Origin of the sequence: Aquincola agrisoli, assembly GCF_036621135.1 — a bacterium.
GTDB classification, from domain to species: Bacteria; Pseudomonadota; Gammaproteobacteria; order Burkholderiales; family Burkholderiaceae_C; genus Aquincola; species Aquincola agrisoli.
Genome location: NZ_JAZIBG010000056.1, coordinates 1 through 55,976 on the forward strand (window position 1 = coordinate 1; position 55,976 = coordinate 55,976).

The window sequence follows — 55,976 nt, forward strand, 5'->3', positions numbered from 1 at the left end:
TTTCGACCTTCGCCTTGCGGCTTCAGGTACTCGCCTTCAAACGCCCACACTTATCGGCTGTAACTTTTTAAAGAACTCGACCTTCCGGTCGCATCACCAATCTCGTTTACCGTGATCAGCGAAGACAGTGATTATGACTTGATTTTTAAATCCCTGTCAAACACTTGGTCTTTGCAGCCGCTGCAGCGATCTATCCACCACCTCAGCCACCAACCACCGCAAACCTCACATCGCCCGCCCCTCCCAGGGCAGAACGCTGCGTGATCAGCGAAGCCTTCGACTGTAGCACGGCAACTGCAAGCAATGCAACCTCCCGCAGAACGCCTTTGCCAGCACGGCTCCAACTACTGGAGCGTCGCCGCACCGAGCGCGGTGCTGGGCGCTCAGGGCCGCGCGCGCTTGTGCGTGATCCTCAGTTGCCACAGCAGCTTGGTTTGACGCCTGCGCTTGTACGCCGCACTGTTGTCCGTCATCACACCGGTCTCACCACGCCCAGCCGCTCACAGTAGCGCAGCGCCGCCGGCAGAAACATGCAGGCAGTGGCACTGGCCTCGTCCGCCAACACCAGGCTGAGGCCAACGCGCGAGTGGTCGCCGATGGCCATGGGCAATGACTGCCAACCCGCGCTGCGCCTGCGGTTGCCCGCCCCCCCCCCGCGGTGGTCAAGCTGCGCGATTCCGCCGAACTTCTTCATGTTCAGGCGCAGCAACTCGCCCGCAGCGGCTCGCTCGTAGCGGCGCACGGTTGGCAAGTCCTGCGGCAAAGGCGGCTTCGCCAACACGGCGCCCTGGCAGAGCAAGCGCATCGGCACCGGGGGCTGCCATGGTGGCGCGAACTGCAGTCCCGAAGACCCCGCGTTGACGGCGTCGCTGCCACCGCGCGGCTTTGCGCAGGCTCAGCATGTTGCTGGCGCAACGCATCTGCGGCTACGCCTGCACCCGGGCTGGCAGACGTGTGCGACCACAACGCGTGCGCAACGGCCGGGTGGCGCAGACGGCCGTCGGACGCGGCCGGGCGCTGCCCGATCGGTATCGACGCCGCACCAAGCAGCGCATGCACGGCATGCTTCGGCTGTGCCACCTACGCTGGGGACTGCGATCGCCCCCTCATCGCCCGGGTGGGGCATGGTCCGGAAGGCGCCAACCCCAGCTTCATCCTCACTAGCGTGACGGTCGCCCTGAGTTGCTTGTCCTACAAGCACCTTGGAGCCGGGGCCGAGAACTGCATCAAGGACGCGCGGATCGACCTGTCTGGGCGCCGCGCCAATAGCCGCCGCTTCTGGGCCAACCCGGTGCGCCTGTCGCTGGCCGCGCCGGCCTACAGCCACGCGCTGGTGGCCACCGTGCCGACCCACGCCAGCACGGCCACCATTCGCGTGCGCCTGCCCGTGATCGCCAAAGCCCTCGTGCGCAACAGCCGGCACGTGGACATGATGCTGGGTCGCACTACGGCTTCGACAACGCAGCGCGGGCGCTGACTCCGTAAAACCGCTCCAGTGCCTCCCCGGCGCGTTGGCAGGCAACAGGGGTAATAGGGCGATACGCCCGCAAAGCTATCCACCGCCCCGCCCGCCCCGCTTGCAACACTGCGCCGGCGAAGCCACAACAACCTCGCACCGTCGGGTCCACCTGCGGCGGTGGTCAAAGCCATGAGGCGGCGGCTTCGCCCCACTGACGGGCTACCTGGCCAAAACCGACGCGGTCGACGCGCGCATGCTGCGGACTTCGCCGCGGTGCCGCTGCCTGGTTCCCCTCGGCAGCTTCTTGTGGCGATCGGCCACCCGCCGCAGCGATGGCCGGCCGCGCTGGTGACGTGCCGTCGACACCTGCTGACCATGGCGCTCATGACCCCCTATCGAGGCCCCCCCACCGTGACAGCCATCAACGCGCGGCTCGACGAGATCGAGGCTCAGATGCTGGCCACGTGCGCGAACACTTGCCGAGCTCGACATGGCCGCGCCGACGCCAGCCGCCGCCACCGGCCATCAACAAGGACTTCGACACGCGCCCGGTCACGCCAGCAAACTCCCAAGGTGGCCCTGGCGCGGCCTGCATGCTCAAGCTTCTGGCCACACGGCGGCAGAATGGCGCCATGAACGACACACTGACGCCGCCGGGCTTCCTCCGCCGCATCCCGCTCGCTGTCGCGAGCTTCTTTCGCGTGCTCTTCGACGGTGAATTCGCGGCTCGCGTGGTGGCTCTGCGCAGTGGCCCCCCAGCCTCTGCAACGCCCTCGCCGACTCCACCCGTGGCCCCCGTTGCACCGCTCAAGGCGGCCCCGGTGCCTGCTCCGTCAGCGCTGCGCGATACCTCGCCCGACTCGGCGCTGCAACTCCTCGCGCTGTTGCAGCGCGACGGCCGGCTGATCGACTTCGCGCACGAGAACCTGACCGGCCACGCCGATGCCGACATCGGCGCCGCCGCGCGGCTGGTGCACGAAGGCGTCGGCAAGGTGCTGCGCGAACACTTCTTGATCGAACCGGTGCGCAGCGAGCCCGAAGGCAGCCGCATCGTGCTGGAAGCCGGCTTCGATGCCGCCGCGCACAAGCTCACCGGCCGTGTCGCCGGCGAGCCGCCGTTCAAGGGCAGCCTGGGCCACCGCGGCTGGCGCGTCGCCGAGGTGCGGTTGCCGCAGCTGGCCGAGCGGCACGATGCACGCGTCATCGCCCCGGCGGAGATCGAGCTGTGAGCGAAGCGCGCTACCGGATCGGCATCGACCTCGGCACCACGCACTGCGCGCTGGCCTATGTGGATACCGCGGCGACCGACGGCGACGCCGTCGCCGGCACGGTGCTGCAGGTGCCGCAGCTGAGCGCGCCGGGGTCGGTCGAGGCCCTGCCGTTGCTGCCTTCTTTCCTGTACCTCCCGCACCCCGACGAACTGGCGCCCGGCGACTTGGCCCTGCCCTGGTCCGCCGAGGGCCGCGAGATCGTCGGCGAGCTGGCCCGCAGCCGCGGCCAGGGCACGCCGATCCGGCTCGTCGCCAGCGCCAAGAGCTGGCTCTGCCATCCGGGCGTGGACCGGCGCGCCGCCATCCTGCCCAACGACGCGCCGGAAGAAGTGGCGCGCGTGTCGCCGCTCGAGGCATCGACGCGCTACCTGCAGCACCTGCGCCGCGCCTGGGACCATGCGCATCCCGATGCGCCCTTCGTCGACCAGGACGTCACCGTCACCATCCCCGCATCGTTCGACCCGTCGGCGCGCGAGCTGACGGCCGAGGCGGCGCAGGCGATCGGCTGCCGGCAACTGACGCTGCTCGAGGAACCGCAGGCCGCGCTGTACAGCTGGATCCAGGGCAGCGCCGGCGGCTGGCGCAAACAGGTGCGGCCGGGCGACGTGCTGCTCGTCGTCGACGTGGGCGGCGGCACCAGCGACTTCTCGCTGATCGCCGTGCTGGAGACCGAAGGCAACCTGGAACTGCGGCGCGTCGCCGTCGGCGACCACATCCTGCTGGGCGGCGACAACATGGACCTGGCGCTTGCGCACACGGTGGCCGCCAAGCTCGCCTCGGGCAACGGCACGAAGCTCGACGCATGGCAGATGCGCGCGCTGACCTATGCCTGCCGCGCCGCGAAGGAAACGCTGCTGGTCGACTCCGACGTCCAGGTGCAGCCCATCGTCGTGCCCAGCCGCGGCTCGCGCCTGATCGGCGGCAGCCTGCGCACCGAACTCACGCGCGATGAAGTGAACCAGGTCGTGCTGAACGGCTTCTTCCCGGAAGTGGCGGCCTCGGCCCGGCCCATCAGCCGCGTGCGGGCGGGCCTGGCACAGCTCGGCCTGCCCTACGCGCAGGACGCGGCGGTCACGCGGCACCTGGCGGCCTTCCTAGGCAAGCAGGTGGGCGCGCTCGAAGAACTGCCCGGCTTCACCGCCTCTGGGGGCGCGAGCTTCCTGCACCCGACCGCGGTGCTGCTGAACGGCGGTGTGCTCAAGTCCGGCCTGCTGGCGCAACGCACGATGGACGTGCTGAACGCCTGGCTGGCCGCCGAAGGCGCGGCGCCGGCGCGGCTGCTGGCGGGTGCCGACTTCGACCTCGCGGTGGCCCGGGGTGCCGCTTACTACGGCCATGTGCGCCATGGCCGCGGCGTGCGCATCCGCGGCGGCACGGCGTTCTCGTACTACGTCGCGGTGGAGTCGGCGGTGCCCGCGGTGCCGGGGTTCGAGCCGCCGGTGCAGGCCCTGTGCATCGCGCCGTTCGGCATGGAGGAAGGCAGCGCAGCCGACCTGCCGGCGCAGGAGTTCGGCCTCGTCGTCGGCGAGCCGGTGCAGTTTCGCTTCTTCAGCTCGTCGGTGCGGCGGCAGGACCAGGTCGGCACGCTGCTCGACGGGTGGGACGACGAGGAGCTGCAGGAACTGGACGCCATCCACGCCAGCCTGCCGGCCGATGGCCGACAGGCCGGCGAGGTGGTTGCGGTCCGCCTCGAAGCGCGCGTGTCGGAAGCCGGCACGCTCGAACTCGCCGCGCTGCCGCGCAGCGGGCCGGAGCGCTGGAAGATCGAGTTCGACGTGCGTGGCCAGGGCCTGCAGGGATGAGTCACCGAGTGCCTCGGGAGGCGGGCCGCCCGCGATGATCATCGGCATCGACCTCGGCACGACGCACACCGTCGCCGCCTATGCCGACCCGGCGGGGGACGGCGAGATCCACCATCTCGAGATCGAGCAGCTCGTGGCGCCGGGCCAGGTCGCGGCCCGGCCGCAACTGGCCTCGCAGCGCTACCACCCGATGCCGGGCGAGATCGCGCCGGGCGATCTGCAGCTGCCCTGGCCGCAGGCCGACCCCGCGGGGCTGCAGGAAGTGGCCGTCGGCCAGCTCGCACGGCAGCTCGGCGCGCAGGTGCCCGGGCGGTTGGTCACCAGCGCGAAGAGCTGGCTCTCGCACGCCGCCGTGGACCGCACCGCCGCCATCCTGCCCTGGGGTGCCGAGCCTGAAGTGCCCAAGGTCTCGCCGCTCGTGGCCAGCGCCAGCTACCTCGCGCACGTGCGCGCCGCGTGGGACCACCGCTTCCCCGACCGACCACTGGCCGAGCAGCAGATCGTGCTGACCGTGCCCGCCTCGTTCGACGACGGCGCGCGCGTGCTGACGCTGGAAGCCGCGCGAATGGCCGGCCTGCCGGCGCCGCGCCTGCTGGAGGAGCCGCAGGCCGCTTTCCACGACTGGCTGCACCGCCACCGCGCGACGCTCGCCACGGACCTGGCAAGCACGCGGCTGGTGCTGGTCTGCGACGTGGGCGGCGGCACCACCGACCTGAGCCTGATCCGCGTCGGCCCCGGCGCCACGCCGGGCGCCCCGCCCACACTGGACCGCGTGGCCGTCGGCGAGCACCTGATGCTCGGCGGCGACAACATGGACCTGGCGCTCGCGCACCGGCTCGAAGCGCAATTGGGCGGGGGCGAGCGTCTGTCGGCAGCCCGGCTCGCGCAGCTCGTCGAGCGCAGCCGCGCGGCGAAGGAGGCGCTGCTGGCGGCCGATGCGCCGCATCGGCTGGGCGTCACCCTGCTCGGCGGCGGCTCCCGGCTGGTGCGCGGCGCCCGCACGGTGGAACTGACGCGCAGCGACGTCGAGGCCTGGCTGGTCGACGGCTTCTTTCCACGGGTGGCCGCGACAGACAAGCCCGCACGGCTGCGCGGCGGGTTGGTGGCCTTCGGCCTGCCCTATGCCAGCGACGCGGCCATCACCCGCCACGTCGCGGCCTTCCTGCAGCAGCACGCCGGCGCCGTCGCGGCCGCGCTGGGCGATACGCACCGCGGCGCGGCACACGCGGTGCCCGACACGCTGCTGCTGAACGGCGGCGTGTTCCGCGCCGCGGCGCTGCGAGACCGGCTGCTGGCCACGCTCGGCGATTGGCGCGGCGCGCCGTTGCGGCTGCTCGGCGACGCGGACCCGGACCTCGCGGTGGCCCGCGGCGCGGTGGCGCACGCGCTGGCCCGGCTCGGCCATGCACCGCGCATTGGCGGCGGCTCCGCGCGCAGCTACTTCCTGCTGCAGGGCGAGGGCCGGCCGGCCGTCTGCCTGCTGCCGCAGGGCAGCGCCGAGGGCGAGGAACGGCGGCTGGCCGACCGCCGCTTCGTGCTGCGGGTGGGCGAGCCCGTCAGGTTCCACCTCGCATCGCAGACCGCGGCGGCCTCGGGCCACGCGCCGGCCGCGGGCGAACTCGTCGAGCTGGCTCCGGGCGATCACGTGCGCCTGCCTCCCATCGCCACGGTCGTCTCGGCGGCGGGTGAGCAGCAGCGCGACATCTCGGTCGAGCTTGCGACGCGGCTCACCGAACTCGGCACGCTGGAGCTGCACTGCATCTCGCCGGACGACGCGGCGCGCCGCTGGCAGCTGGAGTTCCAGCTGCGGGGTGCGACCGGCGAGGACGAGGGCACCGGCGACAGCCCGGCAGCGGACGCGCCGCCCCCGGGCTTCGACGACGCCTTGCAGCGCATCGACCGTGTGTTCGGCTCGCGCAGCGCGCCAGTGGACCCGAAGGACGTGAAGCAGTTGCGCGCGCAGCTGGAACGCGCACTCGGGGATCGGGACCGCTGGCCGCCGCCGCTGCTGCGCAGGCTGTTCGACGCGTTGTGGCAGCGCGCCCGCGGCCGGCGGCGCTCGTCCGATCACGAGAGGCTGTGGCTCAACCTGGCGGGGTACTGCCTTCGGCCGGGCTTCGGCATGCCGCTGGACGACTGGCGGGTCGAACAGCTGTGGTCGATCTTCGAGTCCGGCGTGCAGCACCCGAAGGTCGCGCAAGTGGGCTCCGAGTGGTGGACGCTTTGGCGCCGAGTGGCGGGCGGGCTGACGGAAGCGGCCCAGTTGCGGCTGCTGCAGGACTTCGCTCAGAACCTGGAATCGGCCCGCAAGGGGGGCCCGAAGCTGCCCGCCAACGTCGTGCGCGGCGCGGTCGACGACATGCTGCGCCTGGGCGCCGCGCTGGAGCGCATACCCGCGGAACACAAGGTCGAGGTGGGCGATTGGCTGCTCGACAGGCTGGCCAACGCGCCACCTGCCGAAGATCCGCTGCTGCTGTGGGCGCTGGGGCGCCTGGGCTCCCGCCAGCCGCTGCACGGCAGCGCCCATGCCGTGGTGCCGCCCGAAGCCGCCGCGCGCTGGCTGACCGCCGTGCTGGCCAAGGACTGGAAGCGCGTGGAAGGCGCGGCCTTCGCGGCGGCGCACATCGCGCGCCGCACGGACGACCGCGCGCGCGACCTGCCCGAAGCCTTGCGGGAAGAAGTCGTGGCCCGCCTGGAGGCCGCGCGCGCGGCGCCGGGCTGGATCACGATGGTGCGCGAAGGCGGCGCGCTCGACGAAGAAGCCACGCGGCATGCCTACGGCGAGGCGCTGCCGGCGGGTTTGAAGCTCGTCGCCTGAATGCAAAAATCACAGCATGACCGAACACACCAGCCCCATCGCCGAACGGCCCCCGCTGCCCGATCACCTCTGCGTCGAGCCCCGCAGCCCGCACCACGTCGCTGCCGTGCTGGAACATCCGATCGGCGTCCGCTTCAATGGACAGGAACGAGGCGACGTGGAGGAGTACTGTGTCAGCGAAGGCTGGATCAAGGTCGCCGCCGCCAAGGCACGCGACCGGCACGGCCGCCAGCTGCTGATGAAGATCAAGGGCCGCGTCGAGCCGTTCTACCGCTGAGACAACGAGGGTGGTTGGGGTCTACGACGCCGGCCCTTACGAGCAAAGAAAAAGCCCAAGTCGTCGATCGACTTGGGCTTTTCAAACGATTTTGGTGGAGCCGGGGGGAATCGAACCCCCGTCCGCGAACCATCACCGGACAGTTCTACATGCGTAGCTGGCTGATTTGGAGTCTCACGCTGAGGTCGCGCAGCAGCACGCTACCTTTCACGCCAGTCACTTTATCTCGTCCTGAACCGAGTGACCCGGCTCAGAACCAGCCAATGTGAATGACCTCTCAGCCTAGGATCTTGCGATCTTCGGCCCGGCCCATCGGCCAACCGTTGAGAGGCTCACCGGTGTTAAGCGGCGAGGGCGAAACGTTCGTCGTTCGCAGTTACTTTGTTTCCAGTGGTTTTACGAGCGAACTGGTGCTCGGCATGCCCTGCGCCGGATCCGTACCCACGTCGAAACCAGGTCGGCCCCAGGCCTCGTAGTTTAGGCGAGTTCCAGCCAATTCAAGAGGGCCGCAGGCCGATCGAGCAGAACATCGGCGCCCCATGCGTCGATCGCCTCACCTTGGCCCAGGTAGCCCCATGCTGCAGCCAGGGTGCCCATGCCCGCACTGCGGCCGGCCTGTACGTCGCGAAGATCGTCGCCGACATACACACAATCTGCTGGAGCCACGAGCATGCGCCGGGCGGCCTCCAGCAGCGGCTCGGGATGCGGCTTGGCATGAGGCGTGGTATCGCCACACACCACTGCGCCGGCCCGGCCATGCAGGCCCAAGCCCCGCACCACCGGCAACGTGAAACGCTCCGCCTTGTTCGTCACGATGCCCCAACGAAGCCCAGCCGCCTCGATGCCATCGAGCACGGCCTGCATCCCTTCGAAGACCACCGTGCGGTGCAGCAGCCCCTGCTCATACGCAGCCAGGAACTCGTCACGTAAATCGTCGAATGTCGCATCGCCTGGCGCGACGCCGAAGGCCGCCCCCAGCATGCCCCGCGCGCCGGACCCCACCAGGGGGCGCAAGCGCTCGTAAGGGAGCGGCGGCAGGCCACGCCGCTCACGCAGCGTGTTGGCTGTCCCGGCCAGATCGGGCGCGCTGTCAATCAACGTGCCATCCAGATCGAACAGCACCGCTCGTACACCCAGGCGGCTCATGCCGCCGACTTTCGGCAGGCCACGAGATAGTTGACGCTCGTGTCGGATGACAGCCAGTAGCGTTGCGTCAGAGGGTTGTATTCCATGCCACGCGTCTCATTCAGCACCAGCCCCCCCTCGCGACACCAACGGGCCAACTCGCTCGGCCGGATGAACTTGGCGTATTCGTGGGTACCCTTGGGCAGCAGCTTCAACACATGCTCCGCGCCCAGAATCGCAAACAGGAAAGCCTTGGTGTTGCGGTTGATCGTCGAGAAAAACACCCATCCCCCCGGCTTCACCATGGCGGCGCACGCCTTGACGACCGACGCTGGATCGGGGACATGCTCGAGCATCTCCATGCAGGTGACCACGTCGAAAGCAGCAGGCTGCTCAGCTGCCAGCGCCTCCGCAGCCACGGCCCGGTATTCAAGCCCCGCCACGCCGCTCTCCAGTGCATGCAACTGCGCGACCTTCAGCGGCTTGTCGGCCAAGTCGATGCCCAGCACCCTGGCGCCGCGCTGGGCCATCGACTCGGCCAGGATCCCGCCGCCGCAGCCCACATCGACGACGCGCTTGCCGGCCAGCGACACAGCACGGTCTATCCAGTCCAGCCGGAGCGGATTGATGCGATGCAGCGGTCGAAATTCACTCTCAGGGTCCCACCAGCGGTGAGCGAGCTCGCTGAATTTCGCGAGTTCCTGCGGATCGGCATTCATCATGGGACAAGATGGTACCCGAGGGCACAGATTGGCCGCCAAAAACGAAAAACCCCGCCGAGGCGGGGTTTGTCAAGCATCGGCGCGCCGATTACTTATTGCGGGTGCCCACCACCTCGATTTCCACGCGGCGATTCTTCGCGCGGCCATCGGCGGTCTTGTTGTCGGCGACAGGCTGCTTTTCGCCCTTGCCTTCGGTGTACACGCGATTCTTCTCGACGCCCTTGCCGACCAGGTAAGCCTTAACGGCTTCGGCGCGGCGCACCGACAGGCGCTGGTTGTAGGAATCAGAACCGACGGAGTCGGTATGACCCACGGCGATGATGACTTCCAGGTTGATGCCGCCGGTCTTGCTGACCAGGTCATCCAGCTTGGCACGGGCTTCCGGCTTCAGCACCGACTTGTCGAAGTCGAAGAATGCATCGGCGGCGTAGGTGACCTTCTCGCTGACGGGCGTCGGGGCGACGGCAGGCGCCGCGGGTGCAGGCGCCGGAGCGGGCGCAGCAGCGGGAGCGGGCGCCGGAGCCGCGGCGGGCGCAGCAGGCTTCAGCGCGCCGTCGCAGCTCGGATCGGCCGTGGCGGGAGTCCACGAAGCATCGCGCCAGCACAGCTCGTTGGTACCGTTTTTCCAGACGGTGCCATCGGTAGCGCGCCAGTTGTCGTTCGTCTTCGCTTGAGCAAAGGCCGTCGACAGCGGAGCGGCGAGCGCGACCGATGCGAACAGCACCGCCACGGTGTTCAGTTTCTTCATTGATTCTCCTCTCAAGGAAAGCCGCAGTTGTGCTGCGTAACGTCCAAATTCGGATGCGATTAACTTGGCAAGCGCCTAGTTTGCAGGCACCCACCACCGACGCGAAGGATTGTGCCATACGGCGCTCGGCTGGCCCTATTTTGGCGGTGGCCCGCGCCGGCAGCGGCAGCACTGTTGCGCGCGAGAGACAAAGCCGTGCCGCATAGAATCCGATCCCCCTCTTCCGTGGCCTCGGCGCATCGCGCCGCCCTGCGATTACCGCCCTCATGACCCAGTTCGCCAAGGAAACCCTGCCCATCAGCCTCGAAGAGGAGATGCGGCGCTCGTACCTCGACTACGCGATGAGCGTCATCGTCGGCCGCGCACTCCCGGATGCGCGCGACGGCCTGAAGCCCGTGCACCGGCGTGTGCTCTTCGCCATGCACGAGCTCAACAACGACTGGAACCGGCCCTATAAGAAGTCGGCCCGTATCGTGGGGGATGTCATCGGTAAGTACCACCCGCACGGCGACCAGTCGGTCTACGACACGATCGTCCGGATGGCGCAGGATTTTTCGATGCGCCACATGCTGGTGGACGGCCAGGGCAATTTCGGCTCCGTCGACGGCGACAACGCCGCGGCGATGCGTTACACCGAAATCCGCCTTTCGAAGATCGCGCACGAATTGCTCGCCGACATCGACAAGGAAACCGTCGATTTCGGCCCGAACTACGACGGCTCGGAGAAGGAGCCGCTCGTGCTGCCGACCCGTCTGCCGAACCTGCTGGTCAACGGCTCGGGCGGCATCGCGGTCGGCATGGCCACCAACATCCCGCCGCACAACCTCAATGAGGTCGTCGACGCCTGCCTGCACCTGCTGCGCAACCCCGGGGCGACGATCGAGGAACTGATGTCGATCGTGCCGGCGCCGGACTTCCCCACCGCAGGGATCATCTACGGCCTGAACGGCGTGCGCGAGGGCTACCGCACCGGACGCGGCAAGGTGGTCATGCGGGCCAAGTGCCACTTCGAGGACATCGACCGCGGCCAGCGCCAGTCGATCATCGTCGACGAGATCCCCTACCAGGTGAACAAGAAGACCCTGCTCGAGCGCATCGCCGAGCTGGTCCACGACAAGAAGATCGACGGCATCAGCCACATCCAGGACGAGAGCGACAAGTCCGGGATGCGCGTGGTCATCGAGCTCAAGCGCGGCGAAGTACCCGAAGTGGTGCTGAACAACCTGTACAAGCAGACGCAGCTGCAGGACAGCTTCGGCATGAACATGGTGGCGCTGGTCGATGGCCAGCCCAAGCTGTGCAACCTCAAGCAGCTGATCGAGTATTTCCTCGAGCACCGCCGCGAGGTGGTGACGCGGCGCACCGTCTTTGCATTGCGCAAGGCGCGCGAGCGCGGCCATGTGCTCGAAGGCCTGGCCGTGGCGCTGGCCAACATCGACGAATTCATCGAGATCATCAAGAACTCGCCGACCCCGCCGGTGGCCAAGAGCGAGCTGATGGCGCGCAGCTGGGATTCGTCGCTCGTGCGCGAGATGCTCGCACGCGCCGAATCCGAGACGCCTGGCGGACGCGCCGCCTACCGGCCCGAAGGCCTGCCCGCCGACTACGGGATGCAGGCCGACGGCCTGTACCGCCTGTCGGATGACCAGGCCCAGGAAATCCTGCAGATGCGCCTGCAGCGCCTGACCGGCCTGGAGCAGGACAAGATCGTCGGCGAGTACAAGGACGTGATGGCGCAGATCGCCGATCTGCTGGACATCCTCGCCAAGCCCGAGCGGGTCACCTTCATCATCAGCGAAGAGCTGACCGCGCTGAAGCTGGAGTTCGGCCAGACCAAGGTCGGCGCACGCCGCAGCGTCATCGAGCACAACGTGCAGGAGCTCGGCACCGAGGACCTGATCACGCCGACCGACATGGTCGTCACGCTCAGCCACAGCGGCTACATCAAGAGCCAGCCGCTGGGCGAATACCGCTCGCAGCGCCGGGGCGGCCGCGGCAAGCAGGCAACGGCGACCAAGGAAGACGACTGGATCGACCAGCTCTTCATCGCCAACACGCACGACTGGATCCTGTGCTTCAGCGACCGCGGCCGCGTCTACTGGCTGAAGGTCTGGGAGGTGCCCCAGGGCGGCCGCGCGAGCCGCGGCAAGCCGATCGTCAACATGTTCCCGCTGCAGCCCGGCGAGAAGATCACCGTCGTGCTGCCGCTGACGGGCGAGTTCCGCACCTTCCCTGCCGACAACTACATCTTCATGGCGACCGCCCTGGGCACCGTGAAGAAGACGGCGCTGGACGAATTCAGCAATCCGCGCAAGGCCGGGATCATCGCCGTCGACCTCGACGAAGGAGACCACCTCATCGGCGCGGCGCTGACCGACGGCAAGCACGACGTGATGCTCTTCTCCGACGGCGGCAAGGCCGTGCGCTTCGACGAGGACGACGTGCGCCCCATGGGCCGCCAGGCCCGCGGCGTGCGCGGCATGATGCTCGAGGACGGCCAGAGCCTGATCGCGATGCTGGTCGCCGAGGACGAACTGCAAAGCGTGCTCACGGCCACCGAAAACGGCTTCGGCAAGCGCACCTCCATCGTCGAGTACACCCGGCACGGCCGGGGAACCAAAGGCATGATCGCCATCCAACAAAGCGAGCGCAACGGCAAGGTGGTCGCCGCCACGCTGGTGCGCCCGGAGGACGAGATCATGCTGATCACCGACAAGGGCGTGCTCGTGCGCACCCGCGTCGCAGAAATCCGCGAACTCGGCCGCGCCACGCAGGGCGTCACGCTGATCGCGCTGGACGACGGCACCAAGCTCTCGGGCTTGCAACGCATCGTCGAGAACGACGCCAACATCGAAACCCCGGGCGAAGGCGATGCCGCCGCCCCTGAGGAGAACACCTGATGAAGAGAACCTTGCTGCTGGCGGCCCTCGTGGCCGCCTCGATGGGTGCGCACGCGCAGACGAAGAAGGAACTGGTCCAGAAGATCGTCGCCGCGCAACAGCCCGCCATCGAGAACATCGCGAAGAACATCGCCGAACGCCCCGCCCTGCAGCTGATGCAGGCGGCCGGCAGCGCACTCCAGCAGCTGCCCACCGACAAGCGCGAGCTGACCGGCAAGCAGATCGAGGCCGACCTGCGCAAGTTCGTCGACGAGGCTGTGCCGCTGCTGCGCGATCGGGCGATGAAGCTCGCGCCGTCGGTCCTCGGCGCCTCGTTCGAAGAGAAGTTCACCGAGGACGAGCTGAAGCAGCTCCTCGCGTGGCTGGAGTCGCCGGTCAACAAGAAGTACCAGCAGGTCGCGCCCGAGATGCAGAACGCGTTCGCGCAGAAGCTCATCGCGGAAGCCGCACCGCTGCTCGATCCCAAGCTGCAGGCGCTGCAGCAGAAGGTGCGCGGCACGCTCGGCCTGCCTCCGCCGCCCGCCGCCAGCGCGCCCTCGTCCAAACCCAGCGGCAAGTAAGTAGATCCGTCCTGCCATGACCGACACCGCTCCCACCGCGCCCGAACTGCTGGCGCTGCGCCACCAGATCGATGCGCTCGATCGCGACCTGCTGGCCTTGCTCAACCGGCGCGCCTCGCTGGCGCAGGCCGTCGGCGAGATCAAGAAGAAGGAAGGTTCGGTCGTCTTCCGCCCCGAGCGGGAGGCCCAGGTCATCGACGGGCTGAAGCAGGTCAACGCCGGCCCGCTGCGCTCAGAAAGCGTGGCGCCCATCTGGCGGGAGATCATGTCGGCCTGCCGGTCGCTCGAAACGCCGACGCGCGTGGCCTACATGGGCCCGGCCGGCACCTTCAGCGAGGAGGCGGCGCTGGGGTACTTCGGCGCCTCCATCGTGCGCATGCCCTGCGCCAATGCCGACGAGGTGTTCCACGTCACGACCTCGGGTGCTGCCGACTTCGGCGTGGTGCCGGTCGAGAACTCCAACGAGGGCGTGGTGACCCGGTCGCTCGACCTCTTCCTGACCACGCCGCTCTTCATCATCGGCGAAACCAGCCTGATGGTGCGCCAGAACCTGCTGCGCAGCATCGACTCCCTGGAGGGCCTGGAGGCGGTCTGCGCACATCCGCAGGCGCTCGCGCAGTGCCACGGCTGGCTCAGCAACCACCTGCCGCACGTGGAACGCCGGCCGGTGTCGAGCAATGCCGAAGGCGCCCGCCTGGCCAGCACCAACCCGGCGCTGGCCGGCATCGCCAGCGAGCGCGCCGCCAGCGAGTACGGCCTGCACGTCGTCGGGCGCGCCATCCAGGACGATCCACACAACCGCACGCGCTTCGCGGTGCTCACGCACCCGGACCGCCACCCCCGTCCCGGCCGCTCGGGGCACGACTGCACCAGCCTCGTGGTGTCGGTCGTCAACAGGCCGGGGGCGATGCACGACATGCTCGTCCCGCTGAAGCGGCATGGCGTCTCGATGACGCGCTTCGAGTCGCGCCCCGCGCGCTCGGGCCAGTGGGAGTACTACTTCTACATCGACCTGCAGGGCCACCCGGAAGATCCGCCGGTGGGCACCGCGCTGGCCGAACTGCGCACCGTCTGCGACTTCTTCAAGGTGCTGGGCACCTACCCGCTCGATACCCATTGAGGCCCGACGCATGTTCCAGCAACTCGGCCTGATCGGCTGCGGCCTCATGGGCGGCTCCTTTGCGCTGGCGCTCAAGCGCGCCGGGCTGGTCAAGCACGTCGTGGGGTACAGCAAGTCGCCGTCGACGACCGAACGCGCCAAGCGCCTGGGTGCGATCGACGCCGCCGCGGAATCGGCGCTGCTCGCCGTGGCCGGCGCGGACATCGTGCTGATCGCCGTCCCCGTGTCCGCCACCGAAGCAACGTTCAAGGCCATCCGCCACTTGATGGAGCCCGGTGTGCTGTTCATGGACGTGGGCTCCACGAAGCGCGACGTGGTCGACGCCGCGCGCCGCGCGCTGAAGGAACAGATCGGCGGGTTCGTCCCGGCCCATCCCATCGCCGGCAAGGAGCAGGCGGGCATCCAGCATGCGGATGCGGCGCTCTACACGGGGCGCCAGGTGATCCTCACGCCCCTGCCGCAGACCGAGCCGGCGCTGGTCCAGAAGGCCACGGACGTCTGGAGCGCCATCGGCGCGCAGGTGCTGAAGATGACGCCGGACAACCACGATGCGGCCTTCGCCGCCGTGAGCCACCTGCCGCACCTCCTGGCCTTCGCCTACTTCAGCGCCGTCGCCAAGCAGCCCGGCGGGAAGGATTTCCTCTCGCTGGCCGGCCCGGGCTTCCGCGATTTCACCCGCATCGCCGCGAGCGATCCGACGATCTGGCGCGACATCCTGCTGGCGAACAGGGAAGAAACGCTGAAGCAGTCGACACGCTTCCGGCACGCCCTCGATGCGCTGGAGCACGTCATCCGATCGGGCAACGCCGAGGCGCTCGAGGACCTGATCCGCAGCGCCTCGGAAGGCCGCGCGGCCTGGCACATGGGCAGCCCGCCGAGCCCCGCCGCCGCACCGGCACGCTGACCCTCACCACCCCCACCCAGCCATTCCTGCGTTCGTGTACGCCATTCCCTTCCTCGACATCCCCCCGCTCGCCAAGGCGTCGGGCACGGTGCGCCTGCCGGGCTCCAAGAGCATCTCCAACCGCGTGCTGCTGCTGGCCGGGCTCGCCGCCGGCAGCACCCTCGTGCACGACCTGCTCGATTCCGACGACACGCGCGTCATGATCGATGCACTGCGTGCGCTGGGCTGCGGCCTCGCGCGGGAAGGAGCTGCACTGCGTGTCACCGGCCTGGGCGGCCGGCTGCCGGTGACGCAGGCCCGGCTCTTCCTGGGCAACGCGGGCACCGCGATGCGGCCCCTCGCGGCAGCCCTGGCGGTGCTGGCCGCCACGCAGGGCGGCGAGTTCGAGCTGAGCGGCGTCGCCCGCATGCACGAGCGGCCCATCGGCGACCTGATCGACGCGCTGCGCCAGCTCGGCTGCGACGTGCAGTACCTCGGCACCGAAGGCTATCCGCCGCTGCGCCTGGCGGGCCGGCCCGGCGGCACGCTCTCCACCGGCACCGCCGTACGCGTGCGCGGCGACGTCTCCAGCCAGTTCCTGACCGCGCTGCTGCTGGCGCTGCCGCTCGCCAGCCGCAGCGATGGCGCGCCGATCGTGATCGAGGTCGATGGCGAACTCATCTCCAAACCCTATGTCGAGATCACGCTGAACCTGCTCGCGCGCTTCGGCATCGCCGTCGAGCGCGAGGGATGGCAGCGCTTCGCCATCCCCGCCGGCAGCACCTACCGCTCGCCGGGCGAGGTGTACGTGGAAGGCGATGCCTCTTCGGCGTCGTACTTCGTCGCGCTCGGCGCCATCGCGGCCACCGATGCGCCGGTGCGCATCGAAGGCGTCGGCAGCGCCTCGATCCAGGGCGACGTGCGCTTCGTGGAAGCCGCCCGTGCGATGGGTGCCGACGTGCGAACCGAAGCCAACGCGATCGAGGTGCGCCGGGGCGACTGGCCGCTGCGCGCCATCACGCTCGATTGCAACCACATCCCCGACGCGGCCATGACGCTCGCGGTGATGGCCCTCTACGCCGACGGTCCGACCCGCCTGACGAACATCGCGAGTTGGCGCGTCAAGGAGACCGACCGCATCGCCGCGATGGCCATCGAGCTGCGCAAGGTCGGCGCCGACGTCGTCGAGGGGGACGACTTCATCGAGGTGCGGCCGCCGGCGCGCTGGCAGCCTGCCGCGATCCGCACCTACGACGACCACCGGATGGCGATGTGCCTGTCGCTGGCGGCCTTCAACGGCGTGCCGGTCCGCATCCTCGACCCCAAGTGCGTCGGCAAGACGTTCCCCGACTACTTCGAGGCGCTGTTCGGCCTGTCCCGCACGCCGCGGGAGCAGGTGCCGGTCATCACGATCGACGGTCCGACCGCCTCCGGCAAGGGCACGCTGGCCAGCACGCTGGCCGCTGCCCTGGGCTACCACTTCCTCGATTCCGGCTCGCTGTACCGGGTCGCGGCGCTCGCGTCGCTGCAGGCCGGCGTCTCCGACAGCGACGGCCCGGGCATCGCGGCGGTCATCGCCACCCTCCGGCTGCGTTTCGACGGCCCTCGGCTCTACCTCGGCGACACGGAAGTCAGCGAGGAGCTGCGGCGCGAGGACGTCGGCAGCCGGGCGTCCAGGATCTCGGCACTGGCGGACGTGCGGGCCGCGCTGTATGCGCTGCAGGTGTCATTCCGGCGCCCGCCGGGGCTGGTGGCCGACGGACGCGACATGGGCACGGTCATCTTTCCCGATGCCCAGCTCAAGGTTTTCCTGACGGCGAGTGCGGCCACGCGGGCCGAAAGACGCCATAAGCAGTTGATTTCCAAAGGAATGCCCTCTAATATCGACAGTCTTCGCGCTGACCTGGAAGCACGCGACGCCCGGGATCGCACCCGTGCCATCGCCCCGCTGCAGCCCGCCGAAGATGCGCAGTTGCTCGACAACTCCGCCCAGGCCGTGGAGGAATCCGTGGCCGTGGTGCTGGATTGGTGGGCGAAGCGAAGGCCTTTTGGCTGATTTTTCGGTGCCCGCAGGCCACCCCAGCAGCGCGAAGCTGCGCCGGCCAGCGGGTTTGTTCAACCCAACCGCAACTTCCCGTTGCACTTCCCGCCGGCCATCAGATCGCTCCGATCGCCCTCCCTTACCGGCCGGTTCCCCAGGAAACTCCATGTCTGAAACCCAAACTGCCACCATGGGCGGCGAATCCTTTGCCGCGATGTTCGAAGAAAGCCTGCAGAAGCGCGACATGCGCGCAGGCGAGGTGATCTCGGCGGAAGTCGTCCGCATCGAGCACAGCTTCGTGGTGGTCAACGCCGGCCTCAAGAGCGAGTCCTACGTTCCCATCGAGGAATTCAAGAACGACCAAGGCGAGGTCGAGGTCGAAGTCGGCGACTTCGTGTCGGTCGCGATCGACTCCCTCGAAAACGGCTACGGCGACACCATCCTGTCGCGCGACAAGGCCAAGCGCCTGGCCTCGTGGCTGTCGCTGGAGAACTCGCTCGAGTCGGGCGACTTCGTCACCGGCACCGTCAACGGCAAGGTCAAGGGCGGCCTGACCGTGCTGGTCAACGGCATCCGCGCGTTCCTGCCCGGCTCGCTGCTCGACACGCGCCCGGTCAAGGACATGAGCCCGTTCGAGGGCAAGACCATGGAGTTCAAGGTCATCAAGCTCGACCGCAAGCGCAACAACGTCGTGTTGTCGCGCCGCGCCGTGGTCGAGGCCTCGATGGGCGAAGAACGCGCCAAGCTGATGGAGACGCTGCGCGAAGGCGCGATCGTCGACGGCGTGGTCAAGAACATCACCGAATACGGTGCGTTCGTCGACCTGGGCGGCATCGACGGCCTGCTGCACATCACCGACATGGCCTGGCGCCGTGTCCGTCACCCGAGCGAAGTGGTGACGGTCGGCCAGGAACTGCAGGCCAAGGTCCTGAAGTTCGACGCCGAGAAGAACCGCGTCTCGCTGGGCATCAAGCAGCTGGGCGACGACCCCTGGATGGGCGTGGCTCGCCGCTACCCCACCGGCACGCGCCTGTTCGGCAAGGTCACGAACATCGCCGACTACGGCGCGTTCGTCGAGATCGAGCCGGGCATCGAAGGCCTGGTGCACGTCTCCGAGATGGACTGGACCAACAAGAACGTCAGCCCGAGCAAGCTGGTCTCGCTGGGCGACGAAGTCGAGGTCATGGTCCTCGAGATCGACGAAGACAAGCGCCGCATCAGCCTGGGCATGAAGCAGTGCAAGGCCAACCCGTGGGAAGAGTTCTCTTCCAACGTCAAGCGCGGCGACCGCGTGAAGGGCCCCGTCAAGTCGATCACCGACTTCGGCGTGTTCGTCGGCCTGTCGGCCGGCATCGACGGCCTGGTGCACCTGTCCGACCTGTCCTGGCACGAGCCGGGCGAAGCGGCCGTGCGCAACTTCAAGAAGGGCCAGGAAGTCGAAGCCATCGTGCTGGCCGTGGATGTCGAGCGCGAACGCATCTCGCTGGGCATCAAGCAGCTCGACGGCGACCCGTTCGCCACCTTCACCACGCTGAACGACCGCGGCGCGCTGGTCAACGGCAAGGTGAAGACGGTCGACGCGCGGGGTGCGGAGATCCAGCTGACGGACGACGTCACCGGCTACCTGCGTGCTTCCGAAATCAGCCGCGACCGCGTCGAAGACGCGCGCAACGTGCTGAAGGAAGGCGACGACGTCAGCGTCATGATCATCAACATCGACCGCAAGCTGCGTTCGATCCAGCTGTCGATCAAGGCCAAGGACTCCGCCGACCAGCAGGAAGCCATGCAGCGCCTGTCGCAGAGCAACGAGCGCGAATCCGCCGGCACGACCAGCCTGGGCGCCCTGCTGCGCGCCAAGCTGGACAACCAGAACAACGGTTGATGTCCACGGGCCGCCTGGCTTTCCGCGCATGACCCGGTCCGACCTCGTGGCTGCGCTGGCCGAACGTTTCGGCCAGCTCACGCAACGCGACACCGAGTTCGCCGTGAAAACCATGCTCGACGCGATGTCCGACGCCCTGGCGCGCGGGCATCGCATCGAGATCCGCGGCTTCGGCAGCTTCTCGATCAACCGCCGGCCGCCGCGGCTGGGCCGCAACCCGCGCAGCGGCGAGCAGGTGGTGATCCCCGAAAAGCTCGTGCCGCACTTCAAGCCGGGCAAGGCGCTGCGGGAGGCGGTCGACGCGAACGTGCCGATCGCCCCCGGGCCCGACACACCGCCCGGGCCGCAGGCCTGACCGGCCTGCCGCGCAGCGTCACCTCCCCCCACACGGCCCGCAGGCCGTGTTTTTCTTTCTGCGGCAGGCGGCCGCTAAACTTTCTTCGCGTCCCCGCAACGGTGGACGTGGGCAGCGGCCCTCCCCGCGTGCAGGCCTTCCTGTGCAGCCGACATGATCGAAAAACCCACCCGCAAGTCCATGCAGGAAGAGTTGGCGCAGCGCCAGGCCCGCTCCGCGCTGTTCTCCCGGCCCGGCTTCCTCATTCGGCGCCTGCACCAGATCCACACCTGGCTCTTCGCGGAGGAAACCCAGCGGTTCAACATCACCCCGGTGCAGTACAGCCTGCTGACGGTCCTGGTCGAACATGGCGAGATGGACCAGAACACGCTGGCGCTGGAGATCGGGCTCGAGCGCACCAGCGTCGCGGAAGTCCTGCCGCGGCTGGAGGCACGCGGCGTGGTCGAGCGCCGGCAGTCGCCGCTGGACAGGCGCGTCAAGCTCGTGAAGATCACCCGTAAGGGCCGGGACCTCGTCAAGCGCATGGCCGTCGCCGCGCAGCGCGCGCACGACCGCACGATCGAGCAGCTGCCGCCGGCCGAAAGGGATCTGTTCATGCTCCAGCTCATCAAGCTCGTCGAGGCCAACAACGACAACAGCGTCGTCCCGCTGCGCCTGCGCTGACAAGCCCCCCCCGGCCTCAGGACCAGGGCAGCTCGCCCCGCAGGAACTGCGCGGCCTCCCGCGGCAGTTCGCCGTTGAAGAACTGCTCGGTCGGCAGCACCGCCACGAGCCGGCCCTGCTCCAAATAGCCCACCCGGTCGGCGAGGCGCTTGGCCTGGCCGAGGTTGTGGGTGCTCATCACCAGCGTGACGTCGGCGCCGATCTGCTCGATCAGCGCCTCGATCTCCCGCTTTGCGCCCGGATCCAGGCTGGCGGTCGGCTCGTCCAGGAGCAGCAGGTCGGGGGCCAAGGCCCACGCCCGGGCCAGCGCCAGCCGCTGCTGCTGGCCGCCGGACAGCGTGCGAGCGGGCCGCCCCGCCATCGCGGCCAGCCCGACACGTTCCAGCGCCTCGCGGCAGCGGCCCTCCCGCTGCGCACGCGGCACCCGCCGCAGCCACAGGCCGAGCAGCACGTTCTGCCGCACCGACAGGCTGAGCAGGAACGGGCGCTGGAACAGCATCGCCACCACCGGCGCCCGCCCCTCCGGCTGCAACGGATGCCGCCGCGAGCGCCCATCGAACGGCTGCAGCCCGTGCAGCACCCGCAGCAGCGTCGACTTGCCCGAGCCATTGGCACCCACCAGCAGCAGGCGCTCGCCGCGGCGCAGTGTGAGGGTCAGCCCCTGCAGCGCCGTCACGCCGGCGAACCGGACCTCGACCTGCGCCAGCTCGACGAGCGGCAGGCCGGCCGGCCGCGGCCCGGCCGCGGTGCCGCCGGGCGGCCGGCAGGACGCCGCGCCGGCCGGGGCGGCCGCCAAAGCAGGCACCGCCGCGCGCAGCTGCAGCCCGCCGATCAGCAGGTTGACGAGGCCGACGACCATCAGCAGCACCAGGCCCAGCGCCAGCGCCAGCGGCAGGTCGCCCTTGCTCGTCTCCAGCGCGATCGCGGTGGTCATCACGCGTGTCACGCCGTCGATGTTGCCGCCGACGATCATCACCGCGCCCACCTCGGCCACCGCCCGGCCGAAGGCGGTGAGCAGGATCGTCAGCACGCCGAACCGCTCGTGCAGCAGCAGCAGGCCGGCGGCCGTCAGCGGGCTGGCGCCCAGCGAACGCAGCTGGTCTCCCCCCTCCTCCAGGCCGCTTTGCACCAGGCGCCGCGACAGCGCCGCGATCAGCGGCACGACCAGGATGGTCTGTGCCACCACCATCGCCGCGGGTGTGAACAGGATGCCCCAGCTGCCCAGCGGCCCGGCGCGCGACAACAGCAGGTAGACGGTGAGCCCGACCACCACCGCGGGCAGGGCCAGCAGGGTGTTCATGAGCCACACCAGAACGTTGCGGCCCGGGAAGCGCACCACCGCCAGCCACGCCCCCAGCCACAGGCCGATGGCCGCGCCCAGCATGCAGGCGGTCGCGCTGACCTGCAGCGACAGGGTCACGATGCTCACGAGCTGCGCATCGACGCCGCCGATGAGCTGCAGCGCCAGGCGCAGGCTGTCGGCGACGGTGTTCATGCGGTCGGGCGGGGCATCCGGTATGGGCAGAATCGAGCCTGCACTGTACCCAGCACGGACACCACCGCATGTCGGAACTCGGCCCTTCCCCGCTCGCCGCGGGCGACAAGAACCTCAGCGTCGCCGAAGCACGCGCCGCCATCGCCGCCTCGCTGACGCCCATCGCCGGCGACGAGACCGTCGACCTGCCCGAGGCGCTCGGCCGTGTACTGGCGCAGGACCTGCTGTCCCCGATCGACGTCCCCGCGCACGACAACTCGGCGATGGACGGCTACGCCTTCGACGGCGCGCTGCTGCGCGACGACGCCCCGCTCGACCTGCCGGTGCAGGGCACCGTCTATGCCGGCCAGCCGTTCGCCGGCGTGCCCGACCGGCTGGCCGCGCTGCGCATCATGACCGGCGCCGTCATGCCGCCCGGCCACGACACCGTCGTGCCGCAGGAGCTGGCCTCGGCCGGCGACGGGCGGGTGCGCATCGAGCCGGGGGCGGTCCGGCGCGGCGACAACCGCCGGCGCCGCGGAGAAGACCTGAGCGCAGGCCGGCCGGCCCTGCATGCCGGCCGGCTGCTGCGCCCGGCCGACATGGGGTTGATCGCCTCGCTCGGCATCGAGTCGGTGCGGGTGCGGCGCCGGCTGCGGGTCGCGCTCTTCTCCACCGGAGACGAGCTGCGCTCGCCCGGCCAGGCCCTCGACGCCGGCTGCGTCTACGACAGCAACCGCAGCAGCCTGCGCGCCGCGCTGCAGCGCCTCGGCGTCGAGGTGGTCGACCTCGGGCTGGTGCCTGACGACCCCGCTGCGCTGCAGGCCACGCTGGAACAGGCCATCGCCCAGGCCGACGCCGTGCTCACCAGCGGCGGCGTCAGCGTCGGCGAGGCCGACCACACCCGCGCGCTGCTGGCCCGCCTGGGCGAGGTCGCGTTCTGGAAGGTCGCGATGCGCCCGGGCCGGCCGTTTGCGTTCGGCCCGCTGCGCGCTGCGGACGGCGGCCCGCGCTGGCTGTTCGCGCTGCCCGGCAACCCGGTGGCCGCCCTGGTCACCTTCTACGTCTTCGCGCGGGAGGCGCTGCTGCAGCTGGCCGGCGCCACGCCGCAGCCGCTGCCGGTGCTGCGGGCACGCAGCGTGGCACCGATCCGCAAGCGCCCCGGCCGCACCGAGTTCCAGCGCGCCGTGGTCAGCCCGGGCACCGAGGGCTGGCAGGTGCAGACCACCGGCACCCAGGGCGCCGGCATCCTGCGCAGCATGAGCGAGGCCAACGCGCTGCTGGTGCTCGGACACGAGCAGGGCTCGGTGGCCGCGGGCGAGTTCGTCGACGTCTGGCTCTTCGACGGACTGGCCTGATCCGCCCGCCTCAGCCACCGGCCACGACGCGCACGGGGGCACGCTGCGGCTCGGGCTCGGCATCGAAGCGCTCGAAGCCGGTGTAGCAGAGGAAGTGCCGGTTCGAGGCCCGGCCGAACAGCGTCATGCCCAGCTTCGACGCCATGTCATAGCCCATCGCGGTCACGCCGTTGCGCGACACGATGATGGGCACGCCCATCTGGGCCGACTTCATGACCATCTCGCTGGTCAGCCGGCCGGTGGTGTAGAAGACCTTGTCGGCGCCTTCCACGCCGTTCAGCGCCATCCAGCCGGCGATGGTGTCGATCGCGTTGTGCCGGCCGACATCCTCGATGAACATCAGCATCTCCGCGCCGCGGAACAGCGCACAGCCATGCACCGAGCCGGCCTTGCGGTGGATGCTGTTCTGCTGGCGCACCACCTCCAGCAGGCCGTGCAGCGTGCCCTGGCGGATGCGCGCGGCCTGCGCGCCCGGCAGCCGCACGGCATCCAGGGCGGTCAGCAGGTCACCGAACACCGTGCCCTGCCCGCAGCCCGTGGTGACGATCCGCCGCGCCGTGCGAGCGTCGATGTCGCCGATGCCCCCACGCGTCTGCACCGCGGCGGCCTCGACCTCCCAGTCGACGGTGATCGCGTCGATCTCGTCCGCCGAGGCGATCAGCCGCTGGTTCAGCAGGTAACCCAGCACCAGCAGTTCGGGCGAGGCGCCCAGCGTCATCAGCGTGACCAGCTCCCGCTTGTCGACGTACACGGTCAACGGGCGCTCGGCCGGGATGTGGATGCCGCGCCGCTCGCCGAACTCGTCGAGGATGGCGATCTCGCGCGTCAACGGCGCGCCCGCCGCGGTCAGGAAGGGCTTGCGCCCGGCGAGGGGTCGTGCCCGCGCGGTGCTGCCAGCGCTCATCGGGGAAGCCTCACCGCTTGGGAGCGGACGCCGCGGGCTCGGTCGTGCTGGGCGGCGAGGTGGCCGTCTGCGGCGGCGAATGGGCGCCCGCGGCCTCGATCGGCTTGGCCTCCGGCGGCGTGTAGCTGAAGGCGCCCGGATCGACGCAGGCCGGCGTCGCCACGGGCTGCACGTCCTTGCCCGCCGCCTTCGCCTGCGCATGGTAGGCCGCCGCCACCTTGTCCATCGACTGGCACAACTGGTAGTCGGCCACCTTGCCGGACCATGCCGTCCGTGCGGCGGTCTCGGCCGCCTTGGCCTTGGCTTCGGGTGAGGGCTCGGGCAGCTTGCCGACAGCGGAGCCGGCTGCTGCCATCGCGAGCAGGGAGAGCGAGGCGATTCGTTTCATGGGCACCCCGTGGTGGTTCAGGCCTGGCGCGGCACGCCGGCCGCTGCGGCGGGCCGGGAGCGGCGCGCCGGGATCCTGCCGGCGCGGATGTCGGCCTCCCAGAGCGCATGGTGCTCGCGGGCCCAGGCTTCGTCGACCTCGCCGTCGCGCATCGCCCGGTAGGCGCCGCGCATGCCGATCGTGCCGAGGTAGATGTGGCCGAGGAACATCGCCATCATCAGCACCGCGGCGCTGGCATGGATCATGTGGGCGATCTGCATCTCGCCGCGGGTGTAGTCGAGGCCGGGCAGCAGCTTGTCGAGCACCAGCCCGGAGCCGACGACCAGGCCGCCGAGCAGCAGCACGCCGCCCCAGAACACGATTTTCTCGCCGGCATTGAAGCGGTGCGACGGCACCTCGGCGCCGCCGAACAACCCGCCGGCCCGTCGCAGCCAGGCCAGGTCTTCGCGGCGCGGCAGGTTGTCGCGCACGAAGGTGAGGAAGACGATCAGCAGCGACACCGCGAACAGCGGCCCGGCGAAGTTGTGCAGCGTCTTCAGGCCGTAGGTGAGCGCGCCGAACAGCGAGGCGCCCATCCAGGGCAACAGGAAGAACTTGCCGAACGCCATCACGATGCCCGAGACCGCCAGCACGACGAAGGCCGCCGCGTTGGACCAGTGCGCGGCACGCTCGAACGGCGTGAAGCGCTCGATCTTGCGGCCGGTCTCGGCCTCGGGGCCATGGCCGATGGCACCACGGCGCCAGTAGAACAGCACGATGGCCAGCAGCGCGATCAGCAGCAGCGAACCGCCGTACGGAATGATCCAGCGGTTGCGCACCTCGCGCCAGGCTTCGCCGGCCGTGGTGAAGCGCGAGCCCGGGTACTGCACGAAGCGCTGGATCAGCACGCCCTTCTCCACGCCCGGCAAGCTGGTGAAGCCTTCCTGGTGCCCGGATTCGCGCACGCCGCGCCAGAACGGCGCGTTGTTGCCCGGCTGCGACTTGGCGCGCTGGGCGTTGGTCTCGTCGGGCTTCGGTTCGGCCGGCGCGACGAAGCCGGCAGGCGGGCCCGCGACCGGCTCGGCAGGCGGCTGCTGCGCCGTCACGCCGGCCGCCGCCAGCGCCAGTGCCGCGGCCAGCCAGCAACGCTGCAGCAGGAGGGAGGCGGATCTCATCGGCGGCACCTCGCTGGCTCTAGGGCTGCCCGACAGCCCGGGAATACTCGTTCTGGCCCTGCGTGCGGCTGCGGATCTGCTGCTCCCAAGCCGCCTGGTCGCTGGCCTTCCATCCCGACGCGTTGAAGCCCGGCTGCCGGCTGCCCTGCCAGGCCTGCTCGTGCGCCCGGTGCGTGCCCGCGACCTGCGGCTGCTCGGTGCACGCCGCGAGTGCCGCGCACAACGCCAGCAGTGCGGGCGACGCCCATCGGTGCGTGCGCGCCCTCATGACTTGCCAGTCCCCGGCTTCGGCTGGCCGATGCCGCTCTCCGACGGCTTGCCGTAGGCGGTGCCCCAGCCCCAGACCTCGCTGCCCTTGCCGCGCACAAGCACGCGGTTGCGGAAGATGTCGGCGACGACATCGCCGTCGCCGCCCAGCAGCGCCTTGGTCGAGCACATCTCGGCGCACGCCGGCAGCTTGCCTTCGGCCAGCCGGTTGCGGCCGTACTTCTCGTACTCGGCCTGGCTGCCGTGCTCCTCGGGGCCACCGGCGCAGAAGGTGCACTTGTCCATCTTGCCGCGCAGGCCGAAGGTGCCGTTGCTCGGGAACTGCGGCGCACCGAACGGGCAGGCGTAGCTGCAGTAGCCGCAGCCGATGCAGACATCCTTGTCGTGCAGCACCACGCCCTCGTCGGTGCGGTAGAAGCAGTCCACCGGGCACACCGCCATGCAGGGCGCGTCGCTGCAGTGCATGCAGGCGACCGAGATGCTCTTCTCGCCCGGCAGGCCGTCGTTGAGCGTGACGACCCGGCGGCGGTTGACGCCCCACGGCACCTCGTGCTCGGCCTTGCACGCGGTGACGCAGCTGTTGCATTCGATGCAGCGCTCCGAGTCGCAGATGAATTTCATTCGAGCCATGAAGTCTCCTCAGGCCGTGGCCTTCTCGATCTGGCAGAGCGTGGTCTTGCTTTCCTGCATCATCGTGACGCTGTCGTAGCCGTAGGTGGTGGCGGTGTTGATCGCCTCGCCGCGCACGATGGGCATGGCGCCTTCCGGGTAGTACTGCGCCAGGTCCACCCCGCCCCAGCGGCCCGAGAAGTGGAAGGGCAGGAACACCGTATCCGCCCCCACGCGCTCGGTGACCAGGGCCTTGACGCGGATGCCCTTGAAGCCGGCCAGCGCCTGCATCGGCGGCGTCTTGACCCACACGTACTCGCCGTTGCGGATGCCGCGGTCGTTGGCCGCCTTCGGGTTGATCTCGACGAACATCTCCTGCTGGAGCTCGGCGAGCCACGGGTTGGAGCGGGTCTCCTCGCCGCCGCCCTCGTACTCGACCAGCCGGCCGCTGGTCATGATCAGTGGGTAGGTCCGACCGATGTCCTTGTTGCGCTCCTGCACGCTCTTGAACAGCGTCGGCAGTCGCCAGAACGCCTTCTTGTCGTCGTGCGTCGGGTACTTGTCCACCAGGTCGGCGCGCGTGCTGTACAGCGGCTCGCGGTGCTGCGGGATCGGGTCGGGGAAGTTCCAGACGACCGCACGCGCCTTGGCATTGCCGAACGGATGGCAGCCGTGGTTCTTCATCGCCACGCGGATGATCGCCCCGGTCGGGTCCGTCTTCCAGTTCTTGCCGTCGGCGGCCTTCTGCTCCTCCGCGGAGAGCTCGTTCCACCAGCCGAGCTTCTTCATCAGCAGGTGGTCGAACTCCGGATAGCCCATCGTCAGGTCGGCGCCCTTGCTGTGCGAGCCCTCCGCGGACAGCAGCGAGACGCCCTCGCGCTCCACGCCGAAGTTCGCGCGGAAGTTGCCGCCGCCGTCCATCACGTGCAGGCTGGTGTCGTAGAGGTTGGCCGTGCCGGGATGCTTCATCTGCGGCGTGCCCCAGCAGGGCCAGGGCAGGCCGAAGTAGTCGCCGTCGAGCGAGTAGCCGGTCTCCTTGTCGATGCCCCCCTTGGCGCGCAGCGTCTTGATGTCGAAGACGTTCATGTTGCGCATGTGCGCCTTCAGCCGCTCGGGGCTCTGGCCGGTGTAGCCGATGGTCCAGACGCTGCGGTTGACCTCGCGCAGGATGTCCTCGGGCACGGGCTCGTCCATGCCCTTGACCTGCTGCATCTTGTAGTTCTTGACCAGCTCCTTGTCGAAGCCCAGCTTCTGCGCGAGCTGGTACATGATCATGTGGTCGGTGCGGCTCTCCCACAGCGGCTCGATGACCTTCTCGCGCCATTGCACCGAGCGGTTGGAGGCCGTGCACGAGCCGCTGGTCTCGAACTGGGTGGTGGCCGGCAGCAGGTAGACCGCGCGCTGCGGGTTGCGGTCCTCGGCCTGGCCCGGCATCGCCGCCATCGCGGCCGTGGCCGAAGGGAACGGGTCGACCACCACCAGCAGGTCGAGCTTGTCCATCGCCCGCTTCATCTCGAGGCCGCGGGTCTGGGAGTTCGGGGCGTGCCCCCAGAAGAAGAGGCCGCGCAGGTTGCTGTCCTGGTCGATCAGCTCGTTCTTCTCCAGCACGCCGTCGATCCAGCGCGAGACCGTCATCCCGGGCTTGGTCATCATGCCCGGCGCGTACTGCTGCTTGACCCAGTCGAAGTCGACGCCCCAGGTGGCGGCGAAGTGCTTGAACGAGCCTTCGGTGAGGCCGTAGTAGCCCGGCAGGGAGTCGGGATTGGGGCCCACGTCGGTCGCGCCCTGCACGTTGTCGTGGCCGCGGAAGATGTTCGCGCCGCCGCCGGACACGCCGATGTTGCCCAGCGCCAGCTGCAGGATGCACGAGGCCCGCACGATCGCGTTGCCGATGGTGTGCTGCGTCTGGCCCATGCACCACACGATGGTGCTGGGACGGTTCTCGGCCATGGTCTTGGCAACGCGGTACGTGGTGGCCTCGTCGACGCCGCAGACCTCCTGCACCTTGTCGGGCGTCCACTTCGCGAGCACCTCCTCGCGCACCTTGTCCATGCCGTAGACGCGGTCCTCGATGTACTTCTTGTCTTCCCAGCCGTTCTGGAAGACGTGGTACAGCACGCCGAAGAGGAAGGCGATGTCGGTGCCCGAGCGGATGCGGACGTAGTCGTCGGCCTTTGCGGCGGTGCGGGTGAAGCGCGGGTCGACGACGATCAGCTTGCAGCCGTTCTCCTTGCCGTGCAGCACGTGCAGCATCGACACCGGGTGCGCCTCGGCGGCGTTGCTGCCGATGAACAGCGCCGCCTTGGCGTTCTGCATGTCGTTGTAGGAGTTCGTCATCGCCCCGTAGCCCCAGGTGTTGGCGACACCGGCGACGGTCGTGCTGTGGCAGATGCGGGCCTGGTGGTCGCAGTTGTTGCTGCCCCAGAACGACATCCACTTGCGCAGCAGGTAGGCCTGCTCGTTGCTGTGCTTGGACGAGCCGACGACGAAGATCGAATCGGGCCCACTCTGCTTGCGCAGCTCCAGCATCTTGGCGCTGATCTCGTTCAGCGCGACGTCCCACGAAATGCGCTGGTACTTGCCGTCGACCAGCTTCATCGGGTACTTGAGACGGAACTCGCCGTGCCCGTGCTCGCGCACCGCCGCCCCCTTGGCGCAGTGGGAGCCCAGGTTGATCGGGCTGTCGAACACCGGCTCCTGGCGCACCCAGACGCCGTTCTCGACCACCGCGTCGATCGCGCAGCCGACCGAGCAGTGGCCGCACACCGTGCGCTTGACCTCGATCTTGCCGCTGCCGGCCGGCGCGGCCGGGTCCGCCGCTGCCGCCTTCTTGACGAGCGTGAGCTGCGAGGCGGCCAGCCCGGCCCCCACGCCCAGGCCGGAGCGGCGCAGGAAGGCACGGCGGTCCATCGTCGGCACCGCGCGCGAGACGCCGCGCGCCAGGCTGGCGACCAGGCTCGACGGCGCCGCGGCATGGGAGGTGGACTTGCGGGTGAGCAGCATGGCGGGGTCCTGTGTTCGTCCTGGGGCCGGCGATAGCGTGGCCGCCGTCAGACCCGCGTGGTGCTGTAGTAGCGCAGCACGTGCTCGGTGAGCTGGTAGCCGCCGCCGGACTTCGGGGCGTCCGGTGCCGCCGCGGCCGTGGCCGGCACCGCTTCCTGGACGCCGCGCGGCAGCAGCATCGCGGCCGCGGCGGCGGCGCCTGCGACGCCCGCACCAGCCACGACGCCGCGGCGGCTGACGGGGCTGGAAGGCGCGGGGGTCGTCGTGGTGGCTACCGTATTGGGGCTCTTGCTCATCGGCATCTCCGAATACTTGGCTACCCTGTCGGGCATGCAACGCAGTTCATATGATCTTAGGGCACCCATCCGGGGCAATAGGGTCACACCCCAACGAACCCGAGCAGACACCTCGGGTTGCCGCCCGCCTCGTCAGCCAGGCCAATAATCGGCCGACATGGAACGCACGCCCTCGCTCCACGCCGCGGTGCTGATCGAGCGCCGCCGTCAGCCCAACCGCTGGGAGGCCTGGGGCTTCCGCATCGCCGACGTCCTGCTCGACGAAGGCCTCTTCGGCGAGGCGCCGCGCCAGCTGCGCGACGACGGCCACCTGGCGCAGTTCCTCTTCCCCGGACTGACCGTGTCGCTGCACCGCGACGAAGCCGAGGGCTACTACCTCAACCTCACCTCCGGCGCGCCGGTCTGGTTCGTCATGTGGCGCTGCAGCGATGCGGATCCGTCGCAGGCCTGGCCCGAGATGGTGACGCTGTCGTACAACGAAGCGGGGCGCCTGCTCGATGCGCAGGAGCGTGTCGACAACGTGCCGCTGCCCGCCGACGTCACGGCCTGGCTGCAGGCCTACACCGATGCGCACTACCGCCCGGAGCCCAAGCAGCGCAGGCGGCCGGCCTCGTTCCGCGCCCCGGAGCGCCGCTGACATGGCGGACGACGGGGCCGGGTTCCTGTCGCGCTGGTCGCGGCGCAAGGTGCTGTCGCAGCACGGCGCGGCATTGCCCGAGGCGCCGCCGGCGCCCGCCGCCGTGCGGCCCGCGCCCGTCCCGCCGGGGCAGCCGCTGGCCTCGGCCGCGGCCGAGGCAGCGGGCGCGCCGCCGCCGGCCGAAGCGCCCGCCCCGCCCCTGCCCACGCTCGACGACGTGGCCGCGCTCACCCACGAGTCGGACTACGCACGCTTCGTCGCGCGGGGCGTCGGCAGCGACGTGCGGAACGCCGCCCTCAGGAAGCTCTTCAGCAACCCGCACTTCAACGTGATGGACGGGCTCGATACCTACATCGACGACTACAACACGCCCGATCCCCTCCCGGCCGGCATGCTGAAGCAGCTGCGCCAATCCCACCTTCTCGGCCTGTTCGACGAAGACCCGGTCCAGCCACCGCCCGACCCCGATGAAAACACTGATCTGCGACTGCAACCGGACGATGCCGCTGGACGCGCCGGCCCTGAGCCAGGCCCTGGCGGCGACGCCGGGGGCCAGCACTGACGGGCTGGAGCACGTCCACAGCCTGCTTTGCCGACGCGAGGCCGGCGCCTTCCAGCGCGCGGCCATCGCCACCGGCGCGGGCGACGACCTGCTCGTGGCCTGCACGCAGGAACGGCCGCTCTTCCTCGAACTCGCACAGCAGACCGAAGGCGCCGCCGCGCTCGACGAACGGCCGATCCGCTTCGTCAACATCCGCGAAAGTGGCGGATGGTCGCGCGATGCGCGCCATGCGACGCCCAAGATCGCCGCGCTGCTGGCCGCGGCCCAGCTGCCGCCGCCGGAGCCGGTGGCCACCGTGGGCTACCGCTCGTCGGGGCGCTGCCTCGTCATCGGCCCCGCCGAGGCCGCCGAACGCGCCGCCCTGCTGCTGGGCAGCCAGATGGAGGCGACGCTGCTCGTCGACGGGGGGCACATCGCGCAGAACCACGACCGCCCGGTGCACCACGGCCGGCTGACCCGGCTCGCCGGCTGGCTGGGGCGGTTCGAGGCCGAATGGGAAAGCACCAACCCCATCGACCTCGACCTGTGCACCCGCTGCAACGCCTGCGTCGAGGCCTGCCCCGAAGGCGCCATCGGCCTGGGCTACCAGGTCGACATGGACCGCTGCCGCAGCCACCGCGACTGCGTGCGCGTGTGCGACGCGGCCGGTGCGATCGACTTCACGCGGCCGCCGCAGGTGGTGCGCGAACACTTCGACCTGGTGCTCGACCTGCAGGCCGCGCCCGCCCTCGGGATGCACCAGCCGCCGCAGGGCTACTTCCGCACCGGCGGCGACGGCACCGCGCTGATGGAGGCGGTGCTCGCCCTGCGCGAGATGACCGGCGAATTCGAGAAGCCCCGCTTCTTCCGCTACGAGCAGCGGCTGTGCGCGCACAGCCGCAACGAGCAGATCGGCTGCAGCGCCTGCATCGACATCTGCTCCGCGCAGGCCGTCAGCAGCGATGCGTCGAACAAGGGCAAGGCCCGGGCCGGCAAGGCCGGCGGCGGCATCGTCGTCGAGCCGCACCTGTGCGTGGGCTGCGGCGCCTGCACCACCGTCTGCCCCAGCGGAGCGCTGTCGTACGCCTACCCCGGCATGGCCGACCAGGGCCGGCGCCTGCGCACCCTGCTGGGCGCCTACGCGCAGGCGGGCGGCCGCGACGCGGCGCTGCTGCTGCACGGCGAGGAGGCCGGCACACCCCGCATCGAAGCGCTGGGCCGCGCCGCGCGCCTCGACCGCACGCTGAACGGCGTGCCTGCCCGCGTGCTCCCGGTGCCGCTGTGGCACCCGGCCAGCGCGGGGCTCGACCTGTGGCTGGCCGCCATCGCCTACGGGGCCAGCCAGGTCTGGGTGCTGCTGACGGGCGACGAGGCGCCGCCCTACCGGCAGGCCCTCGCCGAGCAGGTCGCGGTGGGCCAGGCCCTCCTGAGCGGCATGGGGTACGCCGGCGAACACCTGCGCCTCATCGAAGCGGCCGACACGCGGGCGCTCGATGCCGCGCTGCGCGCGCCGCCGGCCCAGGGCGTGGCGCGCCCCGCCGCGTTCGCGCTGCAGGCCGACAAGCGCGGCACGCTGGAGCTGGCGCTGGAGCACCTGCTGGCCTCGGCGCCCGCGCCCGCCGAAGCGATCGCCCTGCCCGCGGCGGGCTCGCCCTTCGGCAGCCTGCAGGTCGACCCCGACCGCTGCACGCTGTGCCTGGCCTGCGTGGGCGCCTGCCCGCCGCGCGCACTGGGCGACAACCCCGAGCGGCCGCAGCTGCTGTTCACCGAGAAGCAGTGCGTGCAGTGCGGGCTGTGCGCCAGCACCTGCCCGGAAGACGCCATCACGCTCGAACCCCGGCTGTGGCTGGCCGACGCCGGGCGTGCCCGCAAGGCGCCGCGCGTGCTCAACGAGATGGCGCCCTTCCACTGCGTGCGCTGCGCCAAGCCCTTCGGCACGCTGCTCGCCATCGAGCGCATGGTGAGCAAGCTGGCCGGCCACGCGGCGTTCCAGGGCGCGGCGGCCGAGCGCCTGAAGATGTGCGGCGACTGCCGCGTCATCGACCTGCACACCCGCCCCGACGAAGTCCGCATCCAACAGCTGCCCCGATGAACGCCACGCTGCACTTCACCCCCGGCGCAGGCGACAGCGAAGAGCTGGCCCGGGCCGAGCTCTACGGCCTGCTGTCCCGGCTGTGGCTGGCACCGCCCGACGAAGCGCTGCTCGCGCAGTTCCGCGTCGCGGTGACCGAGGCGCCGCAGTCCGGCGGCCACCTCGAGGCGCCGTGGATGGCGCTCGTGCACACGATGCGCGGCACCACGGCCGCGGCCGCCGCCGAGGAGCACGACGCGCTGTTCGGCGGCGTCGGCAAGCCGGAGGTATTCCTCTACGGCTCGTTCTACCTGACGGGCTTCCTCAACGAGCGCCCGCTCGCGCTGCTGCGCCAGGACCTGCAGCACCTGGGCCTCGGGCGCGACGCCGGCCGCGCGGAAACCGAAGACCACGTCGCCTACCTGTGCGAGGTGATGCGCTACCTGATCGCCGGCGACGACGCCGCGGTCTGCAATCTGGAGCAGCAGCGCCGCTTCTTCCGCACCCACCTGCAGCCCTGGCTGGAAGACCTGTGCACCGCGGTCGAGGCGCATCCGCGCGCCGAGGCCTGGCGCGCGGTGGCCGCCCTCACCCGGGCCTTCGTCCAGGTGGAGACGCAGGGCTTCGACCTGCTCGAAACGTGAGACAAGAGACATGACCCTGCTGCGTGAGGAGATCACCGGCCTCGTGCTGGCCGGCGGCCGCGGCAGCCGCATGGGCGGCGCCGACAAGGGCCTGCAGAACCACCGCGGCCTGCCGCTGGCGCTGCATGCGCTGCTGCGCCTGTCGCCGCAGGTCGGCGGCATGATGGTCAACGCCAACCGCAACATCGCGGCCTACGAGGCGATGGGCGCCCCGGTCTGGCCCGACCCCCTGCCCGACCATCCCGGTCCGCTGGCCGGCCTGCTTGCCGGGCTGGAGCACTGCGAGACGGCCTACCTCGCGAGCGTGCCCTGCGACAGCCCGAACTTCCCGCCCGACCTGGTCGAGCGCCTGGCCGAGGCGCTGCAGCGCGAGGATGCCGACATCGCAATCGCCGCGACGCTCGAAGACGGCCGCCTGCAGCGGCATCCGGTGTTCTGCCTGCTGAAGGCCGGCCTCGCCGAGAGCCTGCGCGAGTTCCTGCACGAGGGTGAGCGCAAGGTCGGCCTGTGGATGGCCCGGCACCGCGCGGTGGAGGTGCTGTTCGACGACGCGGCCGCCTTCTTCAACGCGAACACGGCCGAGGACCTGCGCAGCCTGCAGCGCTGACGGCCGGCGCGTCCTTCTTCAGGCCCCGCACGCAGCGCACGCGGCCGCGGTGCCCGACGCGGCGGCCCGGCGGCTCAAGACCCCGCGTTCGGGAAGAACACCGATTCGCCGCCGATCTTGTAGCCGGCGATCGCCGCCTGCCCGGCCGGCGACACCACCCAGTCGGCGAAGGCCTGGGCCAGGTCCAGCTTCACGTGCGCATGCCGGGCCGGGTTGACGACCATCACCCCGTACTGGTTGAAGAGGCGCCGGTCGCCTTCGACGAGGACCGCGAGCGCGCCGCGGTTCTTGAAGTTGAGCCAGGTGCCGCGATCGGCCAGCAGGTAGGCGTTGCTCGAAGCGGCGATGTTCAGCGCCGGCCCCATGCCGCAGCCGCACTCGCGGTAGCCGGCGGGCTTGGCGGCGGCGACGTCGATGCCGGCGGCCCGCCAGTAGCGCAGTTCGGCCGCGTGGGTGCCGCTCTTGTCGCCACGCGAGATGAACGCGGCGCCGGCCGCGCCGAGCTTGCGCAGCGCGCCGGCGATGTCCTTGCCGCGCGTGGCGGCGGGGTCGGCAGCCGGGCCGATCAGCACGAAGTCGTTGTACATCACCGCCCGGCGCTGCAGGCCAAAACCCTCGGCGACGAACTTCTCCTCGGCGGGCTGGTCGTGCACGAACACCACGTCGGCATCGCCGCGGCGGGCCATGTCCAGCGCCTGGCCGGTGCCGACCGCGACCACGCGCACGTCGATGCCGGTGGCCTGCTTGAACAGCGGCAGCAGGTGGCCGAAGAGGCCGGACTGCTCGGTCGACGTGGTCGACGCCATCACGATGAACTTGCCCTGCGCCTGCGCCCGCGCCGCCGGGGCGGCGAGCAGGCAGGCCAGGGCCAGGAGGGCCAGGAGGGCCAGGAAGCGGCGGTGCAGCGGCATGGAGGTGCTCCGGTCTGATGGAACGTGGCCGCGATTCTTCCGCCTTTTGCCGGAAACGCCTACGGTGAGGCAGACTGGGCTACGCGGCCGCCAGCCCGGCGGCCTTGGCCACCTCCAGCTCGTACTGCTCCCAGCCCTGGCGCGGCACCACCTCGCCCTCGCGGGCGGTGACCTCGGCCAGGCGCGCGGCCAGCACCTGCGCGGCCGGCTCGTCGTCCGCGATGGCGATGCCGCGTGTCATGGTGACGTGCGCGCACTCGAAGCCGCCCGCGCCCGCCAGCAGGATGGTGCGCGTGGGGGCGTCCTCGCCGGCCAGCACCACCACGCCGGGGCTCACGCGCTCGGGCGTGAGCCGGGCGAGCGCTTCGGCGGGCAGCAGCCCCTCGGTCATGCCGGTGGCGGCGCTGGGCGCCAGGCAGTTCACCCGCACGCCGTAGCGCTCGCCCTCGATGGCGAGCGTCTGCATCAGCCCGACCAGCGCCATCTTGGCCGCCCCGTAGTTGGACTGGCCGAAGTTGCCGTAGAGGCCCGACGACGAGGTGGTGAAGACGATGCGGCCGTAGCGCTGCTCCTGCATGACGGACCACACCGCCTTCGTGCAGTTCACCGATCCCATCAGGTGCACGTCCAGCACCAGCCTGAAGTCGTCGAGCGGCATCTTCGCGAAGCTGCGGTCGCGCAGGATGCCCGCGTTGTTGACCAGGATGTCCAGCCGGCCCCAGGCGCCCAGCGCGCTTGCGGCCATCGCCTCCATCTGCGCGAAGCTGGTGACGTCGCCCGCATGCGCGATGGCCTCGCCCCCTTGCGCGGTGATCTCGCCGGCCACCGCCAGCGCCGCCGCCTCCCCCTGGGCCGTCGCCAGGTCGTTGACCACCACGCGCGCACCATGGCGCGCCAGCGCCAGCGCATGGGCACGCCCCAGGCCGCCGCCCGCGCCCGTCACCACCGCCACGCGGCCTTCCAGCATCTTGTTCATCGCTTGCGTTCCACTCCGTCAAAAAGCCACTGCGCCGGCGCCCTTCAGGCCCAGCATCGCGCGCGCCTCGGCCGGTGTCGCGACGTCCAGCGACAGCTCGTCGAGAATGCGGCGGATCTTGCGCACCTGCTCCGCGCACGACCGGGCCAGCTGGCCGCGGCCCAGGTAGAGGCTGTCCTCCAGGCCCACGCGCACATGGCCGCCCATCACCGCGGCCATGCTGAGCAGCGGCATCTGGTGGCGGCCCGCGCCCAGCACCGAGAAGCGGTAGCCGCCGCGCCCGAACAGCCGGTCGGCCGTCGCCCTCAGGGTCACCAGGTTCTCGGGGTCGGGGCCCAGGCCGCCCAGGATGCCAAAGATGCCCTGGATGAACAGCGGCCCGCGCACCAGGCCTTCGTCGACGAAGTGCGCGAGGTTGTAGAGGTGCCCGATGTCGTAGCACTCGAACTCGAAGCGCGTGCCGGCCTCCTCGCCGAGCACCCGCAGGATGTGGCGGATGTCGGCGAAGGTGTTGCGGAAGATCAGGTCCTCCATGCCCTCCACGTACGGCTTCTCCCAGTCGTGCTGCCACTCGCCGATGCGGCGCGCCACCGGGTGGATGGAGAAGTTCATCGAGCCCATGTTCAGCGAGCACATCTCCGGCCGCGCCTGCAGCGGGTAGGCCAGGCGCTCGGCCAGCGTCATGCGCGTGCTGCCGCCGGTGGTGATGTTGATCACCGCATCGGTGGCGTCGCGGATGCGCGGCACGAACTGCGTGAACACCGCCGGGTCCGCCGTCGGCCGGCCGTCGGCCGGGTCGCGTGCATGCAGGTGCAGGATGGCCGCACCCGCCTCGGCCGCCTCGATCGCCTGCTCCGCGATCTGGTCGGGCGTCAGCGGCAGGTAGGGCGACATCGTCGGCGTGTGGACCGAGCCGGTGACGGCGCAGGAGATGATGACCTTGTCGGGTGGGGTGGGCATGTCGGGCCTCGATGGCGGGTGTGGAAGGACGGGACGGTTCGGCACGGGGCGGCCGCTACACCGCGAGCCACTGCGCCAGCAGCGCGGTGTCGGCCTGCAGCGCCTGCGGCGTGCCCTCGAAGACGATGTGGCCGTGCCCCATGACGAACACACGCGTGGAGACCTTCATCGCGATGGCCAGCTTCTGCTCCACCAGCACCACCGAGACGCCGCGGCGGTGCATGTCCTGGATGCACTCGCTGACCTGCGCCACGATCTTCGGCGCCAGGCCCTCCGTGGGTTCGTCGATCAGGATCACGCGCGGGTTGCCCAGCAGCGAGCGGCAGATGGTGAGCATCTGCTGCTCGCCGCCCGACAGGCTGCCCGCCTTGGTGTTGCGGCGCTCGCGCAGCCGGGGGAAGTAGTCGAACATCTGCGCCAGCGTCCAGCGCGGCGCACCGCCGGCCGGCGCCTGCTCGCCCATGTGCAGGTTCTCCTCCACGCTGAGGTTGGCGAAGACCTCGCGCTCCTCCGGCACGTAGGCGATGCCGGCGCGGCAGATCGTGTGCGGCCGCCGGCCGCCCAGCGCCTGCCCGTCCAGCCGCACCTGGCCGCCGGTGGGCGCCACCAGGCCCATGATGGCCTTCAGGGTGGTGGAGCGGCCCGAGCCGTTGCGGCCCAGCAGGCTCACCACCTCGCTGCGCGCGACCGACATCGACACGCCGCGCAGGATGTGGCTTTTGCCGTAGTGCGCGTGCAGCTTCTCGACCTGCAGCAGCGCCGGCTCGCCGGCGATTCCGGTGCCGTTCATGCCGCCACCTCCGCGCCCTCGTCATGCGGCTCGCCGAGGTAGGCCTCGCGCACCGCCGCGTCGGCGCGGATCTGCGCCGGCGTGCCGGTGGCGATCACCTGGCCGTAGACCAGCACGCTGATGCGGTCCGCCAGCGCGAACACCACGTCCATGTCGTGCTCCACCAGCAGCAGCGCACGGCCTTCGGTCACCTCGCGGATCAGCGCCAGGGTGTGCGCGGTCTCGTCGTTCGACATGCCGGCCATCGGCTCGTCGAGCAGGATGACGCGGGGATCGCTGGCCAGCGTCATCGCGAGTTCCAGCGAGCGCTGGCCCGAATAGGAGAGCTCCCCGGCCAGCTCCTGCGCATGCTGCTGCAGGCGCACGCGCTCCAGCAGCCGGTCGGTCTCCTCGCGCAGCGCCCGGATGCGGCCGACCGGACGCCAGAAGGTGTACTGCAGCCCGTGGCTGCGCATCACTGCGAGCCGGATGTTCTCGAACACGCTGAGCCTGGGAAAGATGTTGGTGATCTGGAACGAGCGCGCCAGGCCCCGGCGGTTGATGCGCTGGGGCGGCAGGCCGTCGATGCGCCGGCCGTCCAGCAGCACCTCGCCCGCGGTGGGCGTCAGGTTGCCGGAGATGAGGTGGAACAGCGTCGACTTGCCGGCACCGTTGGGGCCGATCACCGCGCGGCGCTCGCCGGCCGGCAGCTCCAGGTCCACGCCGCGGATGATCTCGGTGGCGCCGAACGACTTGCGCAGGCCGCGCAGGCTGAGGATGGAATCGGTCATGCGGTGCCCTGTTCCTGCAGGTCGGTGATGCGGCGGCGTGCGAACGGGGCCACGGCGGCGCCGGCGGCCAGCAGCGCCAGGGGCAGCAGCCAGGTGGAGGCCGCATCGGGCGCCCAGGCGCGGCCGAACAACTGCAGGGGCGGCCAGCCTTCGCCCATGCGTGCCAGCGAGCGGTAGTCCTGCGAGCACAGCCGCTGCAGCGCCTCCATCAGGAACACCGTGCCCGCGGCCAGCAGCAGCACCGCGGCCGCGCTGGCCGCCAGGCCGGGCAGCACCCGCGCCGCTCCGTGCCGGCGCATCAGCGCGCCGGTGGCCAGGAACACGCCGGTGATGCCCTGCGGCACGAACATCATCACCAGCACGAACAGCACGCCCTGGTACAGCAGCCACAGCTGCGTGGTGTCCGACACCGCATAGCCGAAGAAGGTCATCACCGCCGCGCCCAGCGCCGGGCCGAGGAAGGTGCCCACGCCGCCGATGTAGCTGTTGAGCACCACGGCCGCCGAGACGCTGGCATCGAACACGACGTAGTTCACCGCCTCGTTGCTCAGCACCTGCAGGCCGCCGGCGACGCCCGAGAACATGGCCGACAGCGCGAAGGCCGACACGCCCAGGCCGTGCACGTCGTAGCCCAGGAAGCGCAGCCGGTGCGCGTTCTCGCGCAGGCCCAGCGTGAGCCGCCCCAGCGGCGTCTGGGCGTGGAAGTACAGGCAGGCCAGCGACAGCAGCACCCAGGCGAGGGCGACGTAGTACACGTGCACGGTGGAGCCGAAGTCCAGCCCCCATGCGGGCATGCGCATGGTGGACACGCCGGACTCCCCGCCGAACCAGCCGGGCAGCTGCGGCGCCAGCGAATGCAGCAGCTCGGCGATGGCCAGCGTGATCATCGCGAACGCGGTGCCCGCGCGCTGCGTGGCGAACCAGCCCGCCGCCACGCCGACGAGCAGGCCGACCAGGCCGCCCGCCAGCGGCAGCAGCGGCGTGGGCAGCAGGCCCGCGCCGCCCAGCGCGTTCATCGCATGGGCGGTGGCGAACGCCCCCACGCCGAAGTAGGCCGCGTGGCCGAACGACAGCATCCCGGCGCGCCCGCTGAGCAGGCTGTACGCGCAGGCGAACAGCGCCGAGATCAGCATCTGCACCGAGGCATTGAGCAGGCCGCTCGGCAGCACCGCCGGCAGCACGGCCAGCACCAGGACGCCCGCCAGGGGCAGTAGGAATTGGCTGCGCATCGCTTCAGGCCTTCTCGCCCATCAGGCCTTGGGGACGCACCAGCAGCACGAGCAGCATCAGCGCGAACGGGATCGTGGCGGCCAGGCTCGACACCTTGAGCGTGAGCAGCCCGCCCACGCCCTCGGCCCAGGCGCGTGCACCCACCCAGGCCAGCACGTCGGCCAGGCTGGCGTCCACGCCCACCGCGAAGGAGGTGACGGTGCCCAGCAGCAGCGAGGCCGCCATCGCGCCGCCCAGCGAGCCGAGGCCGCCCACCACCACCACCACGAACACCATCACGCCGATCTCCAGCGCCATGTTGGGGCTGGTGGTATAGAAGGCGCCGGCCACCGCACCGGCCAGGCCCGCCAGCATCGCGCCGACGCCGAACACGCCCATGAACACGAGCTGCACGTTGTGGCCCAGCGCCTCGGCCATGTGCGGCTTGTAGATGGCCGAGCGCACGACGATGCCCACGCGGGTGCGCGTCAGCAGCAGGTAGACCGCGGCGAACATCGCCAGCGCCACACCGCCCATCAGCAGCCGGTACAGCGGGTACTGCTGCGCGCCGATGGCGAAGGCCGAGCCGTCCAGCGCGGGCGGCACGCGGTAGTCCACCGGGTGGTTGCCGAAGAAGAGCTTGATCAGCTCGGCGATGATGAACGAGAGCCCGAAGGTGAGCAGCAGTTCGTGCGCATGGCCGTAGCGGTGCACGCGCCGCAGGAACCAGCGCTCCACCGCCATGCCGACCGCACCGGCCAGCACGGCCGCCAGCAGCACCGCGGGCCCGAAGCCCACCCACGGCTGCAGCGTGTACGCGAAGTACGCGCCCAGCATGTAGAACGAGGCGTGCGCGAAGTTCAGCACGCCCATCATCCCGAAGATCAGCGTCAGCCCGGCCGACACCATGAACAGCAGCAGGCCGTAGATGGTGCCGTTGAGCAGCGCGAAGACGATCGCATCCATCGTGCGTGCTCAGCGGGGGCGTTGCATCTTGCAGCTGGCCTGCACCGGGGCGGCCACTTCCTCGGCGGTGAACACCTTCACCGGCTTGAAGCCCAGGTCGGTGTTGTCCACCTTGTACTTCGCGTCCTTGGCGACGACGGAGACCACCATCGGCAGCAGCACCTGGTGGTCGGCCGCGCGCATGCTCATCTCGCCGATGGGCGTCTTCAGCCGGGCGGTTTCCAGCGCGGCGGCGAAGGCGTTGACGTTGAGCGCGCCGTTCTCGGGGCGCGTGCGCTTGAGCGCCTCGCCCACCATCTCCAGCCCGAACACCGTCTGCGGCTCGATGAACACCGGGTCGTGGCCGGTCTTGGCGCGGTAGTCGGCCACGAAGCGCTCGCCCTCGGCGCCGCCGGCCTCGGGGTTGAAGGCATGGGCGACGAAGTGCCCCACCGCCAGCTCGCCGGCATTCGACAGGTTGCCCGGCTGGTCCAGGTAGACGGTGCCGAAGCGCGCCTTCAGCCCGGCGGCCTTCGACGCCTTCATCAGCAGCAGCAGGTCGTTCGACCAGTTGCCGGTCAGCACGGTGTCCGCGCCCGAGGCGACGATCTTGGCCACGTAGGGCGCGAAGTCCTGGATCTTGTTGACGTCGTGCAGCGTCTTCTCGACCACCTGGTAGCCGCCCGTGGGCGCGTAGTCGACGATGGCGCGCTCCATGTCCTGGCCCCACGAGTAGTTCTGGTTGATGGCGTAGACCTTGCCGCCCAGCGCCTGCGCCTGCTTCATCGCCTGCACCAGCGCCTTGATGCGCAGCGGCGCATTGCCGGCGAACCGGAAGTGGTGGTAGTTGCACTTCTCCCCGGTGAGCTCCTGGGCCTCGGCGCCCACATTGATGTAGACGATCTCGCGGCCCGCATTGCGCAGGTTGTGCTTGCGCACGTCCTCGGTGATCTGGCCGCCGATGGCCGACGAGGCGCCCTGCACCACGATCTGCACGCCGTCGGCGATGGCGGCCTTGAGCTTGTCGGAGGCGCCGGCCGGGCCGCCCTGGTTGTCGTACTCCAGCACCTGCACCGGCTCGCCGTTCCAGCCGCCGGCGGCATTCAGCTTGTCCACCGCGTAGCGCACCGCGGCGCGGTAGGCCTGGCCGGACGAGGCCTGCGGGCCGGACAGCGTCTCGAGCACGCCGATCTTCACCGGCGCGGCCTGGGCGGCGCCTGCAAGCAGCGCGGCCAGCGGGGCGAGCGTCCATGCGGACGTGCGTGCGGAACGGGGGAAGCGGGTCATGTCGTGTCTCCTGTAGGTATGGGGGTGGTCGGTCAGAGGTACTCGACGTTGCCGTCGACGCTGATGGCTTGTCCCGTGACGTTGCGCGCCGCGGGCGAACACAGGAACAGCGCCATCGCCGCCACGTCGTCGGTCGTGACCATGCGGCGCAGCGAGATCTTGTCGAGGTAGGCCTGGCGCGTGGCCTCGACGCTGGCACCGGTGGCCGCGGCGCGCGCCGCGATCACCGCGTTCATGCGGTCGCCCTCCACCGTGCCCGGCAGGATGGCGTTGGCGCGCACGCCGTGCGGGCCCAGCTCGATGGCCAGCGATTGCGACAGGCCGACCAGGCCCCACTTGCTGGCCGCGTAAGGCGTGCGGAACGGATAGCCCAGCCGCCCGGCGACCGAGCCCATGGCGATCAGGCAGGGATGGGCCCGGGAGGCCTTCAGCAGCGGAACCGCACGGCGCGCGAAGTAGTACTGGCTGTTCAGGTTGACGTCGATCGTGCGCACCCAGCCGTTCTCGTCGAGCGACTCGATGGGGCCGGTGGGGCCGGCGATGCCAGCGTTGCTCACCAGCACGTCCAGGCCGCCCAGCGCCGACCGCACGTCGTCGAACACCACGTCCACATCGGCCGGCACCGCGGCGTCGGCCACGCTGCCCGTGGTGCCCGGGTGGTCGGCGATGAACCGGGCGACCGCGGCGGCATCGATGTCGCAGATGTGCACCCGCGCGCCGGCATCGCGGAAGGCCGCGGCCACGGCGGCGCCGATGCCGCTGGCGCCGGCGGTGACGAGGACCCGGAGGCCGGGGGCGGGGCGCAGGGTGTCGAGGAGGTGCATGCAGGTGTTCCGTGGCGGTTGCCCGCAGTCTCCCCGCGCATCGCCCGCGCCCCTATGTCACCGGCGCACATGCCGGCGGCCGTGCGCTGTGTTCTTCGAGTGCATCGGCCCCCATGCACCGCCCCGGCCTTCCTACGATCGTCCCGGCCTTTCCAACGACCACAGGAGACGACGATGAAGAATGCACACCCGCGCAGCCTGACGCTGTTGATCTGCAGCGCGAGCCTGGCAGCCTTGAGCGCGTGCGGCGGCGACGGCGACGGCGACGGCGAGCCCGCCCCCCCGGCCGCCATGCCGCGGGCCTGCGCCGACCTGGCGGGCCTCGCGATCCCCGCCGCCGCCATCGGCCTGCCGACGCAGGGCGGCAGCATCACCGAAGCGGTGGTGGTGCCCGCCGCCGGCACGGGGGTGGCGGCGCTGCCCGAATACTGCCGCGTCACCGGCAGCATCGCGCCGGTCGACGGCACGGCGCCGAACATCGTGTTCCGCGTGGCGCTGCCCTCCGCCTGGAACGGCAAGGCGGTGATGTTCGGCGGCGGCGGGCTGGACGGCACCGTGCCCAACGTGGCAGGCAACGTGCCGGCCGGCCCGACGGACCAGCCCGTGCCGCTGGGCCGCGGCTACGCCACCTTCGCCAGCGATTCCGGCCACCAGGCCAACGCCGCCGGCTCGCTGGACGGGCGCTTCCAGCTGAACGACGAGGCGATGCGCAACTTCGGCGGCCAGGCGCTGAAGAAGACGCGCGACGCGGCGGTGTTCGTCATCGAGGCCCGTTATGCGGCCGGCGAGCCCGCACGGGCCTACTTCGCCGGCGGCTCCACCGGCGGCCGCGAGGCGCTCTCGGTGGCCCAGCGCTGGCCGGCCGACTGGGACGGCATCATCGCGTGGTACCCCGCATGGAACCAGCTCTCGGCCATGCTGGGCGGACACCGCTCGAGCCGGGCGCTGGCGCAGCCCGGCGCCTACCCCAACACGGCCAAGCGGGTCCTGGTGCGCGACGCGGCGCTGGAGGCCTGCGACGCGCTGGACGGCCTGGCCGACGGGCTCATCGGCAACCAGGTGCGCTGCAACGCGGTGTTCGATCCCGCCACCGCCTCGCTGCGTGGTGCGCCGCTGCGCTGCCCCGGCGGGCTGGACAGCGGCGACACCTGCCTGTCGGATGCGCAGATCGCGGCGCTGAAGACGATGAACACCGAGACGCGCTTCAACTTCTTCCTCGCCAGCGGCTCGCAGGGCTATCCGGGCTACAACGTGTGGGGAGCCGACCTGGGCATCACCACGAACCCGTCGCCACTGCAGCCCACGGTCACCTTCCTCAACCTCGGCACCACGCCGCCCGCGATGCCGATGCCGCCCACCGCGCCCTACATCAGCCAGCAGCTCGACCAGGTGATCAGGTACGGCGTGACGCGGGACACCGCCTACGACAGCCTGTCGCTGGACCCGGAGAACCCCGGTCCCTGGGCCGCCCGCCTGAGCGAGCTGAGCACCCTGCTGGACGTGAGCAGCGACCTCTCCGCCTTCATGGCCCGCGGCGGCAAGCTGCTGCTGGCCCATGGCCTGTCGGACGTGCTGGTCAGCTCCCGCGCCACCGCGCAGTACTGGCAGCGGCTGCGCGCCGCCTTCGGCGACACGGCGGTCGACAGCTTCGCGCGGTACTACGAGGTCCCCGGCTACGGGCATGCGGTGAGCACCACGTTCAACGCGACCTGGGACTCGCTGACCGCCCTGGAGCGGTGGGTGGAGAACGGCACCGCGCCGGCCAACCCGGTGACGACCGACACCGCGGGCGTGCCCGGCCGCACGCGGCCGCTGTGCGACCACCCGAAGTGGCCGCAGTACAAGGGCTCGGGCGACGCCAACACGGCGGCGTCCTTCACCTGCGCCAACTGAGCGGCCGCGCCGTCCTCTGCTAGCCTGCGGGCCCGCAGGAGCACGCATGAAGAGCAGTCCCCCGACCGACGACATCCTGTACCTGGGTTGCGATCTGGTGAGGCTGCTGCACCAGGGCGCCGGCGCGGACGAGTTCGCGCAGCGCCTGGCCCGGGTGGAGGCGGCGCCCGCCCTCCCGGGCGACCGCAACGCCCTGGTGGAGACCGTGCGCATGGCCATGGCGGTGCGCAACCGGATGGAGCAGCTGCAGCAGCGCGAGCGCGGCATGCTGGCGGTCATCGAGTCGACGCAGGACCTGTCCAGCCGGCTCGACCTGACCGACCTGCTGCAGGCCATCGTCAGCCGGGCGCGCCGGCTGATGAGCGGCGAGGTGGCGTGGCTGTCGATCTACGACGCCGAACGCCACGAGTTCCGGGTGGTGGTGGTGGACGGCGCGCTGGCCAACAGCACGCAGCACATGGTGGCGCGGCGCCAGCACGGCGTGGCCAGCGTGGTGCTGTCCACGCGGCTGCCCTTCTCCACCACCGACTACCTGAACGACGACCGCTTCGAGCACGACGCCGCGCTGGACGCCACCTTCCGCGCCGAAGGCATCGTCTCGCTGGTGGGCATCCCGCTGGTGCACGACCACGAGGTGATCGGCCTGCTGTTCGTGGCCGACCGCTACCACCGCACGCACGCCGCGCAGGACATCGCCATCCTGGGCGCGCTTGCCACGCATGCGGCGGTGGCGATGCGCAACGCGCGCGACTTCGACCGCGCCAATGCGGCGCTGGAACATGCCGGCCAGTCCCGTGCCCGGGTCGAGCAGCACCTGCGCAGCATCCAGGCCGCGGCCGAGGCGCACGAGCAGATGACCTCGCAGCTGGCGCGCGGGGCCTCGCTCGCCACGCTGTGCCAGCTCGTAGCGCAGCTCCTGGACGGCGCGGTGCTGGTGATGAACGAGGCGGCGCAGGAAGTGAGCGCCGGGCGGTGCGACGGCTACGACAGCCCGGCCCTGCTCGGCTACTCGCCCAACGGCGCGCACAGCGCCGCGATCGGCCAGGCCCTGCGCGAGAGCCGGCGCAGCGGGCGCTCGGCGGTGGCCTGCCGGATCGGCGACGAGACCTGCCGCGTGATGATGGTGTTCGGCGGCCACGACGTGCTGGGCGCCATCGCGCTGTTCCACCGCGGCGAACGCGACGAGTTCAGCGTGCGCACCTTCGAGCGCAGCGCGGCCATCGTGGGCGTGGTGCTGCTGTCGCAGGAGCGCATCGAAGCCGACAAGAGCCGCAGCGCCACCACGCTGCTGCGCTCGCTGGTCTCGATCCGGCAGGAGGCCGCGGCGGTGCTGGCGAACCGGGCTGAGCGCTTCGGCCTCAACCTTGCGCAGCCGCTGTCGCTCCTGCTGCTGGTCGCCGAGACGCCCAGCGCGGGCTTCGTGGCGCGGCGGCTGCGCCACCTGCCGCCGCTGGCGCAGACGCTGGTCGACGAGATGGACGACGTGGTCGTCGTCCTCAGCCACGGCGCGCAGGCCGCCGACGTCCGGCTCGCGGTGCAGGCCTGCCTGCGCAACGAGCTGCGTGCGGTGCACCGCGGCGTGCTCTCGCGCCCGGTGAGCGGCGTGGCTGCGCTGCCGGGGCTGTACGCCTCGCTGCGGCGCGCGCTGCCCGTGCTGGAGCAGCTGGGCATCCGCGGCGACATCGTCGGCCAGAACGAGCTGGCGCTGTACTCGGTGCTGTTCGAGACGCACGACCGCGCCAGCCTGGCGGAGTTCATGCACGCCACCATCGGGCCGCTGCTGGACTACGACGGCAAGCGCGGCACCGACCTGGCGCTCACGCTGCTGAGCTACTTCGACAACAACCAGAACGCCAAGACCACCGCGCAGCAGCTCGGCATCCACGTCAACACGATGCGCCAGCGCCTGATCACGATCGAGTCGCTGCTCGGCCACTGGGGCGTGGCGGCGCGCGCCCTGGAGCTCCACGTGGCGCTGCGCCTGTGGCGCATCACCGAGGCGACGGCGTGATCACCCCGCGGGGCGTTGCGCCTGCAGCGCCCGTCCCCGCGCGTCCGCGGCCAGCACCGCCTGCGCGATGGCGGGCGCCGTCAGGGGCCGCTCGAAGTGGCCGATGTACGGCGCCTGCATCGTCAGCCGGGCCACTTCGTCGAGCAGGCCGGCAGGCAACTCGGCCTGGCCCAGCCCCTCCAGCGTCACCGGCAGCCCCAGGCCGAGCAGCAGCGCGGCGTGCGCGGCCTGCTCCGCCTCGGGCCGTTGCTCCAGCTGCAGCTGCACCATCGTCCCGAAGGCCACCATCTCGCCGTGCAGCGCGCCGGCCAGGGACGGCACCGCGGTCAGCCCGCGCAGCAGCGCATGGGACAGGGACAGCCCGCCGCTCTCGAAGCCGAGGCCGCTGAGCAGCACGGTGGCCTCCGTCACCGCCTCCACCGCCGCGTCGCACTGCTGCGCGGCCACCGCGGCCAGCGCCTGCGCGCCGTGCCGCACGATCACCGCATGGCAGCGATCGGCCATCACGCCGGCGATGTCCGGCGGCCGGCCGCCGAAGAAGTTGCGACCGCCCGAGCCCGCGCATTGCGCCGCCTCGAAGCGCTTGGAGATCGCATCGCCGATGCCGGCGCGGAAGAAGCGCAGCGGCGCCCGCACGATGACCGCGGTGTCGACCAGCACCACGTCCGGGTTGCGCGCGAGCATGTCGACGCCGACCAGCCGGTGGGCTTCGTCGTACAGCACGATGAGCCGAGAGGTCGGGGCATCGTTGGACGCGACGGTGGGCGCGACCAGCAGCGCGGCGCCCAGCTCGCGCGCCACGCCCTTGGCGGTGTCGATCGTCTTGCCGCCGCCGAGCGCGATCACCGCGTCGGCCCCGGCGGCACGCGCCTGCGCCGCCAGGTCGGCCACCGCCGCGCGCGTGCATTCGCCGCCGAAGCGCAGCCGGCAGTGCGGGAGCCCCGCGGCCGCCAGCGCCTGCGGCACCCGGTCCCCCAGCTGCCGCTCGACCACGTCGTCGCTGACCAGCACCGGCCGCCGCGCGCCCAGCTCCGCGGTGAGCGTGCCCAGCAGCGACAACGCGCCCGGGCCCTGCACGTAGCGGCCCGGGAAGCCGATGACGCACATCGCACCGATCGTGACGGGCTCGTCCATTCAGGCCTCCCAGGCGAAGTCGCGGCGGCCGCCGTCGATGCACAGCAGCGCGCCGTTGATGAAGGCCGCCTGCCGCGAGCACAGGAAGGCCACCGCGGCCGCCACCTCGTCGGGCCGGCAGGTGCGGCCCACCGGGTTCTGCCGGGCGAGCAGCGCATGCATCTGCGGCGTGAAGCCGGCGATGAGGTCGGTCGCCACGTAGCCCGGCGCCACCGCGTTGGCCGTGATGCCCATCGCCCCCACCTCCTTGGCCAGGGTCCGGGTGAAGCCGGCGATGCCGGCCTTGGCCGCGCTGTAGTGCGCCACGCCGGGCCGGCCCCCGCCGGTGAAGTTCATCGACGAGGTGTTGACGATGCGGCCGAAGCCGTGGGCGGCCATCGCCGGGATCGCCGCGCGGGACCAGAGGAAGGTGCTGTCCATGTGCACGCCCAGCATGCGCTGCCAGGCTTCGTAGGGCATGTCGGCCACAGGCCAGGCGGGCTTCACGCCGATGCCGGCGTTGTTGACCAGGATGTCCAGCCGGCCGCAGCGCCGCACCACCTCGTCCACCACCCGGCGCGCGGTGGCTTCGTCGGCGGCGTCGCCCGCGAAGGGCTCGACCCGGGCGCCCGCGGCCCGCAGCCCGGCAGCGGCGGCCTCGGCCGCCTCCCCGTCCAGGTCGACCAGCGCCAGCACGCAGCCTTCGGCGGCCAGGGCCTGCCCCTCGGCCAGCCCGATGCCGCGCGCCCCGCCGGTGACCAGCGCCACCCTGCCCTGCAACCCGAAGTCCATCGCCCTACCCCTTGACCGCGCCCGCCGCCAGGCCCTGAATGAAATAGCGGCTGAGGAACACGAAGATCACGAACAGCGGCGCGGCGATGAGGGTGGCGCCCGCCATCACCTCGCCCCAGCGCGCATCGAAGGTGCCGAGGATGGCGGCCAGCCCCACCGGCAGCGTCAGGTTCGAATCGCTGGAGACCAGCACGAACGAGAAGACGTAGTCCGTCCACGACAGCAGGAACGCGAAGATCGCCACCGTCACGATGCCCGGCAGCGACAGCGGCAGCACCACGCGCACGAAGGCGCCCAGCCGAGTGCAGCCGTCGACCATCGCCGCCTCCTCCAGGTCGAAGGGCATGCCCTTGAAGAAGCCCCAGAAGAGCCACACACCCAGCGGCAGCGTCAGCGTGCAGTGCGCCAGCACCACCGACAGCAGGTGGTCGGCCAGCCCCATGCGCGCGAAGATCGACAGCATGGGGATCGCCAGCAGCAGCGGCGGGAACATGTAGGCGTACAGCATGCCGCCGACGATGGCCGACTTGCCCCGCACCCGGTAGCGCGTGACGGTGTAGGCGATCACGATCGACAGCACCAGCGTCACCGCCACCACCACCGAGGCCACCACCAGGCTGTTGCGGAACTGCTGCGCGTAGTCGGTCAGCTGCAGCAGCATCGTGTAGTTCTCGAACTGCCAGTCGATGCGATCGGGCAGCAGCTTCGGCGGCGCGAACAGGTCGCGCGGCGGCCGCAGGCTCGACACCACCATCCAGTAGATCGGGAACAGCGACCACAGGCACATCAGGCCGGTGCCCAGCCACAGCGCGGCACGCGCCCAGAACGGCATGGCGCCGATGCGTCGGTCGATCATGAGGCCGCCTTGTCGTCGAGCGGAAACCGCCAGAAGTAGATCGCGATCATCACGGACAGCACCAGGAACGACAGCGTGGCCACGGCCGCGCCGCCGCCCACGTCGAACTGGTTGAAGGCCTTGCGGTACGACAGCACCGGCAGGTGCTCGGTGGCGCCCAGCGGCCCGCCCTTGGTGAGCAGCCACACGATGTCGAACTTGTTGAACATCCAGATCGAGCGCAGCAGCACCACCACCAACAGCACCGGCTTGAGCATCGGCAGCGTCACATGCCAGAAGCGCATCCAGGCGCCGGCGCCGTCCACCCGCGCGGCCTCGTAGAGGCTCGAGGGAATGGTCTGCAGGCCGGCCAGGAAAGTGATGGTGACGAACGGCGTCCAGGTCCACACGCTGGCGATGATGACCAGCAGCGCGGCCGACACCGGGTGGTCGTACCAGGCCGGCCGGCCGAAGCCCATCTGCTGCGCCCAGAGCGTGAAGAGGCCGAAGGCGCCGTCCAGCAGCCAGTGGGCGGTGACCGCGATCACCACGGTGGGCAGCAGGTAGGGCAGCACCGCGGCGCCGCGCACCAGCGCCCGCCCCGGGAACGGCCGGTTCAGCAGCATCGCGAAGCCAATGCCCAGCACGAGCTGCAGCCCCATCGCGACCACCGCGAAGCCGAGGCCGAGCGCAAAGGCCTTCCAGAACAGCGGGTCGGCCAGCACCCGCGTGTAGTTGGCGAGCCCGACGAACTGCCGCTCGCTGACGAACGACTGCGCCTGGTAGAACGACAGCTGCACCGCGTGCAGCACCGGCACCGCGATCAGCGCGCCGACCAGCACCACCGACAGCACGAAGGCCGCCAGGATGATGCGGTCGGTGGGCGTGGTGAAGCCGCGCATCGCCGCCGCGTCAGGCCAGCGCGGCCTTGAGCTTGCGCACCGCGAGCTCGGTCGCCTCCGGCGCCGGCATGTCCTTCAGCAGGCGGTTCTGCAGCGCCTCCATGATGCCGAAGCTCTCGAACATCTTGCCGGGCCGCACGTCGGGCGCCGGGCCCTCGGTGTCCACCGAGCGGATCACCACGTCGTCGCGCGTGAGGATGCTGCGCATGAAGTCGACCAGCTCGCCGTGCTTCTCGATCAGCGGGTGCGCGCGCCAGCGGCGGTCGTCGTACACGTCCATGCGCGGCGGCTGGAAGTGCAGCGGCGCCGAGTGCAGGAAGTTGATGTACTGGTTCTCGGTGAACCAGGCCATGAACTTCATCGACTCCTCGCGCATCGGCGTGTCCACCACCACCCAGCCGTCGTAGCCGTGGTTCACCGCCACCTGCTTGCCGGCCGAATCGGGGTACATGAAGAAGCCCGTCTTGCCCGCCAGCTCGGGGCTGCGGTCCTCCAGCACCTCCATCAGCCGGCCGGCGTACGGCACCATCGCCGCCTGGTTGCCGGAGTACTGGCCGATCACCGTCGCGAACAGCGCCTGCGACATGCCGGGCGGCATCGACGGCGACAGCTTCTTCATGAAGTCGAGGTAGGCCGCGAACTTCTGCCGCATCGCGGGCGTCTCGAGCAGCAGCGCGAACTTGTCGTCGAGCAGCTTCACGCCGTCGGCCCACATGTAGCCGATCGACATCCACTGGCCCGCGCCGTTGGAGCCGATCGGGTGCGAGATGCCGAAGCGCTGCCCGTCGGTCAGCGCCTTCGCGTTGTCGAGCACCTGGTCCCAGGAGGTCGGCACCTTCAGGCCCTTCTGCTCGAACAGGTCCTTGCGGTAGTACATCCAGCAGAAGTTGTAGTCGTAGGGGTACCAGTAGTCCTGGCCCTTCACCGGGAAGCGGATGCGCGGCCCCCACTTGTGGCGGTTCATCAGTTCCGTCAGCGGCACCAGCTTGTTGGCCTGCGCCAGCAGCACCACGTGGGCCACGAAGATCAGGCCCGAGATGTCGTAGGGCGTGCCGGCGGAGATCGAGGCCTGCAGCTTGTCGTACACCTGGTCGGGCGGCACGGTATCGACCACCACGCGCACGCCGGTGGCACGCTCGTACTCGGCCGCGGCCACCTTCATCGCGCGCACGTTGTCGCGGCCCGGCTCGCAGTTGAGGAAGCGCAGCGTCTTCTGCTGCGCGTTGACGAAGGGTGCGGCCAGACCCGTGAGCGCCGCGGCGCCCAGTGCCTTGGTGATGCGGCGGCGTTGGGCGCCCGCGCTGCGCTTGTCGTGGTCGAACATGTCATCCTCCAGCGTGGTTGGACAAGGCCCGGCCCATCGAGGCGCCGGTTTCGGAATCGAAGAGGTGCAGGCGCTGCGCATCGAGGCCCAGCGTGCGGGTGTCGCCCCAGGCCACGGCCTCGTCGCGCGACAGCATCGCGCGCAGCCGCAGGCCCTCGGCCTCGAACGTGGCCAGCGTGTAGGCACCCATCTGCTCGACCTGCACGGCCCTGGCCGCCAGCGCGCCGGGCGTGCCGGCGGCCACGGGCAGCACATGCTCGGGCCGCACGCCCAGCACCACGCGCCGGGCGTCCGGCGACGCAGGCTGCAGGTGCGCCGGCAGCGGCAGCAGCAGCGGACCGCAGCGGACCTGCAGCACGCCGCCCTCCCGCGCGAGGGCGCCGTCCAGCAGGTTCATCTCCGGTGCCCCGATGAAGCCCGCGACGAAGCGGTTGGCCGGCCGGTCGTACACCTCCAGCGGTGCGCCCACCTGCTGGATGCGGCCGTCCTTCATCACGACGATGCGATCGCCCAGCGTCATCGCCTCGACCTGGTCGTGCGTGACGTAGATCATGTTGGTCTTCAGCGCCCGGTGCAGCCGGGCGATCTCGTCGCGCATGCGCAGCCGCAGCTTGGCATCGAGGTTGGACAGGGGCTCGTCGAGCAGGAACACGTCGGGCTCGCGCACCAGCGCCCGCCCGAGCGCCACGCGCTGCATCTGCCCGCCCGACAGCTGCCGCGGCTTGCGCTGCAGCAGCGACTCCATGCCCAGCATCTGCGCCGCCCACTGCACCCGCTGCTCGATCTGCGCGCGTTCCTGGCCGCGCATGCGCAGCGCGAACGCGAGGTTCTCGTAGACCGTCTTGTGCGGATACAGCGCGTAGTTCTGGAAGACCATCGCGATGTTGCGGTCCTTCGGCTCCAGGCGCGTCACGTCCTTGCCGCCGATCAGGATCTGGCCGGCACTGGTGTCCTCCAGGCCCGCCACCATGCGCAGCGTGGTCGACTTGCCGCAGCCCGAGGGACCCACGAACACCGTGAGCTCGCCGTCCCGGATGTGCAGGTCCAGCGGATGCACCGCGGTCACGTTGCCGTAGGTCTTCTCGACCTGCTTCAGAACGATCTCGGCCATGCCTCAGGCTCCCGCCGCCGCGCTGCGCGCGAAGTCGTGCAACCGGTGGTTGATGCCGGCCAGCGCCTGCTGCGTTTCCTTGTAGAGGCCGAACAGGTCGTCGTAGAGCGCCCTGCGCGCCGGATCGGGCTCGTGCACCGCACGGCTGCCCTGGCCATGGCGCGCGGCGCTGCGCTCGTCCTCGAAGAAGCCGCAGGCCACGCCCGCGAGCAGCGCGGCGCCGAACGATGCGTCGGTGACCGCGGGCAGCACGATGCGCACGCCCAGCGCATCGGCCACGACCTGGCGCCAGGTGGCGCTGCGTGCGCCGCCGCCGACGATGCGGGCCTCCACCATGTCGAGGCCCTGCGCGCGGAACTCGCCCAGCACGTCGCGCAGCGACAGCGCGATGCCCTCGTACAGCGCGCGCACGAAGTGGCCGGGCTCGTGCCGCAGCGTCATGCCCACGAAGTCGGCCCGCAGCAGCGGATCCCAGTAGGGGGCGCGCTCGCCCTGCAGGTAGGGATGGAACAGCAGCCCGTCGGCCCCCGCGGGGGCCTGCGCGGCCAGGCGGTCCATCTCGGCGAACACGGCGGAGCCGCTGTCGCCGGGCCGCGCGAAGAAGCGGTCGCGCAGCCAGCGGTGGGCCGAGGCGCAGCCGTTGGTGCCGGTGATGGTGTACCAGAGCCCGGGAATCGCGAAGGGGTAGTTGATGAGCGTCGGGTGCACGCGCGGCTGGTCGCCGACGATGCTGACGGTGCCCGCCGTGGCCAGCTTGACCACGCCGCAGCCGGGCGCATCGGAGCCCGCGCCATACGACTCGCAGGAGGTGTCGGAGGTGCCGCACACCACCGGCGTGCCGGCCGGCAGGCCGCAGGCGCGGCTGGCCGCCTCGGTCACCGCCCCCACCACGTCGGTGGGCGCCACCACCGGCGGCAGGGTGGACACGTCCCAGCCCGCCATGGCGCACAGCTCGGGCGACCAGCGGTGGCCGGCGTGATCCCAGAGCAGCGTGCCGACGGCGTCGGTGACGTCGGTGTGCCAGTCGCCGGTGAGCTGCGCCCGCAGCCAGTCCTTGGCCACGTAGACGTGCCGCACCGCATCGGCCACCTGCGGCTCGTGGCGGCGCAGCCACCTCAGCTGCGGCAGCGTCCAGGTGGGCGTGGGCCGGTTCAGCGCGACGGACAGGATGCGCGCGCCGTGCGCCTGCTGCAGCTCGGCCGCCTCCGCGCCGCTGCGCTGGTCGTTCCACAGGATGGCCGGCCGCAGCACACGGTGCTGCGCGTCGGTGAGCACCGGCGTGTGCGCGCCGGCGCTGAACGCCACCGCCCGGACCGACGACGCCGGCAGGCCGGCATCGGCCAGCGCACGGGGCACCGTGTCGCACAGCGCCTGCCACCAGTCCTGCGGGTCCTGCTCGCTCCAGCCCGGCTGCGGCGTGCGGGTCGAGAAGTCGCGCGAGGCACTGCCGCGCTCGCGTCCGAGGCCGTCGACGACGGTGGTCTTCAGGCTGCCGGCACCGATGTCGATGCCCAGCACCGACGACTCAGCGGGACTGTGCATCGGCCGGCTCCTGCTGGCTGCGGAAGGCATCGATCGCACCCGCGATGTCGAAGCCGTAGGGGCATGCCGGCCGGCAGGCATGCGCGGCGGCGGTGCGCGCGAGCGCCCGGCGCGTGCCCTCGTCGAACGGCAACGCGCCGTCGATCACGGCCAGCGCGATCAGCGACAGCGCCGACGGGGTTTGCGATTCGGTCTGCAGGCCGTCGTCGCCCGCCGGCACCGCGCGCCGGCAGGGGTTGGGGCAGCAGGCGCAGAAACGGAACAGGTCCCGGCCTTCGATCACGATGCATGCTCCCCGGTGGTGCCGCCGGCGGCGGCGATGTCGACCGCCCCTGCCCGCCCGCGCAGGGCGAGCTTGCCGGGCACGAACAGGTTGGCGGGGTCGAGGTGGTCCTTCAGGCCCTGCAGCAGCTCCAGCCCCACGCCCAGCTCTTCCTTCAGCCACGGATTGCGGAACACGCCCACGCCGTGGTGGTGGCTGATCGAGCCGCCCAGCGACAGGCACACGCGCTGCGCCACGTCCCACGCCTGGCGATGCAGGCGCAGCGCCTCGTCGCGGGCCATCGGCGGCAGCCGCAGCGTCATGTACTGGCAGGCGCCTTCCGGGTACACGTGCGACCAGTGCGTGCCGAAGTACATGCCGGGCGACAGCGCGCGCAACCCGTCGCGGATGCGCTCGTACATCTGCGGCAGCTGGCTCCAGCCGCCGGTGACCTCGATCGTGTCCATGAAGTGGTCGCGCGACTGCCACTGCGGCGAGTAGGACTCGTAGCGGTGCTGCATCCAGTGCCGGTAGGGGCCGTCGGCGAGCACCACGCCGCCCTCGCCGGCCACGATCTCGAGCGCCAGGTCGCGCTCCAGCGCGGCGAGCCGGGGCAGCCCGCAGAACTCGAGGATCGCCAGGATGGGCAGCGCGGCCCCGATGCCGGCCTCCTTGCCGCGCTGGGCCGATTCCTCGGCGTCGTAGAGCCGCACCACGGCCGGTCGCAGCTCGCGCTGCATCACCGTGCGCAGCGCGTCCAGCCCCGCCTGCAGCGAGGGGAAGCCCAGCACGACGCCGTGCCGCGCTTCCGGCAGCCGCCACACGCGCAGGGTCAGCTCGGTGATGATGCCGAAGCTGCCTTCGGAGCCCACCAGCAGGTCCTTGACGCTGGGGCCCACCGCGCGGCGCGCCACGGGCCGAACACGCAGCTCGCGGCCGT

General features: G+C 70.7%; 51 protein-coding genes, 1 other RNA gene and 1 pseudogene (1 of these 53 running past the window's edge). 21 read left to right on the forward strand and 32 right to left on the reverse strand.

What is annotated here, in order from left to right; all coding sequences use genetic code 11:
- Window positions 1–472: 472 nt before the first annotated feature.
- A complete protein-coding gene (locus tag V4F39_RS25140; RefSeq protein WP_332292963.1) occupies window positions 473–742 on the reverse strand; it encodes a hypothetical protein in 270 nt (89 codons plus the stop codon).
- 210 nt (window positions 743–952) lie between these two features.
- On the opposite strand from V4F39_RS25140, the gene V4F39_RS25145 reads away from it, so the two are divergent.
- The 5 genes from V4F39_RS25145 to V4F39_RS25165 all read left to right on the forward strand — a co-directional run bounded on the left by V4F39_RS25145 (window position 953) and on the right by V4F39_RS25165 (window position 7,627).
- Window positions 953–1,477: a transposase gene (locus tag V4F39_RS25145; protein ID WP_332292965.1), complete on the forward strand. Its 525-nt coding sequence runs from the start codon at window positions 953–955 to the stop codon at window positions 1,475–1,477.
- A 614-nt stretch (window positions 1,478–2,091) separates the two neighbouring features.
- On the forward strand, window positions 2,092–2,688 hold the full coding sequence (locus V4F39_RS25150; RefSeq protein WP_332292967.1) for a DUF2760 domain-containing protein: 597 nt from the start codon (window positions 2,092–2,094) through the stop codon (window positions 2,686–2,688).
- A complete protein-coding gene (locus V4F39_RS25155; protein ID WP_332292969.1) occupies window positions 2,685–4,532 on the forward strand; it encodes an Hsp70 family protein in 1,848 nt (615 codons plus the stop codon). The genes V4F39_RS25150 and V4F39_RS25155 overlap by 4 nt, the downstream gene beginning before the upstream one ends.
- Before the next feature lie 34 nt (window positions 4,533–4,566).
- The gene (locus tag V4F39_RS25160; RefSeq protein WP_332292971.1) at window positions 4,567–7,350 is read left to right on the forward strand and encodes an Hsp70 family protein; all 2,784 of its coding nucleotides are present in this window, start codon (window positions 4,567–4,569) and stop codon (window positions 7,348–7,350) included.
- A 16-nt stretch (window positions 7,351–7,366) separates the two neighbouring features.
- Window positions 7,367–7,627, forward strand: coding sequence for a DUF3297 family protein (locus V4F39_RS25165; protein WP_332292974.1), 261 nt, complete (start codon window positions 7,367–7,369; stop codon window positions 7,625–7,627).
- Window positions 7,628–7,719: 92 nt separating this feature from the next.
- Here V4F39_RS25165 and ssrA read toward each other — a convergent pair.
- The 4 genes from ssrA to ompA all read right to left on the reverse strand — a co-directional run bounded on the left by ssrA (window position 7,720) and on the right by ompA (window position 10,222).
- Window positions 7,720–8,092, reverse strand: a transfer-messenger RNA (tmRNA) gene (ssrA, locus tag V4F39_RS25170).
- Between the two features lie 12 nt (window positions 8,093–8,104).
- On the reverse strand, window positions 8,105–8,773 hold the full coding sequence (gene gph / locus V4F39_RS25175) for a phosphoglycolate phosphatase (RefSeq protein WP_332292977.1): 669 nt from the start codon (window positions 8,771–8,773) through the stop codon (window positions 8,105–8,107).
- Window positions 8,770–9,474 carry a bifunctional 2-polyprenyl-6-hydroxyphenol methylase/3-demethylubiquinol 3-O-methyltransferase UbiG gene (gene ubiG / locus V4F39_RS25180; protein ID WP_332292981.1) on the reverse strand — a complete coding sequence of 235 codons (705 nt, stop codon included), beginning with the start codon at window positions 9,472–9,474 and terminating at the stop codon, window positions 8,770–8,772. Before ubiG ends, gph begins: the two co-directional genes overlap by 4 nt.
- 88 nt (window positions 9,475–9,562) lie before the next feature.
- Window positions 9,563–10,222, reverse strand: a complete 660-nt coding sequence (gene ompA, locus V4F39_RS25185; protein ID WP_332292984.1) for an outer membrane protein OmpA — start codon at window positions 10,220–10,222, stop codon at window positions 9,563–9,565.
- 266 nt (window positions 10,223–10,488) lie between these two features.
- On the opposite strand from ompA, the gene gyrA reads away from it, so the two are divergent.
- The 8 genes from gyrA (at window position 10,489) to V4F39_RS25225 (ending at window position 20,626) form a co-directional block, all read left to right on the forward strand.
- Window positions 10,489–13,122, forward strand: coding sequence for a DNA gyrase subunit A (gene gyrA / locus V4F39_RS25190; protein ID WP_332292986.1), 2,634 nt, complete (start codon window positions 10,489–10,491; stop codon window positions 13,120–13,122).
- Window positions 13,122–13,682, forward strand: a complete 561-nt coding sequence (locus V4F39_RS25195) for a DUF2059 domain-containing protein (protein WP_332292989.1) — start codon at window positions 13,122–13,124, stop codon at window positions 13,680–13,682. Before gyrA ends, V4F39_RS25195 begins: the two co-directional genes overlap by 1 nt.
- A gap of 16 nt (window positions 13,683–13,698) precedes the next feature.
- On the forward strand, window positions 13,699–14,802 hold the full coding sequence (gene pheA, locus V4F39_RS25200; protein WP_332292991.1) for a prephenate dehydratase: 1,104 nt from the start codon (window positions 13,699–13,701) through the stop codon (window positions 14,800–14,802).
- Between the two features lie 10 nt (window positions 14,803–14,812).
- Entirely contained in the window at window positions 14,813–15,706 is an 894-nt protein-coding gene (locus V4F39_RS25205; RefSeq protein ID WP_332292993.1) for a prephenate dehydrogenase, read from the forward strand.
- 34 nt (window positions 15,707–15,740) lie between these two features.
- Window positions 15,741–17,741, forward strand: coding sequence for a bifunctional 3-phosphoshikimate 1-carboxyvinyltransferase/cytidylate kinase (locus V4F39_RS25210; protein WP_332292995.1), 2,001 nt, complete (start codon window positions 15,741–15,743; stop codon window positions 17,739–17,741).
- 151 nt (window positions 17,742–17,892) lie between these two features.
- Window positions 17,893–19,608 carry a 30S ribosomal protein S1 gene (gene rpsA, locus V4F39_RS25215; RefSeq protein WP_332292997.1) on the forward strand — a complete coding sequence of 572 codons (1,716 nt, stop codon included), beginning with the start codon at window positions 17,893–17,895 and terminating at the stop codon, window positions 19,606–19,608.
- Window positions 19,609–19,636: 28 nt separating this feature from the next.
- On the forward strand, window positions 19,637–19,963 hold the full coding sequence (locus tag V4F39_RS25220) for an integration host factor subunit beta (RefSeq protein WP_332292999.1): 327 nt from the start codon (window positions 19,637–19,639) through the stop codon (window positions 19,961–19,963).
- A gap of 153 nt (window positions 19,964–20,116) precedes the next feature.
- Window positions 20,117–20,626, forward strand: a complete 510-nt coding sequence (locus V4F39_RS25225; RefSeq protein WP_332293001.1) for a MarR family winged helix-turn-helix transcriptional regulator — start codon at window positions 20,117–20,119, stop codon at window positions 20,624–20,626.
- Window positions 20,627–20,642: 16 nt separating this feature from the next.
- Here the strand turns inward: V4F39_RS25225 and V4F39_RS25230 are convergent, their stop codons facing one another.
- Window positions 20,643–21,302, reverse strand: a complete 660-nt coding sequence (locus tag V4F39_RS25230) for an ATP-binding cassette domain-containing protein (RefSeq protein WP_378235092.1) — start codon at window positions 21,300–21,302, stop codon at window positions 20,643–20,645.
- 66 nt (window positions 21,303–21,368) lie between these two features.
- Window positions 21,369–22,121: pseudogene (locus tag V4F39_RS25235) on the reverse strand (ABC transporter permease); the annotation flags it as partial.
- Between the two features lie 68 nt (window positions 22,122–22,189).
- On the opposite strand from V4F39_RS25235, the gene moeA reads away from it, so the two are divergent.
- A complete protein-coding gene (moeA, locus tag V4F39_RS25240) occupies window positions 22,190–23,458 on the forward strand; it encodes a molybdopterin molybdotransferase MoeA (RefSeq protein ID WP_332293003.1) in 1,269 nt (422 codons plus the stop codon).
- A gap of 10 nt (window positions 23,459–23,468) precedes the next feature.
- Here the strand turns inward: moeA and V4F39_RS25245 are convergent, their stop codons facing one another.
- The 7 genes from V4F39_RS25245 to V4F39_RS25275 are packed head-to-tail and all read right to left on the reverse strand — an operon-like array spanning window position 23,469 to window position 30,079.
- Window positions 23,469–24,362 carry a formate dehydrogenase accessory sulfurtransferase FdhD gene (locus V4F39_RS25245; RefSeq protein WP_332293005.1) on the reverse strand — a complete coding sequence of 298 codons (894 nt, stop codon included), beginning with the start codon at window positions 24,360–24,362 and terminating at the stop codon, window positions 23,469–23,471.
- Between the two features lie 10 nt (window positions 24,363–24,372).
- Window positions 24,373–24,750 (reverse strand): hypothetical protein, encoded by a 378-nt coding sequence (locus tag V4F39_RS25250; RefSeq protein WP_332293006.1) that lies wholly within the window; start codon window positions 24,748–24,750, stop codon window positions 24,373–24,375.
- A 17-nt stretch (window positions 24,751–24,767) separates the two neighbouring features.
- On the reverse strand, window positions 24,768–25,904 hold the full coding sequence (locus V4F39_RS25255) for a formate dehydrogenase subunit gamma (protein WP_332293007.1): 1,137 nt from the start codon (window positions 25,902–25,904) through the stop codon (window positions 24,768–24,770).
- 19 nt (window positions 25,905–25,923) lie between these two features.
- Window positions 25,924–26,172 carry a hypothetical protein gene (locus tag V4F39_RS25260; protein WP_332293008.1) on the reverse strand — a complete coding sequence of 83 codons (249 nt, stop codon included), beginning with the start codon at window positions 26,170–26,172 and terminating at the stop codon, window positions 25,924–25,926.
- A complete protein-coding gene (gene fdh3B / locus V4F39_RS25265) occupies window positions 26,169–26,801 on the reverse strand; it encodes a formate dehydrogenase FDH3 subunit beta (RefSeq protein ID WP_332293009.1) in 633 nt (210 codons plus the stop codon). The genes V4F39_RS25260 and fdh3B overlap by 4 nt, the downstream gene beginning before the upstream one ends.
- Before the next feature lie 9 nt (window positions 26,802–26,810).
- Window positions 26,811–29,783 (reverse strand): formate dehydrogenase subunit alpha, encoded by a 2,973-nt coding sequence (locus tag V4F39_RS25270; protein WP_332293010.1) that lies wholly within the window; start codon window positions 29,781–29,783, stop codon window positions 26,811–26,813.
- Window positions 29,784–29,830: 47 nt separating this feature from the next.
- Entirely contained in the window at window positions 29,831–30,079 is a 249-nt protein-coding gene (locus tag V4F39_RS25275; RefSeq protein ID WP_332293011.1) for a formate dehydrogenase, read from the reverse strand.
- A gap of 157 nt (window positions 30,080–30,236) precedes the next feature.
- Here V4F39_RS25275 and V4F39_RS25280 point away from each other — a divergent pair, with 157 nt between their 5' ends.
- The 5 genes from V4F39_RS25280 to mobA are packed head-to-tail and all read left to right on the forward strand — an operon-like array spanning window position 30,237 to window position 34,579.
- The gene (locus V4F39_RS25280) at window positions 30,237–30,716 is read left to right on the forward strand and encodes a DUF3305 domain-containing protein (RefSeq protein WP_332293012.1); all 480 of its coding nucleotides are present in this window, start codon (window positions 30,237–30,239) and stop codon (window positions 30,714–30,716) included.
- A gap of 1 nt (window position 30,717) precedes the next feature.
- Window positions 30,718–31,278: a DUF3306 domain-containing protein gene (locus tag V4F39_RS25285; RefSeq protein ID WP_332293013.1), complete on the forward strand. Its 561-nt coding sequence runs from the start codon at window positions 30,718–30,720 to the stop codon at window positions 31,276–31,278.
- Window positions 31,184–33,349, forward strand: a complete 2,166-nt coding sequence (locus V4F39_RS25290) for a 4Fe-4S dicluster domain-containing protein (RefSeq protein ID WP_332293014.1) — start codon at window positions 31,184–31,186, stop codon at window positions 33,347–33,349. The genes V4F39_RS25285 and V4F39_RS25290 overlap by 95 nt, the downstream gene beginning before the upstream one ends.
- Window positions 33,346–33,972 carry a TorD/DmsD family molecular chaperone gene (locus tag V4F39_RS25295; protein WP_332293015.1) on the forward strand — a complete coding sequence of 209 codons (627 nt, stop codon included), beginning with the start codon at window positions 33,346–33,348 and terminating at the stop codon, window positions 33,970–33,972. The genes V4F39_RS25290 and V4F39_RS25295 overlap by 4 nt, the downstream gene beginning before the upstream one ends.
- A 10-nt stretch (window positions 33,973–33,982) precedes the next feature.
- Window positions 33,983–34,579: a molybdenum cofactor guanylyltransferase MobA gene (mobA, locus tag V4F39_RS25300; protein ID WP_332293016.1), complete on the forward strand. Its 597-nt coding sequence runs from the start codon at window positions 33,983–33,985 to the stop codon at window positions 34,577–34,579.
- 74 nt (window positions 34,580–34,653) lie between these two features.
- On the opposite strand, the gene V4F39_RS25305 is transcribed toward mobA, so the two are convergent.
- From V4F39_RS25305 to V4F39_RS25345, 9 genes are all read right to left on the reverse strand, one after another.
- Window positions 34,654–35,490 carry an ABC transporter substrate-binding protein gene (locus tag V4F39_RS25305; protein ID WP_332293017.1) on the reverse strand — a complete coding sequence of 279 codons (837 nt, stop codon included), beginning with the start codon at window positions 35,488–35,490 and terminating at the stop codon, window positions 34,654–34,656.
- A gap of 79 nt (window positions 35,491–35,569) precedes the next feature.
- On the reverse strand, window positions 35,570–36,466 hold the full coding sequence (locus V4F39_RS25310) for an SDR family NAD(P)-dependent oxidoreductase (RefSeq protein ID WP_332293018.1): 897 nt from the start codon (window positions 36,464–36,466) through the stop codon (window positions 35,570–35,572).
- Between the two features lie 18 nt (window positions 36,467–36,484).
- Entirely contained in the window at window positions 36,485–37,426 is a 942-nt protein-coding gene (kce, locus tag V4F39_RS25315; protein WP_332293019.1) for a 3,5-dioxohexanoate:acetyl-CoA acetone transferase, read from the reverse strand.
- Window positions 37,427–37,481: 55 nt separating this feature from the next.
- Window positions 37,482–38,216, reverse strand: coding sequence for an ABC transporter ATP-binding protein (locus V4F39_RS25320; protein WP_332293020.1), 735 nt, complete (start codon window positions 38,214–38,216; stop codon window positions 37,482–37,484).
- The gene (locus tag V4F39_RS25325) at window positions 38,213–38,986 is read right to left on the reverse strand and encodes an ABC transporter ATP-binding protein (RefSeq protein ID WP_332293021.1); all 774 of its coding nucleotides are present in this window, start codon (window positions 38,984–38,986) and stop codon (window positions 38,213–38,215) included. Before V4F39_RS25325 ends, V4F39_RS25320 begins: the two co-directional genes overlap by 4 nt.
- The gene (locus tag V4F39_RS25330; protein WP_332293022.1) at window positions 38,983–40,215 is read right to left on the reverse strand and encodes a branched-chain amino acid ABC transporter permease; all 1,233 of its coding nucleotides are present in this window, start codon (window positions 40,213–40,215) and stop codon (window positions 38,983–38,985) included. Before V4F39_RS25330 ends, V4F39_RS25325 begins: the two co-directional genes overlap by 4 nt.
- A 4-nt stretch (window positions 40,216–40,219) precedes the next feature.
- Complete coding sequence (locus V4F39_RS25335) at window positions 40,220–41,161, reverse strand: branched-chain amino acid ABC transporter permease (RefSeq protein WP_332293023.1); 942 nt, start codon at window positions 41,159–41,161, stop codon at window positions 40,220–40,222.
- A 9-nt stretch (window positions 41,162–41,170) separates the two neighbouring features.
- Window positions 41,171–42,427: a branched-chain amino acid ABC transporter substrate-binding protein gene (locus tag V4F39_RS25340; protein WP_332293024.1), complete on the reverse strand. Its 1,257-nt coding sequence runs from the start codon at window positions 42,425–42,427 to the stop codon at window positions 41,171–41,173.
- A 32-nt stretch (window positions 42,428–42,459) separates the two neighbouring features.
- On the reverse strand, window positions 42,460–43,251 hold the full coding sequence (locus V4F39_RS25345) for an SDR family oxidoreductase (RefSeq protein WP_332293025.1): 792 nt from the start codon (window positions 43,249–43,251) through the stop codon (window positions 42,460–42,462).
- 174 nt (window positions 43,252–43,425) lie between these two features.
- On the opposite strand from V4F39_RS25345, the gene V4F39_RS25350 reads away from it, so the two are divergent.
- On the forward strand, window positions 43,426–45,144 hold the full coding sequence (locus V4F39_RS25350; protein ID WP_332293026.1) for a tannase/feruloyl esterase family alpha/beta hydrolase: 1,719 nt from the start codon (window positions 43,426–43,428) through the stop codon (window positions 45,142–45,144).
- A gap of 46 nt (window positions 45,145–45,190) precedes the next feature.
- Window positions 45,191–47,155, forward strand: a complete 1,965-nt coding sequence (locus V4F39_RS25355; RefSeq protein ID WP_332293027.1) for a helix-turn-helix domain-containing protein — start codon at window positions 45,191–45,193, stop codon at window positions 47,153–47,155.
- Here V4F39_RS25355 and V4F39_RS25360 read toward each other — a convergent pair whose 3' ends face one another.
- The 9 genes in view from V4F39_RS25360 to V4F39_RS25400 are tightly spaced (at most 10 nt apart) and all read right to left on the reverse strand, a layout consistent with a single transcriptional unit that may run on beyond the window.
- Window positions 47,156–48,289: a glycerol dehydrogenase gene (locus V4F39_RS25360; protein WP_332293028.1), complete on the reverse strand. Its 1,134-nt coding sequence runs from the start codon at window positions 48,287–48,289 to the stop codon at window positions 47,156–47,158.
- Entirely contained in the window at window positions 48,290–49,060 is a 771-nt protein-coding gene (locus V4F39_RS25365) for an SDR family NAD(P)-dependent oxidoreductase (protein WP_332293029.1), read from the reverse strand.
- Between the two features lie 4 nt (window positions 49,061–49,064).
- Entirely contained in the window at window positions 49,065–49,916 is an 852-nt protein-coding gene (locus V4F39_RS25370; RefSeq protein ID WP_332293030.1) for a carbohydrate ABC transporter permease, read from the reverse strand.
- Complete coding sequence (locus V4F39_RS25375; RefSeq protein WP_332293031.1) at window positions 49,913–50,797, reverse strand: carbohydrate ABC transporter permease; 885 nt, start codon at window positions 50,795–50,797, stop codon at window positions 49,913–49,915. Before V4F39_RS25375 ends, V4F39_RS25370 begins: the two co-directional genes overlap by 4 nt.
- Window positions 50,798–50,807: 10 nt before the next feature.
- Complete coding sequence (locus tag V4F39_RS25380) at window positions 50,808–52,121, reverse strand: ABC transporter substrate-binding protein (RefSeq protein WP_332293032.1); 1,314 nt, start codon at window positions 52,119–52,121, stop codon at window positions 50,808–50,810.
- Between the two features lies 1 nt (window position 52,122).
- The gene (locus V4F39_RS25385; RefSeq protein ID WP_332293033.1) at window positions 52,123–53,232 is read right to left on the reverse strand and encodes an ABC transporter ATP-binding protein; all 1,110 of its coding nucleotides are present in this window, start codon (window positions 53,230–53,232) and stop codon (window positions 52,123–52,125) included.
- 3 nt (window positions 53,233–53,235) lie between these two features.
- Window positions 53,236–54,774, reverse strand: a complete 1,539-nt coding sequence (locus tag V4F39_RS25390; protein ID WP_332293034.1) for a xylulokinase — start codon at window positions 54,772–54,774, stop codon at window positions 53,236–53,238.
- Window positions 54,758–55,057 (reverse strand): hypothetical protein, encoded by a 300-nt coding sequence (locus V4F39_RS25395; protein WP_332293035.1) that lies wholly within the window; start codon window positions 55,055–55,057, stop codon window positions 54,758–54,760. Before V4F39_RS25395 ends, V4F39_RS25390 begins: the two co-directional genes overlap by 17 nt.
- Window positions 55,054–55,976, reverse strand: partial view of an FAD-binding oxidoreductase gene (locus tag V4F39_RS25400; RefSeq protein WP_332293036.1) — the 3' portion only. It continues 580 nt past the right edge of the window; only the last 923 of its 1,503 coding nucleotides appear in the window; its start codon lies beyond the right edge, outside the window; it ends in the stop codon at window positions 55,054–55,056. Before V4F39_RS25400 ends, V4F39_RS25395 begins: the two co-directional genes overlap by 4 nt.

Bases quoted from the DNA above. Each gene is read 5' to 3' on its own strand.
- V4F39_RS25360 (WP_332293028.1), bottom strand. From the start codon at position 48,289: ATGGACGAGCCCGTCACGATCGGTGCGATGTGCGTCATCGGCTTCCCG.
- moeA (WP_332293003.1), top strand. From the start codon at position 22,190: ATGTCGGAACTCGGCCCTTCCCCGCTCGCCGCGGGCGACAAGAACCTC.
- V4F39_RS25275 (WP_332293011.1), bottom strand. From the start codon at position 30,079: ATGAGCAAGAGCCCCAATACGGTAGCCACCACGACGACCCCCGCGCCT.
- gyrA (WP_332292986.1), top strand. From the start codon at position 10,489: ATGACCCAGTTCGCCAAGGAAACCCTGCCCATCAGCCTCGAAGAGGAG.
- kce (WP_332293019.1), bottom strand. From the start codon at position 37,426: ATGCCCACCCCACCCGACAAGGTCATCATCTCCTGCGCCGTCACCGGC.
- V4F39_RS25320 (WP_332293020.1), bottom strand. From the start codon at position 38,216: ATGAACGGCACCGGAATCGCCGGCGAGCCGGCGCTGCTGCAGGTCGAG.
- V4F39_RS25280 (WP_332293012.1), top strand. From the start codon at position 30,237: ATGGAACGCACGCCCTCGCTCCACGCCGCGGTGCTGATCGAGCGCCGC.
- V4F39_RS25195 (WP_332292989.1), top strand. From the start codon at position 13,122: ATGAAGAGAACCTTGCTGCTGGCGGCCCTCGTGGCCGCCTCGATGGGT.
- V4F39_RS25285 (WP_332293013.1), top strand. From the start codon at position 30,718: ATGGCGGACGACGGGGCCGGGTTCCTGTCGCGCTGGTCGCGGCGCAAG.
- V4F39_RS25205 (WP_332292993.1), top strand. From the start codon at position 14,813: ATGTTCCAGCAACTCGGCCTGATCGGCTGCGGCCTCATGGGCGGCTCC.
- V4F39_RS25295 (WP_332293015.1), top strand. From the start codon at position 33,346: ATGAACGCCACGCTGCACTTCACCCCCGGCGCAGGCGACAGCGAAGAG.
- V4F39_RS25330 (WP_332293022.1), bottom strand. From the start codon at position 40,215: ATGCGCAGCCAATTCCTACTGCCCCTGGCGGGCGTCCTGGTGCTGGCC.
- V4F39_RS25245 (WP_332293005.1), bottom strand. From the start codon at position 24,362: ATGAGCGCTGGCAGCACCGCGCGGGCACGACCCCTCGCCGGGCGCAAG.
- ompA (WP_332292984.1), bottom strand. From the start codon at position 10,222: ATGAAGAAACTGAACACCGTGGCGGTGCTGTTCGCATCGGTCGCGCTC.
- V4F39_RS25380 (WP_332293032.1), bottom strand. From the start codon at position 52,121: ATGTTCGACCACGACAAGCGCAGCGCGGGCGCCCAACGCCGCCGCATC.
- V4F39_RS25390 (WP_332293034.1), bottom strand. From the start codon at position 54,774: ATGCACAGTCCCGCTGAGTCGTCGGTGCTGGGCATCGACATCGGTGCC.
- V4F39_RS25345 (WP_332293025.1), bottom strand. From the start codon at position 43,251: ATGCACCTCCTCGACACCCTGCGCCCCGCCCCCGGCCTCCGGGTCCTC.
- V4F39_RS25270 (WP_332293010.1), bottom strand. From the start codon at position 29,783: ATGCTGCTCACCCGCAAGTCCACCTCCCATGCCGCGGCGCCGTCGAGC.
- V4F39_RS25250 (WP_332293006.1), bottom strand. From the start codon at position 24,750: ATGAAACGAATCGCCTCGCTCTCCCTGCTCGCGATGGCAGCAGCCGGC.
- fdh3B (WP_332293009.1), bottom strand. From the start codon at position 26,801: ATGGCTCGAATGAAATTCATCTGCGACTCGGAGCGCTGCATCGAATGC.
- V4F39_RS25355 (WP_332293027.1), top strand. From the start codon at position 45,191: ATGAAGAGCAGTCCCCCGACCGACGACATCCTGTACCTGGGTTGCGAT.
- V4F39_RS25260 (WP_332293008.1), bottom strand. From the start codon at position 26,172: ATGAGGGCGCGCACGCACCGATGGGCGTCGCCCGCACTGCTGGCGTTG.
- V4F39_RS25365 (WP_332293029.1), bottom strand. From the start codon at position 49,060: ATGGACTTCGGGTTGCAGGGCAGGGTGGCGCTGGTCACCGGCGGGGCG.
- V4F39_RS25370 (WP_332293030.1), bottom strand. From the start codon at position 49,916: ATGATCGACCGACGCATCGGCGCCATGCCGTTCTGGGCGCGTGCCGCG.
- V4F39_RS25310 (WP_332293018.1), bottom strand. From the start codon at position 36,466: ATGAACAAGATGCTGGAAGGCCGCGTGGCGGTGGTGACGGGCGCGGGC.
- pheA (WP_332292991.1), top strand. From the start codon at position 13,699: ATGACCGACACCGCTCCCACCGCGCCCGAACTGCTGGCGCTGCGCCAC.
- V4F39_RS25150 (WP_332292967.1), top strand. From the start codon at position 2,092: ATGAACGACACACTGACGCCGCCGGGCTTCCTCCGCCGCATCCCGCTC.
- V4F39_RS25290 (WP_332293014.1), top strand. From the start codon at position 31,184: ATGAAAACACTGATCTGCGACTGCAACCGGACGATGCCGCTGGACGCG.
- V4F39_RS25305 (WP_332293017.1), bottom strand. From the start codon at position 35,490: ATGCCGCTGCACCGCCGCTTCCTGGCCCTCCTGGCCCTCCTGGCCCTG.
- V4F39_RS25225 (WP_332293001.1), top strand. From the start codon at position 20,117: ATGATCGAAAAACCCACCCGCAAGTCCATGCAGGAAGAGTTGGCGCAG.
- V4F39_RS25255 (WP_332293007.1), bottom strand. From the start codon at position 25,904: ATGAGATCCGCCTCCCTCCTGCTGCAGCGTTGCTGGCTGGCCGCGGCA.
- V4F39_RS25165 (WP_332292974.1), top strand. From the start codon at position 7,367: ATGACCGAACACACCAGCCCCATCGCCGAACGGCCCCCGCTGCCCGAT.
- V4F39_RS25375 (WP_332293031.1), bottom strand. From the start codon at position 50,797: ATGCGCGGCTTCACCACGCCCACCGACCGCATCATCCTGGCGGCCTTC.
- gph (WP_332292977.1), bottom strand. From the start codon at position 8,773: ATGAGCCGCCTGGGTGTACGAGCGGTGCTGTTCGATCTGGATGGCACG.
- V4F39_RS25385 (WP_332293033.1), bottom strand. From the start codon at position 53,232: ATGGCCGAGATCGTTCTGAAGCAGGTCGAGAAGACCTACGGCAACGTG.
- V4F39_RS25350 (WP_332293026.1), top strand. From the start codon at position 43,426: ATGAAGAATGCACACCCGCGCAGCCTGACGCTGTTGATCTGCAGCGCG.
- V4F39_RS25325 (WP_332293021.1), bottom strand. From the start codon at position 38,986: ATGACCGATTCCATCCTCAGCCTGCGCGGCCTGCGCAAGTCGTTCGGC.
- rpsA (WP_332292997.1), top strand. From the start codon at position 17,893: ATGTCTGAAACCCAAACTGCCACCATGGGCGGCGAATCCTTTGCCGCG.
- V4F39_RS25220 (WP_332292999.1), top strand. From the start codon at position 19,637: ATGACCCGGTCCGACCTCGTGGCTGCGCTGGCCGAACGTTTCGGCCAG.
- mobA (WP_332293016.1), top strand. From the start codon at position 33,983: ATGACCCTGCTGCGTGAGGAGATCACCGGCCTCGTGCTGGCCGGCGGC.
- V4F39_RS25340 (WP_332293024.1), bottom strand. From the start codon at position 42,427: ATGACCCGCTTCCCCCGTTCCGCACGCACGTCCGCATGGACGCTCGCC.
- V4F39_RS25160 (WP_332292971.1), top strand. From the start codon at position 4,567: ATGATCATCGGCATCGACCTCGGCACGACGCACACCGTCGCCGCCTAT.
- V4F39_RS25335 (WP_332293023.1), bottom strand. From the start codon at position 41,161: ATGGATGCGATCGTCTTCGCGCTGCTCAACGGCACCATCTACGGCCTG.
- ubiG (WP_332292981.1), bottom strand. From the start codon at position 9,474: ATGATGAATGCCGATCCGCAGGAACTCGCGAAATTCAGCGAGCTCGCT.